Genomic DNA, 55360 nt, shown 5'->3' with positions numbered 1-55360 from the left:
AGCAGCCGCCCTGGTCGATCGCGACGTCGACGAGCACCGAACCGGGGCGCATCGTGCCGAGCATCGCGCGCGTGACGAGCTTGGGCGCCTCGGCGCCGGGGATCAGCACCGCGCCGATGACGAGGTCGGCCTCGGCGACGCATTCGGCGAGGTTCGCGCGGTTCGAGAAACGCGTCTTGGCGCGCGCCTCGAAGAAAGTGCCGACGCGTTCGAGCACTTCGGGGTCGCGGTCGAGGATGGTGACGTCGGCGCCGAGGCCCGCGGCCATCTGCGCCGCGTTGAAGCCGACGACGCCGCCGCCGATGACGCACACCTTGCCCGGCGCGACGCCGGGGACGCCGCCGAGCAGCACGCCGCGGCCGCCATGTGCCTTCTCGAGCGCGGTCGCGCCGGCCTGGATCGACATGCGGCCCGCGACCTGGCTCATGGGTTTCAGGAGCGGCAGTCCGCCGTGCGGGCTGGTGACGGTTTCATAGGCGATGCACACCGCGCCCGATTTCATCAAGTCGCGCGTCTGGTCGGGATCGGGCGCGAGGTGGAGATAGGTGTAGAGGATCTGATCGGGGCGCAGCATCGCGCGCTCGCCGGGCTGGGGTTCCTTGACCTTCACCACCATCTCGCAAGCCGCGAAAATCTCTTCGGCGCTTCCGACGATCTCGGCGCCGGCTTCCTCATAGAAACGGTCGTGCGCGCCGATGCCCTCGCCCGCGCCGGTCTGCACCAGCACGCGGTGGCCGTGCGCGTGCAGTTCGCGCGCGCTCTCGGGGGTGAGGCCGACGCGATATTCGTGATTCTTGATTTCCTTGGGGGTGCCGATGATCATGGTCGCTCTCCATCCGCGGGCGCCGCGGACCCGGTCCGCCGACGCCCTTTGTGATGACGCGCTAATAGCAAAATTGTTGCGCGAGGTGCTTGCATATCGCGGGGGCTTTGCCGAGAAGGACGCACAATTTTTGCGTCATTCTCAAGGAACGCGCACGATCATGGACCGGATCGACATAAGGCTGCTCGACTTGCTGCAACGCGAGGGGCCGCGCCCCGCCGCCGAGCTCGGCGAAAAGGTCGGGCTGTCGGCCTCGGCGTGCCACCGCCGTATCCGCGCGCTCGAGGCCGGGGGGATCATCACCGGCTATACCGCGCGCCTCGCCCCCGACCGGATCGGGCTGGGGCTCGACGTCTTCGTCGACATCAGCCTGCATTCGCAGAGCGAGGAGGCGCTCACCGCGTTCGAGGCGGCGGTGAAGAGCTTCGACGAAATATTGGAGTGCCAGCTCTTGTCGGGCGCGTCGGATTACCGGCTGCGCGTCGCGGCGCGCAACGTCGCCGATTTCGACCGGCTGCACCGCCACTGCCTGTCGCGGCTGCCCGGGGTCGCGGCGATGCACAGCGCCTTTGCGCTGCGCACGATCAAGGCGTTCGAGGGCTATCCGGTGCGCGGCGAGAGCTGAAGCCAAAATTTGCGCGGCTGGTTAACGCCGAATTTACCCCTTCCCCACATAGATCGGTCATGATTTTCGCCGGTGACAGCGGACGGCAGCGCCGCGCGCCACGAACATGGTGAGGGAAGCAGGATCATGGTGAAGGAAAATCCGATTCATAAGCAGCAGATCGACCCGATTTCGATGTCGGAGCGCTTTCCCTTCTATGACCTCGACGGTCGGCTCGCCGCCGACGGCGCCGAAATCCATCAGATCATCGCGGGGCGCGAGGAAGCGATCGCGCGCGCCTATTGGGACGTGTTCAACACGCTGCCCTCGGTCGACCGCCGCGTCGAGGGAGACCTCTACGACAGCTATGTCCGCGGCAGCGCGCACCACAGCGCGGTCAAATATCGCGACGCCGCCGGGCAGGAGGTCGCGACGATCGCGTGCCAGAACACGCATATGGCGCGCCGCGTGAACCTGCCGCTCGCGTCGGTGCTGTCGTGCATGGCCGAAAGCCAGCGGCTGACCTTCGAATATATCGCCGAAGCGTGCCGCAGCGACGAGGCGCGGCTGGTCCGCCTGGCGAGCGCGATGAACCGCCTCGGCCTGCTCGAATATGACATCATGCAGCGCTACGCCGAAAAGCTCGACCGCGCGGTCGTCTCGTCCGAGCGTCAGGCGCTGGCGGGCGATTTCGACCAATCCATTGCCTCGCTCGTGCAGGATACCGACGGGGTGCGCCGCGAACTCGCCAAGCAGGCCGCCTCGGCCGACCAGGCGGCGAAGGGCATGATCGCCAAGACGAGCGAGGTCGCCGCGGCGTCCGAGCAGTCGGCGATCGCGATGCGCGAAGCCGCCTCGACCGCCGCCGGCCTCATCCGCGCGATCGAGGATGCGCGCAGCGAAGTCGAAGCCTCGGCCAGCGTCGCGACGCGCGCCTCCGAACAGGCGGGTGAGGCGGTCGCCATGTCCGAAGCGCTATCGCACCACGCCGAATCGATCGAATCGATTCTGGGCCTGATCCGCGAGATCGCGGGGCAGACCAACCTGCTCGCGCTCAACGCCACCATCGAGGCCGCGCGCGCGGGCGAATCGGGCCGCGGCTTCGCGGTCGTCGCGCAGGAGGTGAAGAGCCTCGCCAACGAGACCGCGCGCGCGACCGACGATATCGCGGGCAAGATCACCGCGATCCAGCAGGCGACGCGCGGATCGGTCAGCGCAAACCAGTCGATCCAGGCGACGATCGTCGAGGTCCAGCATTCGGCGCAGCGCATCCGCGACGCGATGGACGCGCAGGCGCAGACGGTCACCTCGATCACCGCGGCGGTCGACGAAACCGCGCTCGCCGCCGACTCGATGTCGTCGACCATCGCCAGCATCCGCAACGATTCGGGCATGGTCGCGGGCGAGATCAGCGTGCTGAGCGAAGAATTCTCGCGCATGGGCGAGCGGCTGCAGTCGCTCGAAAAGGCCGCGAGCGAGTTCAGCCGCCGGGTCGCCTGAGCCCGTCGTCCACAGCTTTCGACCGGACCCTGGCCTCCGTCGGGGTTGGGCTCTAGCGCGGCATCGCCGAGGCCTCTAAGGCGAGGCCATGCACACCCATATCCTGATCAGCGGCGCGAGCCGCGGCATCGGCGCGGCGATCGCCGAGGCGCTGGTTTCCGACACCATCAAGGTCGTCGCGCTGTCGAGCGCCGACGGCGACCTCGCCGATCCCGCGGTCCCCGACCGCATCTGGAACCGCGCGCTCGCGCATTTGGACGGCCGTATCGACGTCCTCGTCAACAACGCCGGGGTGTTCGAAGCGAACCCGGTCGATGTCGGCGACGCCGACTGGCTCGCCAACTGGGACCGCACGCTCCAGATCAACCTCACCGCGAGCGCGCTCTTCTGCCGCCGCGCGGTGCTGCACTGGCAGGAGCGCGGCTCGCCCGGCCGCATCGTCAATATCGCGAGCCGCGCCGCGCATCGCGGCGACAGCCCCGCGCACTGGCATTATGCCGCGTCGAAGGCGGGCATGGTCGCGATGACCAAGACGATCGCCCGCGCTTATGCGAAGGAGAATATCCTCGCCTTCGCCATCTGCCCGGGCTTCACGATGACGGGCATGGCCGAGGACTATCTGGCGAGCCGGGGCGGCGAAAAATTGCTCGCCGACATCCCGCTCGGCCGCGTCGCGATGCCCGACGAAGTGGCGGAGATGGCGCGCTGGTGCGCGCTGGATGCGCCCGCGTCGATGACCGGCGCGGTGCTCGACGTGAATGGGGCGAGCTATGTCCGCTAGGCTCGCGCTTCTCGCCGCGCTGGCGCTCGCGGGCTGCGCGCCGCAGCAGGCGCCCGTCACCGCCGCACCCGCCTCCACCGGCAAGGCGCTAGCGGCCGCCTGCGAGGGCCGCGACGGCTGGAGCGACCCCGCGCCGCCCGCGAAGATCCATGGCAACACCTATTATGTCGGCACCTGCGGTATCACCGCGCTGCTGATCGCGAGCCCCGACGGGCTGGTGCTGATCGACGGCGCGACCGAAGAAGCCGCGCCCGCCATCCTCGCCAATATCCGCGCGCTCGGTTTCGACCCCGCCAATGTCCGCTACCTGCTCGCGAGCCACGAGCATCTCGACCATGTCGGCGGCCTCAAGGCGCTGCAGGACGCCACCGGCGCCGCGGTGCTCGCCCGAAAGGAAGCGGTGGCGACGCTGAGCAGCGGCGAGCCCGAGGCGATCGACCCGCAGCGCGGCGCCATCCCGCCCTTCCGCGGCGTCAAGGTCGCACGCGAACTCAGGGACGGCGAGGCGCTGCCGATCCGCGACCTCCGCCTGACGCTGCACGCGACGCCCGGACACACGCCGGGCAGCACGAGCTGGACCTGGCGGTCGTGCGACGGCGGCGATTGCCGCACCATCGCCTATGTCGACAGCCTGAGCGCGGTGTCGGGCGACGCCTACCGCTTCACCGATCATCCCGACTATGTCGCAATGATGCGTACGACCTTCGCCAAGGTGCCGACGCTCCCTTGTGACCTGCTGATCACCCCGCATCCGGGCGCAAGCGCGCTGTTCGAGCGGCTCGCGGGCGAAGCCCCGCTGATCGACGCGAGCGGCTGCAAGACCTATGCCGCGGCGGCAGCGAAGCGCCTCGACGACCGGCTGGCGAAGGAAGCCGCCGCAAAATGAGTTGGATCGTCTCGCTCCCCTGCACCCGCGCCGAGGCCGAGGCGCTGTCAGGCGAGATTCCCGCGCTCGACGCCGCGCCCGAGGCGCCCGTCGTGGTGACGCGCGAGATCGACGAGGATGCCGGGCTGTGGCAGCTCGACGCCTATGTGGACGACCAGCCCGGCGCGGCGCTGTTGAAGCTGCTCCAGTCGCTCGTGCCGAGCGCGAAGGGCGCCAAGCCCGTCGTCGCCGAACTGCCCGAGGAGGATTGGGTCACCCTGTCGCAGCAGGGGCTGGACCCCGTGCAGGCAGGGCGCTTCTTCGTCCACACCAGCAGCCACGCCGACCGCGTGCCCGCGGGCGCGACGGCCTTTCTGATCGACGCGAGCCAAGCCTTCGGCACCGGAGGGCACGACACCACCGCGGGCTGCCTCGCGATGCTCGACCGGCTGGCGCGGCAGGGTGCGAACCCGCGCAACATCGCCGATATCGGCACCGGCACCGGGCTGCTCGCCTTCGCCGCCATGGCGCTGTGGCCCCGCGCGCGGACGATCGCCTCGGATATCGACCCCGCGAGCATCTTCGTGACCAAGGACAATGCCGGGATCAACGCCGTGCCGCTGGGGCGCGGCGGCGGGCGGCTGGCGGTCGCGGTCGCGCCGGGGACCGACCATGCGTCGATTCGCCACCGCGCGCCCTACGATCTCGTCATCGCGAACATCCTCGCGGGGCCGCTGATCACCCTCGCCCCCGATATCGCCAGCGTCACCGCGCCCGGCGGCCGCGCGATCCTCGCGGGGCTGATCGCGCGCCAGATGGAGCCGGTGCTCGCGGCCTATCGCGCGCAGGGCTTCCGCCTCGCCGCGCGCGGCGGCAGCGCCGAGTGGCCGTGCCTGCTGCTGGTGAAGCGCCGCCGCTACGGCTGGCGCCGCAAGGAACGCGCCTTCCACCGCGCGGACCCGGCCGACGCGAGCTTCGGCAGCTGGTAGCGCCTAGCCGCTCTTCGCCAGCGCGTAATCCTGCGTGCCACGGGTGATCACCGCGTCGCCCGGCAAGATGTCAGCAATGGCGATCGGCGGCAGCGCGTCGTTTGCGGCATAGAGCGGCGCGAAATCGGTGTTCACCGTCGTTTCCAGCAGCTGATCGAGGCTGTCGATGACGAAATAATTCTGCTGAAAATCGTCGATCCGGTAATCGGTGCGCATCACGCGCGCGAGGTCGAAACCGATGCGGTTAGGGCTGTCCGAGTCGAGCGCGAAGACGCTCTCGGCAAAGCTCGACACGATGCCCGCCCCATAGATGCGCAGGCCGCCCGCTTCGCGGATCAGCCCGAACTCGACGGTGTACCAGTAAAGTCGCGCGAGCTGCTTCAGCGCGTCGAATTTCAGGCTTCGGAGGCCCCCCTCGCCATAGGCGACCATATAGTCGGCGAACACCGGATCGGCGAGCATCGGGACATGGCCGAAGACGTCGTGGAAGACGTCGGGCTCTTGCAGATAGTCAAGCTGTTCGGGGGTGCGGATGAAGTTGCCCGCGGGGAAGCGGCGATTCGCGAGATGGTCGAAAAACACCTCGTCGGGGACCAGCCCCGGCACCGCGACGACCTGCCACCCCGTCGCCGCCATCAGCCGCGCGTTGAGCTCGCGGTAATCGGGAATGCCCGGCTTTTCGAGCCGCAGCACGTCGATGCCGCGCAGAAACGCCTCCGACGCGCGGCCCGGCAGCATCGCCGACTGGCGCGCGAAAAGCCGGTCCCACATCGCATGTTCGTCGGCGGTGAAGGCGTCCCAATCCTGCGAAATCGTCCAATCGGCCGCGGCGCCGGGCGGCGGGGTGTCGTGGACGTGGGTAAAGCCGTCTTTCATGGGAACCGCCTAGCATGAAAAGGTTTCAAATGAAACCGTTTCTGCCGGGCGGCCGCAGCAGGCGGATATGGCCATAGCCGCGTTCGACCTCCCCGGCGTCGGCCAATATACGCAGCGCCGCGCCGAGCGTCACGCGCGAAACGCCGAGCAGGTCGGCCAGCTGCTGCTGGGTCGCGGCGACCCGGTCGCCGCCCGCGCTTTCCTTCGCCATGACGCGGAGCATCGCGAGCAGGCGGTCGCGGATCGACAGCCGTCGTTCGGCGTCGATCGTGTCGAGCGTCGCGGCCAGCTGACGCGAGAGGCTGCGCAGCAATAGCTCGGCCCAGCCGACATCGGCCGCCATCAGCTGGCGCAGCAGCGGCCGGTCGATCGCGATGAGCCGCGCCGGGCCGCTGGCCAGCGCATCGACCTGGCGCGGCACGCCGGTGAAAAAGGCGAGCTCGCCGAACAGGTCGCCCGCGCCGAGCACGCCGAAATGGGTAAAGCCCCCGTCGGCGGCAAAGCGCCCGACGGCGACATGCCCCTCGACCACCGCCCAAAACTCGTCGCCGGGATCGCCCTGATACTGGACGAACTGGCCGTCGGCGAAATCGCGCACCCGCGCGCGCGCCGTCAGCTGCCCCAGTTCGTGCGGCGACAGCGTCGCACGCGCGGTCATGGCGAATTGATAAGTCCTTTGCATTTCGAGTCGCGACACTGTGGCAAGGACGGGGTCACGGCAAGCAACGACTTGCCGCTGGCCATGGGAGCGCCGCGACATGTATCTGACCACTGCCCAATCGAGCCTGATCGTAATGGCGATCTATCTGGCCTTCGCGCTGCTCGAACTCGCCTTCACCCGCCTGTTCGCCAAGGACGAGCAGACGCGCCACGACGGCATATTGGAAATCGTCAGCACGCTGATGCTGCTCGTCGTCACCCAGCCGCTCATCCTGCTCGCAGTCGGCTCGATCGGCCATGCGCTTTTCCCGCATGATGCGGGGGCGCTCGCCGGCATCCCCTTCCTCGCCGCGCTCGCGTTGTTCCTCGTCTGCGAAGATATGATGCAATATTGGTGGCACCGCGCGAGCCACAGCTTCGCCTGGCTCTACAACCTCCACCGCGCGCACCATAATGCGCGCTATATGAGCGTTCGGCTCGTCTACCGGAACAACATCCTCTATTACGCGATGATGCCGAGCATCTGGTTCGCCGGGGTGCTCGTCTATCTGGGGCTCGGCTGGTTCTATGCCGGTTATCTGGTCGTCAAGATGGCGGTGATCATCGGCGCGCACAGCGATTTTGCGTGGGACCGGCCGCTCTACCGGATCAAGGCGCTGTCGCCGCTGATGTGGGTCGTCGAGCGCGTGATCAGCACCCCGGCGACCCACCACGCGCACCACGGCCGCCACCTCAGCGACGGCGCGGTCCATTACAAGGGCAATTTCGGAAACCTGCTCTTCTTCTGGGACGTGCTGTTCGGCACCGCGAAGATCACCCGCAGCTATCCGACGAGCTATGGCGTCGAGAATCTGCCGCCCGCGACGCTGGGCCAGCAGTTGCTGTGGCCGATCTTTCCCGAGAACAAGGATATGCATGCCGCGATTCCCGGCGCGGTGCCCGCAGCTCCCGCGCGGCCAGCGGTGGCGACGACGGCCTAGGCGGCCGTGCGCCCGATCCCGAGCCAGCGCGCCGCGCGCGGGAGGCGCGGCAGGACGAGCCTTTCCACGGCCCACAGCAGGATCAGCGAGGCGGCGAGCAAGGGCAGCAAGGCGGCGAGGACCAGCAGGATCGCCGCCACGCCCTTCAGCCGCGCCGGGTCGCGAACCTGTGGCGGCGCCCCGAGCGCATCCGCGGGCTTGCGGCGGCGCCACATCAGCAAGCCCGAAACGGCGAGCGTGATCAGTGCGAGCGCGGTCGCGACGCCGATCAGCTGGTTGACCCAGCCAAACAACTGCCCCTCGTGCCAGGCGATGCCATAACCGACCGCGCGGTCGATGCCATGCTTGTCGGCAAAGCCACTGCGCGACACTTCGGCGCCGGTCCCGGGGTCGTAGCCGACCTTGCGCACCAGCGGGCGATTCTGCGTCTGCGTCGTCAGCGTCCAGACCCGGCCGTTGGGTGGCCCGAAGAGATTGGGCGCGCCGGGCGGCTGGACGATCGCGGGGGCGGGCATGCGCTCGGCTTTGGCGAGCGCGACGATCCGCGCGAGCGGAACGAGGGGCGCCGCATGGTCGCCATGACCGGCCATCGCCATCGCATCATGGTCGTGCGCGGCGTGATGATCGCCGCCGCTCTTCCAGTCCTGCGTGCCCGACACCCAGCCCATCTCGGCGCGGAGCGCGCGGAAGCCGCTCGCCCAGACGTCGGTCCACGGCAGCGCGGTAAGCAGCAGGGCAAGCGCGAGCCCCGACACCCAGAAGCCGGTCACCGCGTGGAAGTCGCGTAGCGCCGTGCGGCCGCCGAGCGACAGCCGCGGCCAGGCCACCCCCGCCATCCCGCGCCCGCGCGGCCACCAGAGGTAAAGCCCGGTCAGGATCATCACGATCGCCCAGTTCGCCACGAGCTCAACGATCAGCTCGCCGGTGCGCCCGATCAGCAGGCTGCCATGGATTTTCGCGAGCCACGCCGAAATCCGCCCCTCGGGATCGGCCGAGCCGATCACTTCGCCCTGCGGCGACACCGCGACGTCGCGCATCGTGCCGTTGGAGAGGCCGAGATGGACGACCGCGGCGTCGCCGGGCGCCTCGGGAATCCGGTAATAATGAAAACTGGCGCCCGGAAAATCGCCGAGCGCGGCGGCAACCTGCGCATCGGCGTCGACCGCTCCCGCGGTCGGCAGGCCCCGCCAGCCGCGCTCCTCCCACCGGTCGAGTTGCGGCTTGAACAGATAGGCCGCGCCCGTCACCGAAAGGATCAGGACGAAGGGGATGACGAACAGCCCGGCGTAGAAATGCCAGCGCCAGATCGTGCGATAGAGCGGAAGGCGATTGCGGTCGGTCATCCTCCTTCCCCTCAGAAGCGCGCGCGAATGCCGGCGGAGACCGCGCGGCGTTCGACGGGGTAGTAGATCGCCGACGCCGGCGTCGCCGCAATCGCCGCGCTGATGTCGCCGATCGCCTTCTTGCCGGTGATATTGCGGACATCGACGAAGGCGTCGATGCCGTCGGTCACCTTCATCCCGCCGGTCACGCCGAGTAGCGCATAGCCTGGGGTGCGGATCTGGTTCCGATAATCGGCGAACGGCCCATCGGGCACCCATTCGACATTCGGCGCAACATGCAGCGCGTCGGTGCCGATGCGCAGTTCGCCGCGGTAGACATGCTTCGGCACGACCGGCAGGCGGTTGTCACCGAACTCCGCGTCATTCCGGAAGCGGAAGTCGCTGTAGGAATAGACCTGCCGCAAGCGCAGCCAGTTGGTCGGGGCGATCTCGACGGATGCCTCGACGCCCTGGTGCAGGGTGCGGCCGGCGTTGAAGGTCGCCGCGGGGATGCTGGTGCTGGTGGTGAACTGCAGCAGTTCGCCCGTCAGCGCCGCGCGATAGAGCGCGAGATCCCAGCGCACGATCCCCGCCTTTCCGCGCGTGCCGACTTCGGCCGTCCAGGCGCGCTGCGGACGGATGGTCGAGACGAGCTGGCTGATCGGCGGCGTGCCGATACTTTGGAACACCTCACCGAAGCCCGGGAATTCGGCCGAACGGCTGTAATTGGCGAAGAGCTGCACATTCGCCGACGGTTCGAACAACAAGCCGAATTTTGGCGAGAAGGCGTCGAAGTCGATCCGCCCGTCTTGCGAGGTCGACAGGTTGACGCGGCGCTTGCGGAAACCGTCGGCATAGACGCCACCCGCGATCAGGGTCAGCCGTTCGGCCGGCCGCACGCGCACTTCGCCATAGAGGCTGGAGGTGCGCGCACTCTGGTCGGCGTCGAAGGTCAGCGCGCCGCGCCGGCCGGCGATGTTGACATATTGCCGCGCGTCGGTGGTGCCGCGGCGGATTTCGCCGCCCAGCGTGAACTCGACCGGGCCGCTGGCATAATCGGCGCGGAAGAAGCCGCCGATATCGACCGAATCCTGATCGATGACCTGGAAGATCGGGTGGTAGAGCGATTTCGAATTGACGAAACCGCCGACGTCGAAGCGAAAGGCGCCCCAGTCGAAGCGCGTGCGGTTCTGCAGCCGCAGCGAGACGATGTCGCGCGCCTGATCGCCCGCGACCGCGGCGGCGCTCGCCATGCGCGGCGTGGTCAGCGCCTGGGCGTAGGTCAGCGCGCCGGGGATTTCCTGCGCGATGTCGTTGTAGCTGGCGTAGAAGCGCGTCGAGATCTCCTCGCTCAATTGCAGTCCGACATTGCCGTGGAAGCGGAAGCTCCGCCGTTTCACATGATCGCGGTCGCCGTCCGACGTGTCGGCGCTGATCGCGCCCCAAGCGTCGACCCGGTCCCCCGCGACGCCCGCGGATACAAGCCCGCGATAGCTGTCGAAGCTGCCGATGTCGCCGCGCAGATAAAAACCCTCGGCGGTGCGCCCGGTCGGCGTGACGCCATTGACCGCGCCCCCCAGCGTGCCCGAGCCGAAGCGCAGTGCATTCGCGCCGCGATAGACTTCAATATGGTCGAAGAAGATCGGCTCGAGCTCCTGGAAATCGCCATTGTCGTCGGCGAGGTTGATCGGCACCCCGTCCTGGAGCAGCGTCAGCCCACGCATATGGAAACCGCGCGACAGCCCCGAGCCGCGGATCGAAATGCGTACCTCCTGCCCGTAGCGCGGCTGGAGATAGACGCCGGGCGAGAAGGCGAGCGTGTCGCGCAGGGACATGATCGACTTGTCGGCATAATCTTCATGGCCGACGACGTCGGCGCCGCCGGGGGTCCGGGCGACCTGCGCCTCGGCGGCGTCGGTGAGCTGCGGCGCTGTGACGATGATCGTCGTGTCGGCCGCATCTTCGGCATGAACGGCGAACGGGGCGAAGGCGAGCGCGAGCAAGGGCGCCGCGCGGGGTGCGTGATTCTTCATGGACTATCTTCCCTGGATACAGGCATGGGGCCGCGCCGCGCATGGGGCGCGGGCGGTCGTTTCAGGCTGGATCAGGCGAAGGAGGGTGGTCCCGTACTCGGCGGCAGCGGCGAGGCGATGCCGGGGGCAAAACCGAGCGCGGGGATCGCGACCGGCAGCGGCTCGACCGCCATGGGCGCGGCGGGCAGCGCGGGTTCGGCGGGGACGATCGGCGCGACCGCGAGCGCCCCCCACGGGCAATGCTGCTGCACCTCGCCGTCGTGGCCCGCGGCTTTTTCGATCGGGATCGTCATGGTCGCGCCCGGGTTGGCCGGGTCCGAACAGACGCGCACGGTGATCGACCCGCTGCCGTCGACCTCGATCATCCAGCCCGGCGCGACGAGGATGCGCGCGGCGAGCGCGAGCAGAAGCGGCAGCAAGAGGAGGATGCCCGGACGGCGAAAGGCGGCGAGGAGGCCCACGCGGGGCCTTTATGCCCTGCCAAAGCGGGTGGCAAGCGGCCGCGTCCTCATGGTTCACGCGGAGGCGCGGAGGCGCGGAGAAGAAAAAGGTTTGGCGGCTTCGCCGCCCATTTCTCTCTTCTCTGCGTCCTCGGCGCCTCTGCGCGAATCATTCTTTCTTCATTCTCCGCGTCTCCGCGTCTCCGCGTCTCCGCGCCTCCGCATGAACAAATCTGAACGACCTCTGCGCGACTCTATTCCGCCGGCGTCTCGTCGGTCTTCTTGCCCGTCCGCGTCCAGGGGTAGAGGAGTTGCCCCCAATAGCTCTTCGGCACATCCTCGGGGATGCCGTAATTTTCGGGCCAGCGGTCCTTGGGCAAATGGAAGGTGCCGAAGATTTTGTCGATCCACGGGAAATGGATCGCAAAATTGACGTCGAACGCCTCGCGCTCGAGCCCGTGGTGCCAGTGGTGGAAGCGCGGCGTCGCGATCCAGTGGCCGAGGCGATTGAAATTGCCCCCGACATTGGCGTGGAGCAGCGACGACCAGACATAGACGAAGCCGATATAGGCCTGCATCACCGAGGGGCTGAAGCCCAGCGTGAAGAGCGGCAGCGAGGTGATCGCGCGGAGCAGGATGATCTCGATGAAATGCATCCGCGATCCCGCGAGCCAGTCCATCGATTTCGCGCTGTGGTGCACCGCGTGGAAACCCCAGAGGAAGGGGTAGCGGTGGAAGGTGCGGTGGAAGAAATATTGCACCACGTCCGACGCGACGAGCACGATCAGGAACTGGACGATCCACGGCAGCGAGGCGACCGCCGCGCGGAACGCGTCCCAGTTGCTCGTATGGTCGTTGACGAACTGCTGCGGTGCCAGCGCAAGGAAGCCCAGCACCTGCACGAACATCGTGCTGACGAGATAATAGAAGAGATCCTCGCGCCATTCGGTGCGGAACAGCCGCTGCGCGCGGCGGTGCGGGAAGGCGCGTTCGAGCGGCGCGAACATGAAGCCGGTGATCAGCAGGTTCACGACGAAGAAGTCGAGCCCGAAAAAAATGCCCCAGTCGCGCGTCTCTGCGGGCTGGACATTGGCGCCGCCGATCAGCGCGGCGGCGAGCGCGATGATCAGCGCGGTCGCGCCGAGCACCTTGCGCGGCCGCAGCAACAGGCTGAGCAGCGCGAGCGCGTAACTCGCGAGCAGCACGAGGTGGACGACGCCGCGGAAGCCGCCCCAATCCTTTACGATCTCGAGTTCTGGGGTCGCGAACCAGTCGGGAAAGCGCAGCGCGATCACCATGCCGAAACCGGCAATCGCAAAGAGCAGCGCGAAGAAACCCGACAGCCAGCCGCTGCCGAACCGCCGCACCTCGGTATGCGATTCGAGATCGCGCATCAGATGGTCGAGATAGTCACGCTTTGCCATCGAGCCGGGCTCCCCTTCCCCCGTTTGTCCTGAGCTTGTCGAAGGACCGTCCTTACTTGCAACGTTGAAAGAAGGAAGAACAGCCCTTCGACAAGCTCAGGGCGAACGGGATTTGCTTGTGACTTATCCCGCCGCCGCGACGATCGCCGCCCATTCACCCTCGTCGATCACGCGGATGCCGAGCGCCGACGCCTGCTTGAGCTTCGATCCTGCGCCGGGGCCCGCGACGACGAGGTCGGTCTTGGCGCTGACGCTGCCCGCGGCCTTGGCGCCGAGCGCCTCGGCCTGCGCCTTGGCCTCGTCGCGGCTCATCGTCTCGAGCTTGCCGGTGAAGACGACGGTCATGCCCGACACTTCGCTCTCGCGCGTTTCGACGATGTAGGGCGGCGGCGAGACCTCGGAGAGCAAATCGTCCCACAATTCGCGATTATGCGGTTCGCGGAAAAAATCGCCGAGCGCTTCGGCGACCGCGGGACCGATGCCGTCGGCGCGCACTTCGAGGATCGCCTTGATCGCGTCCATCCGGCGCGCGAGATATTTGCCGTCGGATTCGCCCTCGCCCTGCGGATTGGCGTCGAGCCAGCCCTGGATGCCCGCCGCGGCTTCGGGAAGCCGCGCGATATCGCCGAGGCCCTTCAGGAGGTCGCGTGCGGTGACCGCGCCGATATGGCGGATGCCGAGCCCGAAGAGCAATCGCGCGGCGTCGGGCGACCGCTTCGCCTCGATCGCGGCAATGAGGTTGTCGACCGACTTCTCCTTCCATCCCTCGCGAGCGAGCAGCTCCTCGCGGTGTGCCTTGAGCCGGAAGATATCGGCGGGCCCCTTGTCGAGCCAGCCGAGATCGAGGAATTCCTGGATGCTCTTTTCGCCCAGCCCCTCGATATCGAGCGCGCCGCGGCTGACGAAGTGGCGCAGGCGCTCGAACTTCTGCGCATTGCAGATCAGGCCGCCGGTGCAGCGCACATCGACCTCGCCCTCCTCGGCGACCGCCTCGCTGCCGCAAACCGGGCAATGGTCGGGGAAGGCGTAGGCGGCGCGGTCCTCGTCGCGGGTGAGGTTCTCGACCACCTGCGGGATCACGTCGCCGGCGCGCTGGATCACGACGCGGTCGCCGGGACGCACCCCCAGTCGGCCGATCTCGTCGCGGTTGTGGAGCGTGACGTTCGACACGACGACCCCGCCGACGGTGACCGGGGTCAGCCGCCCGACGGGGGTGAGCTTGCCGGTGCGCCCGACCTGGATGTCGATGGCCTCCAGCGTGGTCTGCGCGCGTTCGGCGGGGAATTTATGCGCGATCGCCCAGCGCGGCGCCTTGGCGACGAAGCCCAGCCGCGCCTGCCAGTCGAGCCGGTCGACCTTGTAGACGACGCCGTCGATATCATAGGGCAGTTCGGCGCGTGTCGCCTCGATCATGCGGTAATGCGCGAGCACGCCCTCGACATCTTCGAAGCGCTGCAGCAGCGGCGACACCGGCACGCCCCAGCTCGCGATGCGCTGCATCATGTCGAACTGCGTGTCGGCGGGCAAGCCGCTGACCTCGCCCCAGCCGTGCGCGAGGAAGCGGAGCGGGCGCGACGCGGTGACGCTCGCGTCCTTCTGGCGCAGCGAACCCGCGGCAGCGTTGCGCGGGTTGGCGAACTGGCGAACGGTGGCGGGGTCGAACTCGGCCTCGCGCTGCGCGGCGAGCGCCCGGCCCTCGTCCATCAGCCGCGCGTTGAGCGCGGCGAAATCGGTCTTGGCCATATAGACTTCGCCGCGGATTTCGAAGACGTCGGGCACCTCGCCCTTCAGCTGCTGCGGAATGTCGGCGATCGTCGCGACGTTCGGGGTGACATCCTCGCCGACGCTGCCGTCGCCGCGCGTCGCGGCTTGGACCAGCTTGCCCTTTTCGTAGCGCAGCGAGCAGGAGAGGCCGTCGATCTTGTCCTCGGCGGTCAGCGCGACCGCGTCGCCCTCGCCGAGGTTGAGGAAACGCCGCACGCGCGCGGCGAACTCGGCGACATCGTCATCGCCGAACGCATTGTCGAGGCTCATCATCCGCTGCCGGTGCGTGACCTTGGCGAGCGGCGACGCCTCGACCGCGGCGCCGACTACATTGTTCGGGCTGTCGGCGCGGATCAGGTGGGGAAAGGCGGCTTCGAGTTCGTTGTTGCGGCGGACGAGCGCGTCATAATCGGCGTCCGAAATCTCGGGCGCGTCCTCGGCATGGTAACGCTTGCTGTGATAGGCGATAGTCTTCGCCAGCCGCATCAATTCGTTGGCGGCACCGGCTTCGGACAGCGATTCAATCTCGGTCATGCACCGGTCTTTGCCACCGGCTTGAACTCGGCGCGAGTACCAAATCCTGCGATAAGCGGGCGACCCTTCTGGATCGCCGCCTGCACCGCGGGCAGCTTCAGCGAGGCGGCATGCGATTCCTTGCTGTCCCACAGCTCGACGATCCAGATCGCGTCGGGGTTCGCGCTGTCCTCGCCGATCAGATAGGCGATATTGCCGGGCATTTCGCCCGTGCCTTCGGTCAGCGCCGCGACCAGTTCGGCGCGCTTGCCGGGCTGCGCGAGCATCTGGCCGAGCAGGCCATATTGCGGATCGGCTTCTTCCATGATGTCCTCCAGGGCGCGAAGCTTGGTCGCGGGCAGCAGCGCCGCCGCCATCGCGAGCAAGGCAAGATGCTCGCGGCGGTTCACCGCGCGATCACCAGCACATGCACCTGCCGCCGCACGCGGAAACCGAGCGACTCGTAGAGCCCGATCGCGCCCGCATTGTCGGCATAGCTGTGCAGGAACGGCGTCTCGCCGCGCAGGGCCATGGCGCGCATGACATGGCCGATCAGCGAGCGCGCCAGCCCGCGGCCGCGGCAATCTTCCCATGTCGCAACGCCGCTGACCTCGGCCATGCCGGGCATCAGCATGCGCTGCCCCGCCATCGCGAGCAGGCGGCCGTCCTCGCGTACGCCGTAGAAGGGGCCGTAGAGATGCGTCTTTGGCCCCCAGGGGCCGGGCTTGGCATGATCGGCGAGCGCGGCCATTTCGGCGGCATCGGCATCGCCGAGCGCGATCATGACGGGCTCGCCGTCGCGCGCTGCGGGCGGCGAGCCCTCGGCGACCATCTGCGCGAGGATGGCGCGCTTCACCTCGCGCGCGCCGGGCGGGACCGGCCAGGGCTCGCCCTCGACGATCCAGAGCTCGCCACCCACGGGGATCAGCGCGACAAGCGCCGCCTGCGCCACGGCGCCGGTGTCCGCCGCGACGCCGAACACACCGTAACCGCGATCGATCCGGAACGCTGGCGCGGCACCCTCGGCGAGATGCGCCTGCCGGCCGGTGAGCATCGACCAGACCGGGCGGTCGAGCGGGTGCGACGTCACTAAAGCCCCTCCCCTTCAGGGGAGGGGCTGGGGTGGGGCCATCGGTCTTGCAGCCCATGCGCCATAATTTCTATCTGACGTAGCACGCCGTCCATATTCCTGATCACATCATCGTTTGTCACCCGGATGGTCGCATAGCCATATTGGGCCATCATCCGACCGTCCATCGCGACATCGCTTTCGCGATCATGGGTCATGCCGTCGATCTCTACGATCAGGCCCTTCGATGGACAGAAGAAATCAACAATGCGGACGCCGATGGTCGCCTGTCTGCGGAACTTCAAACCGCTCAGCTTCGCCCCGGAAAGATATCTCCAAAGCCGTTTTTCGGCTTCCGTCGGTTCACGGCGCATCTTGGCCGCGCGGGCGAGCATGACTTGGCGTTCAACCATAAAGCCCCTCCTCTTCAGAGGAGGGGTTGGGGTGGTGGCGCGCGATAGCGCGCGCGGCTCATTGCACCACCCCGCTGCGACTAGGCCCGGCTACGCCGGACCAAGTCTCGCTGCCCCTCCTCTGAAGAGGAGGGGTTTTCGGATTTGCCCGGTGGATCACCCAACGGTCTCCAGCAACCGCTCGGCCTGCGCCCTTGCTTCGTCGGTCACTTCCGCCCCCGAAAGCATGCGCGCGATTTCTTCGCGGCGTTCGCTTTCGTCGAGGGCCCGAACGCCGGTGCGGGTGACCGTGCCCTGGCTCGACTTGGCGATCAGGAAATGCGCCGCGCCTTTCGCCGCGACCTGCGGGCTGTGGGTGACCGCGAGCAACTGCTTGGCGCCGCTCGCGAGCTTGGCCAGTCGTTCCCCGATCGCGCTCGCCACCGCGCCGCCGACGCCGCGGTCGATCTCGTCGAAGATGATCGTGTCGGCACCGCCCTCTTCGGCGAGCGCGACCTTCAAGGCGAGGATGAAGCGCGACAATTCGCCGCCCGACGCGATCTTGATCAGCGGCGCGAAGGGCGCGCCGGGGTTGGTCGAGATGAGGAATTCGACGCGGTCCATGCCGCCCTCGCCCCAGCGTTCGGCGGGCAGGCGCTCGACGAGCGTCTGGAAGCGCGCGGCGTCGAGCCTCAGCGGCACCAGTTCGCCCGCCACCGCCTTGTCGAGCCGCGCCGCGGCCTTGCTGCGCGCATCGGACAGCGCGGTCGCAGCGTGGGTATAGGCCGCGGCCTTCGCCGCGACCTCGGCCTCGAGCTTGGCGAGGCCTTCGCTGCCGCCTTCGATCGCGTCGAGCCGCGCCGCGAGGTCGCCCGCGAGCGTCGCGAGTTCGTCGGGCTGGACATGATGTTTGCGCGCCATCGCGCGGAGGTCGAACAATCGCGTCTCGGTCTCCTCGAGCCGCGCGGGGTCATATTCGAGCGCGCGCGCCGCCTCGACCAGCCTTTGCTCGGCCTCGTCCGCCTCGATGATCGCGCGGTCGAGCCCCGCCAGCGCCTCGGCGAGCAAGGGATGGTCGCCCGCGAGCCGGTCGAGCCGCCGCGCCGCGCCGCGCAGCTGCGCAGGACCACTGTCGCTGCCCTCGAACGCCGCCATGATCGCGCCCATGTCGGCGGCGATGCGCTCGCCCTTCTGCATCGTGCTGCGCGCCTCGGCGAGTTCGGCTTCTTCGCCCGGCTGCGGCGCCAGCGCGGTCAGTTCGGCGACGCAATGCTCCAGCCACTCGCGGTCGCGCTCGGCCTCGTCGAGCGCGCCCCGCGCCGCCGCCAGCCGCGCCTCGGCGCCGCGCCATTCGCCGTGCGCCGCGGCGACCGCCGCGCTGTCGCAGCGGCCATAGGTGTCGAGAAGCGCGCGGTGCCCCGCGGGCGCGAGCAGGCCGCGGTCGTCGTGCTGGCCGTGGATCTCGACGAGATGCCCGCCGACCTCGCGCAGCAGCGCCGCCGAACAGGGCTGGTCGTTCAAGAAGGCGCGGCTGCCGCCATCGGCCTTGAGCGTGCGGCGGATCAGCAACGGTTCGCCCGCCTCAATCTCGATGTCGTTTTCAGCAAGCAGCCTGCCGAGCGGCGTCGCCGCGGCGGGCGGCGCAAAGCTCGCGGTCACCTGCGCCTTGTCGCTGCCCTGCCGCACCAGCGCGCTGTCGGCGCGCGCGCCGAGCGCGAGCCCCAGCGCGTCGAGCAGGATCGACTTGCCCGCCCCAGTCTCGCCGGTGAGCACGCCGAGCCCGGCCGCGAAATCGAGGTCGAGCCGTTCGATCAGGACGATATTGGCGATGGACAGCGCCGTCAGCATGGCCTGCCCTTACCCCAGAACAAAATGCGAATCTATGCCCGCAAAGCGCAAGTCGGCAGATCAGGCCGTCGGCGCGTGCCGCTGCATCAGCTTGTACGCGCGCTCATACCATTCGCTGCCCGGATAGTTGGCGCCGAGCACCGCGGCCGACTTCTTCGCCTCCGCGGGCACGCCCAATGCCAGATAGCATTCGGTCAGGCGATAGAGCGCCTCGGGCGTGTGGCTGGTCGTCTGGAACTTCTCGGTCACTTCGCGGAAGCGGATCGACGCGGCGAGCCAGTTCGAGCTGCGCTGGTAGAAACGCCCGATCTCCATCTCCTTGCCCGCGAGATGGTCCTGCACCAGGTCGACCTTCAGCCGCGCGTCGGCGGCGTAGCGGCTGTCGGGATAGCGGCGGATCACCTCGCCCAGCGCGGCGAGCGCCTGCTGCGTGATCTTCTGGTCGCGGGTGACGTCGCTGATCTGCTCATAATAGCTGAGCCCGATCAGATAATAGGCATAGGGCGCGTCCTTGTTGCCCGGGTGGATCGCCAGGAAGCGCTGCGCCGCCTCGATCGCCGGGGTATATTCGCGGTCCATATAGTAGCTGAAGCTGCTCATCAGCTGCGCACGGCGCGCCCAGGGCGAATAGGGGTGCTGGCGCTCGACCTCGTCGAACAGCGCCGCCGCGAGGCCATATTGCTGGCGGTCGAGCCGGTCCTGCGCCGCGCGGTACAGCGTGCTCACGTCGCGCGCGACATAGCGCGTGTCCTTTTTGACGCCGCTGCCCCCGCCGCAGGCGGCGAGCAGGGGGGTGATCACAAGGGCGGCGGCGAGCAGGCGCGTCGAGGCGCGCAGGGTGGGACGCTGAGTCATGCGCGCGGTATAGCCACAGCGCGCATGAACGCAAAATAAATGATCGGGATGCGGGCGCGGATTTACGGCGCCTTGACGACACAGCCTTTCGGGGCGTCGGCGGGGGCAGCGACGCGGCGCGCCGACTTGATCGTCACCATCGGATCGAGGATCTGCCCCACCATCACCCCCTCGCCCTTCGTCGGCGAGATCGGCGCGTTGAAGATCTTCTCGGCGATGTCGGCGCCACCGACCAGTTCGCCGAACACCGCGAAGCCCGCATTGTCGCCGCTCTGGCTCGGGTCGGCATCGAAGCCGGGAATGTCCGACAGCAGCAGGAAGAAGTCGGTCGTCGCGTCGCCCGGCGAAAGCCGCGCCATCACCAGCGCGCCCTTGCAGTTCGAAAGGCCGGTGACGTTGGTCGGCTCGTGCGCGATCTGCGGATAATTTTTGCGCGCGTCGCCGCGATTGCCCGCCTGGATCAGCTGGCTCGCCGGGCCCCAGCTCTTCGTCGTGCGATAGAAGCTGAAACCGTCCATCCGCTTCGAATCGACGTAGCGCAGGAAATTCTTCGCGCTGACCGGCGCGCGCTTGTCCTCCAGCCGCACGGTGATCGTGCCGAGGTCGGTGACCAGCGCCACATAAGGCCGCGTGTCGACCTCGACCACCGGGGTGACCGGCGCCGGGATCGGGGCGGGCGACGGCGGCAGCTGCGTCGCCTGCGGCGGGACGGTCGGGGACTGGGCGGCGGCGGCGAGCGCGAAGAGGAGGCTGATCATGCCGCCTTTATGCCGCGCCGGCGCCGGGCGCGAAAGCCGTTTATCGCCGCCGGCGCCACCACAGCATCACCCCGCTCCAGCACAGCCAGAGCGTGACCGCGCCGCCGGCGAGGATCGCCAGTCGCCCCGCCAGCCCGAACGCCTTTCCCGAATGGAGCGGATATTGCCAGGCGAAGAATTCGTCCCCCGCGGTCGTGCCATTGTCGTGGCGCGTCCCGACGATGCGCCCGTCGTCCATCGCGACATAATGCCACAGCCGCCCCTGGTCGTCGCGGTCGCGCGGGTCGTAGGTGCGCACGGCATAGACGCCGTGATCGGGGAACAGCCGCACGCTGTGCACCCGCGCACGCGCCGTCCCCACCGCGCGCGCCAGCGCCGCCTCGATCCCCAGCACCGGCGGCGTTTCGGGGACGTCGGCCATGCTTTCGTGCAGCCGCCCGGTCACCGGCGAGAGCAGGCCGACGGCGTGGCGGCTGTCCTCGTCCCACGTCAGCGTCACCCCGGTCACCGCCAGCACCAGCGTTACCGGCGCGAACCACAGGCCCCAGGCGCGGTGCGAATCGAACAGGCGCTTCAGGCTCGCGCGCCGCCCCGCGATGCGAAAGGAGCGGATCCAGTGCGCGCCGCGCGGAAAGGCCAGCGCGATCGCGATGCCATGGTCGATCGCCCACAGCAGCGAGACGAGGCCGAAGAACCACATCATCCACGGCCCGGCGAGCAGGTCGATGTGGAGGCCGTAGAGGATGTCCATGACATGTCGCCGGTCGAGCGCGACGCGGCCGCTCTCGCGCCAGCCGAGCAGGCTGCCGTCGCGCGGGTCGGAAAAGACCTGCACCGGTCCCGCGATCCCCGAACCCGGCGCGCGGCCCATCATCCACAGCGTATCGCCGGCATGGCCGGGCAGCTCGATCATGCTGGGGGCGAAGCCCGGCAGCGCGCGCGCGGCCGCCGCGACCGCGGCGTCGAGCGGCGCCGGCGCCGCGCCGGAGGCCGGCACCGACCGCCAGTCGGCGTTCAGTGCGCGGTCGATCTCCTCGTAAAAGGTGATCGCGACGCCCGTGACCGCGAGCAGCGCGAGCCACAGCGCCGCGAGCAGCCCGAACCAGCGGTGCCACAGCTTCAGGCCGCGGCGCGGCCGGCGCGGAGCCGCCGCGCCTGCCATCAGAAGCGGAAGGCGGCGGTCAGGCGGATGTTCCGGCCGGGTTCGGGCAGGCCCGACACGATCGCATAGTCGGGCAGGCCGAGCTGGCCGTAATCGGCGGTGCTGGCGTGCGCGATATAGCGCTGGTCGAACAGATTATAGACCGCCGCCTGCAGCTCGACCATGTCGGTCCCCAGCGGGCGCCAGCTCGCGAACAGGTCGACCGTCGTATAGCCGGGCTTGTCGATGAGGCGTGTGCCATCGATGAAGCCCAGCTGGCTTTCGCGGAACAGCACCTCGATATCGTTCAGATCCTCGAAGCGCGTCAGGCTGGCGCGGAGATTGATCGTGTCGGTGGGCTCGAAACCGACGGTGACCGCCCAATTGTCGCCCAGCGAATTGCCGAGCGCGATATGCTCATAGCCCTCGATCCGGTTGCCGTTCAGGCGCGAATCATAGTGATTATAATAAGCGTCGACGCTGAACGGGCCGGTACGATAGCCGGCGCGCAGTTCGACCCCCCTGGTCTTGAACTTGCCGACATTCTCGTAAAACACCGCGTCCTGGACCGGCTGTGCGGCGTTGCGGCCGAGTTGGTCGAGGATGACGTCGCGAATGCGCATTTCGTAATAGACCGCCGAGGCGGTGAAGCCGCCCGCGTCATATTTCACCCCGCCCTCGACATTGTCGACCTTTTCGGGACGCAAAGTCGGCGACAGCGACAGGCGGCCGGGACGCTTTTCGAGCGTGAAGGCGTCGCCGATCTCCTTGCCGCGAAACGCCTCGGCATAGCCGGCATTGAGCGTCAGCCCAGGGAAGACCTCGAACTGGGCGCCGGCGTTGAAGCTCAGCCCCTCGCTGTTGGTGCCGGTGCGATAGGTCGTCTGGTCGAGGTCATAGGCGTCGAAGCGCGCACCGAAGCTGATCAGCAGCGGATCGATTACGCGCCAATGATCCTGGACATAGACCCCCATCAGCGATCCCTTTTCGGTGAAGCTACCGATGGCGGGGTCCCAGGCCCAGGGCTGCCACATCGCGGGATCGGCCAGATAGGCGCTGTTGACGCGGTCGCGGCGATGCTCGGCGCCCACCGTGATATCATGGTTGGCGATCGAAAGATTGGCGCGCGCGTCGAAGCCCCAGGTCTCGATCTCGGCGCCGTAGAGCCCCCAGCGGTCGAAGCGGTCCTGACTGAAATTGGTGCGCGTCCAGTAACCCGTCGCCTCGATGCCGACGGCGTCGCTCGCTTCATAGCCATAGTTGAGCACCGCGGTCTGGCGCTTGCCCTTGACCGGGAACAGCCGCGCGCCGGCCAGCACGGGCCAGTTGGGCCGCTGGCCGAACCGCCCGCTCTCGCGGCGATGCTCGTAGCTCGCGGTGATGCGATGCCCGCCGCCCAGCTCGCCGCCGATCTTGACGAAGCCCAGATTCTGCTTAGCGCCCGTCGCCAGCTGGGTCACGCCGTCGCCGTCCTGATAGGGATCGCGGTTCACATGGACATAGGAGGCGAGGATGCCGACATCGCCCGCGATGCGGCCGTAGAGCGTGCCCGACAGCTTGTAGCCGTCGTTGCTGAACCAGCCCGCCTTGGCGATGCCGCCGATATTGCGGCCGTCCTGCAGCATGTCGACCGCATCGCGCGTGCGAAAGCGGATCGCACCGCCGACCGCGCCGAAGCCCGCGGTCGCCTCGCCCGGCCCCGCCTGCACATCGACCGTCTCGAGCAGTTCGGGCTCGATCGTGACGCGCCCGATATGGTGGAACAGCGTCCCGCGCTGCGGCGCACCGTCGATGGTGACGTTGAGCAGCGAATCCTCGAGTCCGCGGACATAGATTTTCTGCGCCAGCCCGACCCCGCCACCGACGCTGACCGACGGGACCTGGCGGAACAGGTCGGCCAGGTCGTTGGCCTGGATGATCTCGATTTCCTCGCGGTCGATTTCGACATCGGTCAGCGCGCCGACGACGACGATCTCTTCGCCGGCATCGGCCTCGCCCTCTTCAGCGCGCGCCATTTGCGACGATAGAGCCAGCAGCGCGCAGCCGCTCGCGAGAAAGCCGTTCCGAAATTTCATTGTCACCCCCGATGCTTGGACGTTGCGGGCGCCCTAATCGCTATTGCGACACATTGTCAACAAATGCGTCGATCAGCTGGAGTTCGTTCGCGCGGCCGGATATTCAACCGATGGGTTGACAATATTTTGAAGCCCGTCATATTAAACCACATGGTTGAACATGATTCGCACACCCTCGATACGATCTTCCACGCGCTCGGCGATGCGACGCGGCGCGCGATGCTCGGCGAACTCGCCGCCGGCGAGCGCAGCGTCGGCGAGCTCGCCGAGCCTTTCGCCATGTCGCTCGCCGCGGCGTCGAAGCATATCAAGATGCTCGAACGCGCCGGGCTGGTACGCCGCGAGGTGCGCGGGCGCACGCATATGTGCAGCCTCGATCCCGCGCCGCTGATGAGCGCCGACCAGTGGCTCGGCGTCTATCGCCGCTTCTGGACCGGCCGCCTCGACACCCTCGAAGCGCTGCTGCGCGCCGAGGACGCCCCACCCCCGCCGAAGAAACCCCTCCCCGGGAAAGAAGGAGAAGAGAAATGACCGCGATACTGGCCGACGACAATTACGGCATGCTCACCGAACCCGCGACGCTGACGCTCCAGCGCCTGCTCCCCGGCCCGATCGAGCGCGTCTGGGCCTATCTCACCGACGGCGAACTGCGCCGTCAGTGGCTCGCCGCGGGCGCGATGGAGGAACAGGTCGGCGCGCCGGTCGAGTTCGTCTGGCGCAACGACGAACTGACCGACCCGCCGGGCGCGCGGCCCGAGGGCATGGACACCGAACATCGCATGACGTGCGAAGTCACCGCGATCGCGCCGCCGCACAGCCTGTCGATCAGCTGGGGCAGCACCGGCGGCGTCACCTTCCGGCTCGAGGAACGCGGCGACGACGTGCTGCTGACGATCGTCCACAAGCGGATCGAGGACCTCACCGTCCGTCTCAACGTCAGCGCGGGCTGGCACGCGCATGTCGACGTGCTCGAGGCGCGGCTGCGCGGAACCACCCCCGCGCCGCACTGGGACAATTGGCTCCAGCTACGCGCCGATTACACCGAACGCTTCGCGAACTGAGCGGGAAGCGCAGGAAATGGCAAAGGGGCCGCACCGCGCGGCCCCTTTCATTTTCGGGCTGGCCATCCGCCGCGCTGTACTATAGTAATAATACAGCAATAGGGAGGGCGGCCCGTGAAATTGAGATGGAAGATCGTTTTGGGCGTGCTGGGCACGCTCGTCGTCGGCGGCGGGGGCGGCTTCGCCTATATGCTGACCGCCGACCCCAAGCCCGCCACGGTCGTCGAGGCGGGCCCGACCGGACAGCGCATCGCCGCGGACGGCATCCTCGCCAATTTCTACCCCGCCGGCGGTCCGGGCCTGCACCCCGCGATCCTGCTGCTCGGCGGCTCCGAGGGCGGACTGGGCAAGGACGTCCGCGCGCAGGCGGTGGCGCTGCAGGCCGAAGGCTTCACGACGCTCCATCTCGCCTATCACAATGCGCCGGGCAAATCGGCGAAGCTCAAGAACATCCCGCTCGAGGATTTCTACAAGGGGCTCGACTGGCTCAAGCAGCAGCCCGGGGTCGATCCCGGCCGCATCGGCATCGTCGGCTATTCGAAGGGCGGCGAGGCCGGCCTCCTCGTCGCGACCCGCTACCCCGGCCTCCGCGCCGCCGCGCTCGGCATGCCGTCGAGCGTCGTCTGGGACGGAATGACCGGTGAAAACTACATGCTCGGCTCGTTCAGTTCGTCGTGGAGCGAAAAGGGCGAGCCGGTGCCGCACCTCGCCTACAAGGGCCGGCCGGGAAGCGACGGGCTGATGCCGGTGTTCGTGAACGGGCTCGAGGAGCTGGACCAGAATCCCGCCGCGATCATCCCGGTCGAGGCTTACAAAGGCAAATTGCTGCTCGTCTGCGGCGAGGCCGAAAAATTGTGGCCGAGCTGCCCGATGACCGACCAGATCGTGGCGCGCGCGAAGGCGAAGGGCGCCGCGGCGCCGCTGGTGCTGCGCTATAAGGATGCCGGGCACGGCGTGATGGGCGCCCCCTTCGCCGACGCGGCGGACGCGAAGCGCTGGACGGGCTTCGGCGGCGGCACCCCCGAGGGCAATGCCGCGGCGCGCGCCGACAGCTGGCCGAAGATCGTCGCCTTTCTGAAAGCCGAACTGGCGCCAGCGACACCGGGCTGATCGCTCAACCACAGGTAATTGGAAAGGCGGCGGCGCGGCGCTAGCATGGCGCGATGACCGACACACCCCCGCCCGCTCCGCCATCCCCGGATTTTCCGCTCCGCCTGCTGCGCTATCTCCCCTTCATCACCGTGGCGCATTTCCTGATCGGGTTGCCCGCGCTGATCGCGTCGCTCGCGCTCGCCTATTTCGCCTTCGTCCAGGCCGATGCGACGCAGAAGATGCAGACCGGCGGGGTGATGCCCTTCGTCACCCTGGGCACCAGCAATGTCGACGACGAGGGCAAGGCGAATATCTCGCTGTCGATGACGAACAATGGCGTCGGCCCCGCGATCATGGGCCCGGTCGAAATCCGCTATCGCGGCAAGGCGATCGCGAGCCCCGGCGCATTGCTGCAAAGCTGCTGCCGCGGCGACGCCAAGCGCCTGTCCTTCGCGACCTCGCCCTCGACCGGCGTCGCGGTGCGGCCGGGCGAGCAATTGCGCTTCATCGGCCTGCCGCGCACGCCCGAGAATGAGGCGATCTGGACCGCGTTCAACCGCGAGCGCTGGAAGCTGAAGATTCGCGCCTGCTATTGCTCGATCTACGGCGATTGCTGGGTGACCGAGGGGATGCAGGGCGTGCCGAAGGCGGTGAAGACGTGCCCGACCGACTGGACGCCATACCGCGAGGATGCGGCGCGGCGGTTGGGTGGGGACGGACAAGCCGTCCCATAAATCCCGTCCTGAGCGCAAAAAAGGGGCTGCCGAAGCAGCCCCTTTCCTGTTCCGATAGTGGAAGCGCTTAGTCCTTCAGGAAGTCGGGCACATGGCCCTGGTCGTCGGGACCGTCGTTGCGCTCGCGGCGCGGACCGCGATCACGGTCGCCATCGCGGCGCGGGCCACGATCGCCGCGGCCGCCGTCGCGGCGGGGGCCCCGGTCGCGGTCGCCATCACGGCGCGGGCCACGATCGCCGCGCGGTTCGCGGGGTTCGCGCGCCGGGCGGGTGTCTTCCAGCTCTTCGCCGGTTTCCTGGTCGACGACGCGCATCGACAGGCGGACCTTGCCGCGCTGGTCGATCTCGAGGACCTTGACCTTGACTTCCTGGCCTTCGGCGAGGACGTCCGAGACCTTCTCGACACGCTCGTTCTTGATTTCGCTGACGTGGACGAGACCGTCCTTGCCGCCCATGAAATTCACGAACGCACCGAAATCGACGAGGTTGACGACCTTGCCGTCATAGATCTTGCCGACTTCGGCTTCCTCGACGATGCCCGCGATCCACTTGCGCGCGGCTTCGATCTGATCGAGGTCGCTCGACGAGATCTTGATCACGCCTTCGTCGTCGATGTCGACCTTGGCGCCGGTGGTCGCGACGATCTCGCGGATCACCTTGCCGCCGGTACCGATGACATCGCGGATCTTCGACTTGTCGATCTGCATCGTCTCGATGCGCGGCGCGTGCGCCGACAATTCGCTGCGGGTTTCGCCGAGCGCCTTGTTCATTTCACCGAGGATGTGCGCGCGGCCTTCCTTCGCCTGGTTCAGCGCGGCTTCGAAGATCTCGCGCGTGATGCCCGCGATCTTGATGTCCATCTGCATCGTGGTGATGCCCTCGGACGTGCCCGCGACCTTGAAGTCCATGTCGCCGAGGTGATCCTCGTCGCCCAGGATGTCCGACAGGATCGCATAATCCTTGCCTTCGAGGATCAGGCCCATCGCGATGCCCGAGACGGGGCGCTTGATCGGCACGCCGGCGTCCATCATCGCGAGCGAACCGCCGCAGACCGACGCCATCGACGATGAGCCGTTCGACTCGGTGATGTCGCTGGTGAGGCGGATCGTGTAGGGGAAGTCCTCCTTCGTCGGCAGCACGGGGTGCAGCGCGCGCCAGGCGAGCTTGCCATGGCCGACTTCGCGGCGGCCGGGCGCACCGAAGCGGCCGACTTCGCCGACCGAATAGGGCGGGAAGTTATAGTGCAGCATAAAGTTCTGGTACGACAGGCCGTTGAGGCCATCGACCATCTGTTCGCTTTCCTTGGTGCCGAGGGTAGCCGTAGCAATCGTCTGCGTTTCACCGCGGGTGAACAGCGCCGAACCATGCGCGCGGGGCAGGAAGTGCGTTTCGGCGACGATCGGACGGATCTGCGTCGTCGTGCGGCCGTCGATGCGCTTGCCGTCCTTGAGGATGGCGCCGCGAACGATTTCGGCTTCCAGCTTCTTGGTCAGCTTGATGCCGGCCATGACTTCCTGCGGGCTGAGGCCGTCTTCGGCGAACTGTGCCTTCGCCTTCGCGCGCGCTTCGTTGAGCGCGTTCGAGCGGGCCGACTTGTCGGTCAGCTTGTAGGCGGCGGCGATGTCCTTGCCGATCAGCTTCTTGAGCTTGTCCTTGATCGCGGCATTGTCGTCGCCGGCGGCGACTTCCCACGGATCCTTGGCGGCCTGCTCGGCGAGCTTGACGATCGCCTTGACGACTTCCTTGCACGCGTCGTGCGCGAACAGGACGGCGCCGAGCATGATCTCTTCCGACAGCTCGTTCGCTTCGGATTCGACCATCATCACGGCGTCGTAAGTGGCGGCGACGACGAGGTCGAGGTCGCCTTCGGCAACCTGTTCGTCGGTCGGGTTCAGGATATATTCGCCATCGACATAACCGACGCGCGCGGCGCCGATCGGACCCATGAAGGGCACGCCCGAGATGGTGAGCGCGGCCGAGGCGGCGACCATCGCGAGGATGTCGGGCTCGTTGTGGCCGTCATAGCTCAGAACCTGGGCAATGGCGTTGATCTCGTTGTAGAAACCTTCGGGGAACAGCGGGCGGATCGGACGGTCGATCAGGCGGCTGACGAGCGTTTCCTTTTCGGTCGCGCCGCGTTCGCGCTTGAAGAAGCCGCCCGGGATGCGGCCGGCGGCCGAATATTTTTCCTGATAATGGACGGTGAGCGGGAAGAAGTCCTGCCCGTCCTTCACCGACTTCGCGGCGGTCACGGCGCACAGGACGACCGTTTCGCCCAGCGTCGCCATCACGGCGCCGTCGGCCTGGCGGGCAACCTTGCCCGTTTCGAGGGTCAGCGTTTCACCGCCCCACTCGATCGATACTTTTTTCACGTCAAACATAGGATTTCCTTCGCCCGCCGGGCCCTATGCCGGGCGGGGCCTCTGTGTCCGGGCAATCCGGCCCGGGGCGGTCCAGGGCGTCTGTCTGCCCTATGGCGGTCCCGCCGGATGCGGGAGCGGCCCTGCGGTCGCGCGCCCAAGCGAGCGACCAATATGAAAGCGGCCCCGGTGATCCGGAGCCGCCCTCTTATTCTTATTTGCGAAGACCCAGCTTCGCGATCAGGTCGGCGTAGCGGCCCTCGTCCTTCTTGCGAAGATAGTCGAGCAGGCTGCGGCGCTTGTTGACCATCATCAACAGCCCGCGGCGGCTGTGATTGTCCTTGTGGTTCGCCTTGAAGTGGTCGGTCAGCGTGTTGATACGCTCGGTCAGGATCGCGACCTGAACCTCGGGCGAACCCGTGTCACCGGCTTCGCGGGCATGTTCCTTGATGACTTCGGCCTTGCGTTCGGCGGTAATCGACATTGTATTTTCCTTCGAACATCGTGTTTTAAAGGTTGAAGCCGCGCACGACCTTCAGCGTTCCCGCCAAAGCCTCGATCAGGGCGATCGGACGATTTTCGCCGTCCCGTCCCCAATAGAGCCCGTCGTCCGTAGCTACCCCGGTCCAGACACGACCCTGACGGATCGCCCCTGCCGCTTCCGGGGAAAGGTCAAGAGCCGGGATGTCGACCAGCCCTGCCTCCAGCGGCAGAATGAAATCTGATTGCGCGGCCCCTTGGCCGAAAGCGTTCAATTTGTCCAGCGAAATCGCCTGCTGAGCGGTGAACGGCCCCGCGCGCGTGCGGCGTAGCATGGTGACATGGCCGACGGTGCCGAGGGCGAGCGCGATGTCGCGGGCGAGGGAGCGGATATAGGTGCCCTTCGAAACGTGCGCGGTGAGGGTGATTTCGGACAAATCCTCCCCGGCACGGGGAGGGGGACCATCCGCAGGATGGTGGAGGGGGAGTGCGGTTTCAGCCGGGGCTTCGGGCCGAGACCCCCCACCGTCAGCGCTTCGCGCTGCCACCTCCCCACAAGTGGGGAGGATTTCGAGGGAGTAAACGGTCACGGCCCTCGCCTTCATCTCGACCGCCTCGCCCTTGCGCGCGCGGTCGTAGGCGCGTTCGCCGTCGATCTTGATCGCCGAATAGGCCGGCGGCACCTGCTCGATGGGCCCGGTGAAGCGCGGCAGCACTGCCTCCACCTCGGCCAGGGTCGGGCGAACGTCGCTCGTCGCGACGACTTCGCCCTCGGCATCGAGCCCGTCGGTCTGCACCCCGAAGCGGATCGTGAAGTCGTAGATCTTGCTCGCGTCGAGCATCCGCCCGCACAGCTTCGTCGCTTCGCCGAGCGCGATCGGCAGCACCCCGGTCGCGAGCGGGTCGAGCGTGCCGCCATGGCCGACCTTGACCTTGCCCAGCCCCGCCTCGCGGCAGACGCGCTTGACCGCGCCGACCGCCTGCGTCGAGCCGAGCCCCAGGGGTTTGTCGAGGATGATCCAGCCGTTCATCGCCGCGCTCTATGGCGCAGCGGCCGAGGCGTCAATTTGACTCCGCGGCTTTCGCGGCGCCCTTGGCCGCCCTCTCTGCCGCCAGCCGTTCCTTGCGCGGCAGCGGCTTTTCGGCGGTGACGAAGGAGGTGATCTGGCAGCGCTGACCCTTCACGACGATTGCGCCGAACTTGTCGAGCCGCGACGTGCCGCGCGTGTCGATGCCGATCGCCTCGGCAAAATCGAGATCGGGGCAATAGCCGGTGAGCGTGGCATAATACCAGTCGCGGCGCTGGTCCTCGATCCAGAGGCCATCGTCGCCGTCGGCCTCGAAATTGCGGACGGTGCCGTAGGCGGGAAAAGCGATGCTCGCCTCGACGCCGATCTGGCGTGCTTCCTTGGCGGGCTCGTCGGCCGCCGCTGCAGAAAGGGGAAGCAGCAAGGCGGCCAGGGAGAGTGCGAGTTTCTGTTTCATATTGCGGATCGCCATAGCAGGGCGAGTCTGAACTAGGGCTGACCCTGGCGTGCCGCCCATTCCGCCGCCAGCAGCGACCAGAGCGCGGTGTCGCGGACATGGCCGGTCCAGGTGATGCGTTCGGAGCGCAAGGTCGCTTCCTTGGTGCAGCCGAGCTTGGCGACCGCGGCCTGGCTCCGCTTGTTACGCTCGTCGATGCGGAATTCGATGCGGCGGATGCCGACCGCGAAAGCATGGTCGATCATCAACTTCTTGAGGCGCCCGTTGAAGCCCGTGCCGCGCGCGTCGGGGTGGATATAGGAGTTGCCGATCTCGACCGTCTGCGCCGACCAGTCGGGGCGCAGCCAGGCGGTCATGCCGATCAGCCGCGCGCCGTCGAACACCGCATAGGGCATGCGACCGACGCCCGAGACCAGGGTATCGAAGCTCTTGTCGAAATGGCCGGGGCCGAAGCTCGACGAATAGATCGGCCAGATGTCGGCGTCGGCGGCGCAGACCGCGCGCAGCGCCTCACGATGTTCCTCGGCGAGCTTGACGAGCCGCAGGTCGCCGTCGGCCAGTTCGACGTAGAGCGCGTCCTGCATCACTGGACCCCCGCGGTCGCGAGCAATATGCCGAGGCCGACCTTGGCGCCGCCCAGGCTCTTGGTCTTTTCGACGTCGATCCACTCGTCGAGCGCGTGCGCGCGGCCACCCTCGCCGCCCGATCCGATCGTCACCGCCGGGATGCCGAGGCTCATCGGCAGGTTGGAGTCGGTCGAGGAGAAGGACGAAACGGGATCGAGCCCGTTGGCGCGGATGATCGCCTGCGCGTTCAGCACGATCGGCTGCGTCGCGGCGGTTTCGCCCGCGGGGCGGTCGCCGATCATCTTGATATCGGCGGCGATCGGCCCTTCCTTGACCGAGCGCGCGGCATTTTCGCCCTCGACGCTCTTCCTGACCACGCCGAGAAACGCCTGTTCGAGCTTGGCGAGTTCGGCCGGGCTTTCGGAGCGCATGTCGAACTCCATAAACGCCTCATTCGGGATCGAATTGACCGAGGTGCCGCCGCCGGTGACGCTGGCCGAATAGGTCGTCTTGGGCGCTGCGGGGACCGCGATCTTGTAGAAATCGACCACCGCCTGGCTCATCGCCGCCATCGGATTGACCAGCCCGAAGGCGCTGAAGCTGTGGCCGCCCGGCCCCTTCCAGGTGATGCGATAGCGTTTCGACCCGACGCCGCCGGTGACGAGGCGCGACGGATCGAGCCCGTCCATCGAGAAAAAGGCCGTCACCCGGTCCTTGTATTTGCCCTTGGTGAGCAGGTAGCGGACGCCGCGGAGGTCGCCGGGGCCTTCCTCGCCGACATTGCCGACGAAGATGATGTCCTGGCGGACCTTGACGCCGCTCTCCTTCATCGCGCGGGCGTAGGCGAGCAGCACCGCGAGCCCGCGCGTGTCGTCGCCGATGCCGGGGGCATGGAGCCGCGTGCCTTCGCGGCGGACCTTGACCGGCGTGCCTTCGGGAAAGACGGTGTCGAGGTGCGCGGCGATCATCACCGCGGGGCCGCCGGCGGGACCAGTGCCGCGATAGACGCCCATCGCATTGCCCTCCTCGTCGATCTCGACATCCGCGAGCCCGGCGTCCTTCAGCATGTCGCGATAGGCCGCGGCGCGCGCCGCTTCCTTGAATGGCGGCGCGGGGATTTCGGTCAGCTTGACGATCTCGGCGACCATCCGGTCGTGATCGCGGTCGAGGATCTTGACCGCCGCCTGATAGCCCCTGGTCTTGAGCACCGCCTCGGGCTTCGACGCCGGCTTCGCCTGCACGGGCGCGGCGGCGAGCAGCGCGGCGGCGAGGCTCAGCGACACGAGATTACGCATGATAGTCCTTTCGGGAAAAACGGGATCAGGCCGGGACCGGCGCCGCGGCGGCTTCGCGCCGCTTTTGCATGAAGTGGCGGCGGCACATCGCGACATAGCGGTCGTTGCCGCCGATCTCGGTCTGCGCGCCCTCGACCACCGCGCGGCCCTGTTCGTCGACGCGCAGGTTCATCGTCGCCTTGCGCCCGCATTCGCAGACGGCCTTCAGTTCGACGAGCGCGTCGGCGATGCCGAGCAGCGCCGCCGATCCGGGAAAGAGCTCGGCCGAAAAATCGGTGCGCAGGCCGTAGCAGAGGATCGGGATATTGGCCTCGTCGGCGAGCGTCGCGAGCTGGAATACCTGCGCCTTCGAGAGGAACTGCGCCTCGTCGACGAGCACGCAGGCGAGCGGACGCTGGCGGTTCTCGGCGAGCACCGCGGCGGCGATGTCGCTGTCGGGGTCGAACTTGTGCGCCTCGGCGAGCAGGCCGATGCGGCTGGTGATCTGCCCCGCGCCATAACGATCGTCGAGCGCCGCGGTCCACAGCATCGTCTCCATGCCGCGCTCGCGATAGTTGAAATCCGCCTGCAGCAGCGTCGTCGATTTGCCGGCATTCATGCTGGCATAATAGAAATAGAGCTTGGCCATGCGCCGCTGCTTAGGATCAATCCCGGCGCGGTTCCACCCCGTTCAATCGGCGAGGATGAGCCGCCAGCTTTCGCTCACTTCGGGTGTGCCGAATTCGTCGCTTTTTTCGGCCGATTCGAGGACGAATCCCTCCGCCGCATAGATCTTGCGCGCGCTGGTCAGCACCGCGTGGGTCCACAGTATGATCTCGCGATAGCCCGCGGCGCGGGCGAAGGCGACGCAGCGCGCGACGAGATCGGCGCCGATCCCGAGCCCACGCGCCTCGGGCTCGACATAAAGGAGGCGCAGGCGTGCGACGCGGTCGTCCTCGGCGACGAGGAAGACCGAGCCGAGCATGCGCCCCGCGCGCTCGGCGATCCAGCATTGCTCGCGGCCCGGCTGGAAATCGCGCAGGAAAGCGGTGGTGATCTCGCCGATCAGCGCTTCCATCCGCGTGCCCCAGCCATAGACCTGCTGGTAGAGGATCGCCTGCCGCGCGGTGACCATGCCCATGTCGCCGACGGTCCAGGTCCGGACCTGGTACGCCTGACCGTCGGCGCTGCCCAGCCGGTCGGCGATCCAGTCGACCGCGGCACTCAGCGCCGCGACGTCGGGTCCCGGCAGACCATCGAGCAGCCGCGCGGTCTCGTCGAAGGTGCGGGCATCGAGCGCGGCGAAGGCGGCGCGACCTTCGCCCGTGAGCATGATCGGCCGCTCGCGCGCATCGGCGCCGCGCCCGCGCGCGATCCAGCCGCGCTGCGCGAATTTGCCGATGATGCGGCTGAGATAGCCCGGATCGACCCCGACCGCTTCCTGGATCGCCTTGGCGAGCACGGGTTCGCCGACCGCGATCTCGTAGAAGATCCGCGCTTCGACCAGCGACAGCTCGCTGCCCATATAATGCGGGTCGAGCGCGCCCATCCGCCGCGTGTAGAAGCGGTTGAAGCGCCGGAGCGACGTGACGGCGGTCGCGAGAGCGGGGTTAGGATCGAGGGTGGCGGCCTGGGTCATGCCATCGTCGTCGGACAATTAGTTGCTGATGTCAACTATTGAATAAGAGCACCCACCCGCGGTCGCTTGACACGCCGCCGCCCGCTGTCATGCTGCGCACAAATATGCAGCACAATCAGTGGGGGAGAGCTGCCGATGCGCCTGATGCCGATCAGCGATGCGATGTTCCTGGTGGGCGAAAGCCGCGAGATGCCGATGCATATCGGCGGCATCAACCTCTATACCCTGCCCGACGATGTCGACGAGACCGAATGGCTGAACGAACAACTCGCGCTGCTCCGCCAGTCCGAGGGGCTGCGGCGGCCGTTCAGCGAGGTGCTGAAACTCACCGCGCTCGGCCAGTACGGCCCGATCCGGCTCGAACCCGACCGCGACATCGACATGCACTACCATGTCCGCGCCTCGGCGCTGCCCAAGCCGGGACGCTATCGCGAGATGTTCGAACTCGCCTCGCGGCTTCATTCGGGGCTGCTCGACCGCACGCGGCCGCTGTGGGAGATCACGCTGATCTCCGGCCTGCCCAACCGGCAGATCGCGACCTTCAAGAAGATCCACCACGCGCTGATGGACGGCGCGGCGAGCATCCATTTCTACAATTCGATGCTCTCGCCCGATCCCAAGGAGCGCCGCAGCGCCTCGCCGTTGTCGGTCGAAGCCTATGAGGCCTATAAGCGCAAATTCCCGCCGCCCAAGAAAGCGCCGCGCCCCAGCCTGACCGACATCGCCGCGATCGGCGATTTCCTGAAGGAGCAATGGGGCAACAGCGTCGGGGTGACCAAGGCGCTCAACCAATATGTCGCGGCGATGGTCGGGCTCGGCGGCGACGGGCTGGTCACCCCCTTCGCCGGGGTGCCGCGCACCAGCTTCAACCGCAACATCACCGGCGCGCGCCGCTTCGTCGCGCAAAGCTGGTCGCTCGAACGCGTGCGCCGCGTCGGCAAGGCGTATGACGGCACGATCAACGACGCGGTGCTCGGCATGTGCGCGGGGGCGATGCGCAAATATCTGCAGTCGCTGAACGAACTGCCCGACAAGCCGCTGAAAGCCATGGCGCCGGTGTCGATCCGGCCCAAGGACGATATCGATTCGGGCAATTCGGTCGCGTCGGTGACCGCGAACCTCGCGACGCATATCGACGATCCCGCGACGCGGATGGCGGCGATCCAGGAATCGATGAATTCGGCAAAGGCGCAGCTGCGCGCGATGACCGCGTCGCAGATCCAGCTCTACACCGCGATCACCAGCTTCCCGATGATGCTCACCGCGCTGACGCGGACCGCCGACAAATTCCCCGCCTATTCGGTGACGATCTCGAACGTCCCCGGCCCGCGCGAGCAGATGTACTGGAACGGCGCGCGCCTCGACGGCATGTATCCCGCGAGCATCCCGGTCGACGGCATGGCGATGAACATCACCCAGGTGTCGAATTTCGAGAATATCGACTTCGGCATCACCGCCTGCCGCCGCAGCGTGCCGCATGCGCAGCGGATGATCGACTATCTGGAGGAAGCGCTGGTCGAACTGGAAGCGGCGGCGGGGATCAAGACGCCGAAGGGCAAGTAGGCGCGGCCAGCGTCAGAAATCGTCATAGGGTGCGTCGGCCGGGAAATCCCATTTGCCATCATCCGGCAGCAGGCGGATCGAGTCCGCGACGACGGCGCCGGTCTCGATGTCCGAGATCATCAGGAACGGTTTCCACTGCTTGTCGGCGGGAATCGGTCCGGACATGTCGCCATAGAAGACGCACATGTCGGGGCGTGTCGCATAGACCCAAGCGAGCCGCCGCCCGTCGCGCGACCATCTGACGCCGCTGCCCGATGCTTCCATCTTGTCGACGGGAAGGCACGGAGAAATGCGGTGCGCTTGCGCAAGACCGGCGTCGAGGTGACGCCGATGTTCCACGACGCCGGACGGCGTGACCTGAAATACACGCGGTCGCTCCAGACCCGACCCGAGCCAATGGTTGATCAGAAACCAGTCACGCCGAGGCGACCATCGCAGCACAAACGGCATGCTGTCGTTGAGCGTCGGGATCGAACCAATGATACGCCCGCGCGCGTCCTCTATCCGAACGTCGTAGATTTCCCGTTCGCCGCCGGTCGCCGGCGTCTGAACGATCTTCCATCGTCGGTCGGGCGACATGGCCGATCGCGGGCACATGACCATGAATTGCACGCTGCCGTCGGGGTTGGCGCCGCTGTTGTTGCAATCGGCATCGAGCGCGCCGCGCGCGACATGCCATTTCTGCTCGCCGCCGACAAAGGGAAGGCCGAGAGCCACCGCGATCGCGATCAAAGTCGCAGTCACCACGGCGATCCAGCGGCCCATCATTCGGCGTCCCTGTCCTCCAGATCGCGCGCCACCTTCGGATCGCGCAGCAATTTTTCGATGTGGCTCGCCTCGTCGAAGCTCTCGTCCGCGAGGAATTTCAGCTTCGCGGCATATTTCATGCGCACCTTAGACGCGACGGTCTTCTGGAGATAGGCGGTGTTGGTGCGCAGCGCCTTCAGCACCGCTTCTTCGTCCTTGCCGAGCAGCGGTTTCACGAACACCGTCGCATGACGCAAATCGGGGGACATGCGCACTTCGGTGATGCTGACGGGGTGCGTCGCGAGGACGTCGTCATGCACGTCGCCGCGCGCGATGATCTCGCTCAATATGTGGCGCACCTGCTCGCCGACGCGCAGCACGCGAACCGACGGGCCATTGTCCTTTTCGGCTTTCTTCACTTCGCCTTCTTCTCTTCGTCCAGTTTCGCGACGATGCGCGCGATCGAGCGCATGTTACGCGCGGTGCCCTTGCAGCCCAAGCGCCTTTCGATGAAGGGGCCGGTAAGCTTGCTGTCGGCAACCCCGTCGCCATAGTCGAGGAACAACATACGCTTGCCGAGCGCGAGCTTTTCGCCGCCGCGGCCGAGATGATCGCCCACCAGCCGCTCGAACTGCTCCTTGCTCGGCTGGTCGGTCAGATACATGGTGTGGACGAACCTGTCCTCGTTCGTCCCGGCAAAGGGATTGTCCGACACGCCCGCCGCGAGTTCGTCGCGGTCGCGCACCACCACCGCGCTCGTCATGTCGAAACGTTCGTCGACCATCATCGACAGCTTTTCCTCGAGCCCGCGCGTCGGCCGCGCGTCATGGTCGAACAGCACATTGCCGCTCGCCACGACGGTCTCGACATTGCTGAAGCCCTCGGCCTCGAAGGCCGAGCGCAGGTCGACCATCTTCAGCCGGTTGCCGCCGACGTTGATGCTGCCGAACAGGGCGACGTAGCGCGCCATGGTGCCGCCTCCCTGTTATGCGGAGCGGACGCCCGTCAGAGCGTCCGGTCGCGCAGTTCGACCTCGAAGACTTCGAGGTGGTCGCCCGGCTTGATGTCGTTCGTATCCGCCAGCACCACACCGCACTCGAGGCCCGCGCGCACTTCGGCGACGTCGTCCTTGAAGCGGCGCAACGACGCGATGGTCGTCGCCGAGACGATGACGTCGTCGCGGGTGAGGCGCGCGTGCAGCCCCTTGCGGATGACGCCTTCGAGCACGAGCAGACCGGCGGCCTTGTCGCGCTTGCCGGCCGGGAAGACTTCCTTGACCTCGGCGCGGCCGACGACATTCTCGATCCGCTCCGGACCCAGTTCGCCCGCCATTTCCTTCCGGACCTCGTCGGTCAGGTGATAGATGACGTCATGATACATGAAGCGCACCTTTTCGCGCTTCGCGATATCGCGCGCCTTGGCGTTCGGGCGGACGTTGAAGCCGATGATCGGGGCGCCCGTCGCCGCCGCCAGCGTGACGTCGCTTTCGGTGATCGCACCCGCGCCCGAATGGAGGACGCGGACCTTGATCTCGTCGGTCGATATCTTGTTGAGCGCGTTGACGATCGCCTCGACGCTGCCCTGGACGTCGCCCTTGATCACCACCGGATACTGGATGACATTGGCCTTGTCGGCGAGCGCCTCGAACATGCCCTCGAGGCTGACGGGCGCCTGCACCGTGCGCTTGCGCGTCGCCTGTTCCTGGCGATAGGCGGCGACTTCGCGGGCGCGCGCCTCATTCTCGACGACGGTCAGCGTATCGCCCGCCATCGGAACGCCGCCGAGACCGAGGACCTCGACCGGCATCGACGGGCCCGCCGTCTTGATCTGCTGGCCCTTGTCGTCGATCAGCGCGCGGACGCGGCCGCTTTCGGCGCCGCAGACGAAGATATCGCCGACCTTCAAGGTACCGCGGCGAACGAGGATCGTCGCCACCGGACCGCGGCCCTTGTCGAGCTTCGCCTCGACCACCGTGCCTTCGGCGGCGCGGTCGGGGTTGGCCTTCAGCTCCATGATCTCGGCCTGCACCGCGATCGCATCGAGCAATTTGTCGAGGCCGGTCTTCTTGAGCGCCGACACTTCGACATTCTGGACGTCGCCGCCCATTTCCTCGACCACCAACTCATGTTCGAGCAGGCGTTCGCGGACGCGCTGCGGGTTGGCGCCTTCCTTGTCGACCTTGTTGATCGCGACGATGATCGGCACGCCCGCGGCCTTGGCATGGGCAATGGCCTCGATCGACTGCGGCTTCAGCCCGTCGTCGGCGGCGACCACCAGGATCACGATGTCGGTGACGTTCGCACCGCGCTGGCGCATCTCGGTGAAGGCTTCGTGACCCGGCGTATCGAGGAAGGTGATGACGCTGCCGTCCTGTGCCTTCACCTGATAGGCCCCGATATGCTGCGTGATGCCGCCGGCCTCGCCCGCGACGACATTGGCGCCGCGCAGCGCGTCGAGCAGGCTGGTCTTGCCATGGTCGACATGGCCCATGATCGTGACCACCGGGGCGCGCGGCTTCAGATGCTCGGCATCGTCGATATCCTCGTCGTGGCGGATGTCGATGTCGCCCTCGCTGACGCGCGTGATCTCGTGCCCGAATTCGGTGACGAGCAGTTCGGCGGTATCCTGGTCGATCGTGTCGCCGGCCGCCGCCGGGCTGCCCATCTTGAACAACGCCTTGATCAGGTCGTTGGTCTTTTCGGCCATGCGGTTCGCGAGTTCGGCGACCGTGATGCTTTCCGGCACGACGACTTCGCGGACCTGCTTCTCGCGCGGACCCGAGAAGCTGGTGTGCGAGCGCTTTTCCTTTTCGCGCGCGCGCTTGAGCGCGGCGAGGCTGCGGGCGCGCGCGCCTTCGTCCTCGTTGAGCGCGCGGGTGACGGTCAACTTGCCCGACTGGCGGCGGTTGTCGGCGCCGCGGGTGGCCTTGGGCTCGGGGCGCTTGGGCTCGGGGCGCTTCGGCGCCTCGACCGGGGTGAAGCGGCGCGGCGCGGGGGCGGCGCTGGTCGTGCTGCGCGGCGCGGCGGCTTCGCCTTCCTCGGCCTTGGCGGCCGGTGCCTCGGCGGCCGGCGCGGTTTCGGCGACGGGTGCCGGAGCGGGCGTCGGTTCGGGCGCCGGGGCGGGCTCGGCTGCACGCGCTTCGGCGCGGGCCTTTTCCTCTTCTGCGGCGCGCGCACGGGCGGCTTCCTCGCGGCGGCGCGTGTCTTCCTGCGCCGACATGCGCGCTTCTTCGGCCTCGCGGAGCAGCTGCGCCTGGCGTTCCTGGCGCGACATCAGGCTGTCGGCCTCGGTCGCGCGCGGCGCGGGCTTCGGAGCGGGCGCGGGCGCGGGAGCCGGGGCGGGCACCGGAGCGGCCTCGACCTCTTCGACCACGGGCTCGGGCGCGGCCTCGCCGGGACGGCCGAGCACGCGGCGGCGCTTCACCTCGACCACCACCGTGTTGCGGCGGCCATGGCTGAATTGCTGCTGTACCTGTCCGGCCTCGACCGTCCGCTTCAGCCCGAGGGGCTTGCGGCTGAGGGTCGGCTTGTCCTGTTCGTCACTCATCGAAAACCATCATTCCTTCAAAACGCGTCCGAAGCGGCGGTGCTTGTCGGCCCCGCCCCATTTTCTGCCCCATCGCCAGGCGACGGTTGTTGCGGATCGGAATCGCGATTGGCCGCGTCCCTACTCCATCCCGTGAAAAACTGCCAGCGGCTCAAATGCGCCAGCACGCGGGCCGCGGCGCGGGCGTCGGTCAACGCCAGATGCACCGCATTCTCCCGCCCCAATGCCATAGATAGGGCGTTCCGGTCCACCGGCAAGACGTGACCCTCGCGGCCCGAGCCTTCGTCGTCCTCGCCGACGCGCCACGCCTGCGCCAGTTTCTTGCGCCCGTCCTCGCCCGCGTCCTGCGCGTGGATGAGCAGGCGCACCTGACCGCGCCGCGCCGCCTGTTCGATCTTGTCGCTGCCGCTGATGAGCGTGCCCGCGCGCGCCTCGAGCCCGAGGCGGTCGAGCGTCGCGCGCTGCAATTGCGCCTCGATCCGCGCGCCGAGGTCGTCCGGAATGACGAACTGCCCCTCGTGCAGCGCGCGCGCGAGCCCGCCCTTGAGCTTGCCTTTCGACTGGGCAGCCTCGAGCGCGGCGCGCGGCACGCCGATCCAGGCGCCGCGGCCGGGGGCCTTGGCATGGACGTCGGGGGCGATCTGGCCATCGGGGCCGAGCGCAAGGCGCACGAGATGCTCCGCCGGCGATGTCTCGCCGGTGATCACGCAGCGCCGCTCGGGCACATGGTGGCCGCGCCCCTTTGCGCGGTCGGTTTCGCCTAGCTGATCATTGCGCGGGGTCCGCATCGGCGGCCTCCCCGGCTTGCGGCTCGGCTGCGGGTTCTTCGTCGAACCAGTGCGCACGCGCCGCCATGATGATTTCGTTGCCCTGTTCTTCCGACAGGCCATATTCGCCGAGCACGCCGCCCTTGTCCTCGGCGCGTTCGCGCGACGGGCCGCGGCGGTTGTCCTGGCGCTTCTTGGCGATCAGTTCGTCGGTCGCGAGGTCGGCGAGGTCGTCGAGCGTCTTGATCCCCGCCTTGCCGAGCACGACGAGCATCGCCTCGGTCAGGTGCGGCATCGTCGCGAGATCGTCCTCGACGCCCAATTCGCGGCGCGTCTGGCGCGCGGCTTCTTCGCGGCGCTCGAGCGCTTCGGTCGCGCGGCTCTGCAGTTCCTCGGCCAGCTCCTCGTCGAAGCCCTCGATGCTCGCCAGTTCCTCGGCGGGCACATAGGCGACTTCCTCGAGCTCGCTGAAGCCCTCGGCGACGAGCAGCTGCGCGAGCGTTTCGTCGACGTCGAGTTCTTCCTGGAACATCGTCGAGCGTTCGACGAATTCGCGCTGGCGCTTTTCGCTGGCGTCGGCCTCGGTCATGATGTCGATCTGGCTGCCGGTGAGCTGGCTGGCGAGACGGACGTTCTGGCCGCGGCGGCCGATGGCGAGGCTCAGCTGATCGTCGGGGACGACGACTTCGATGCGGCCGTCATCCTCGTCGATCACGACGCGCTGCACCGTCGCGGGCTGGAGCGCGTTGACGACGAAGGTCGCGGTGTCCTCGGACCAGGGGATGATGTCGATCTTTTCGCCCTGCATTTCCTGGACCACCGCCTGGACGCGGCTGCCCTTCATGCCGACGCAGGCGCCGACGGGGTCGATCGAACCGTCATAGCTGATCACGCCGATCTTGGCGCGCGAACCCGGGTCGCGGGCGGCGGCCTTGATCTCGATGATGCCGTCGTAGATTTCGGGCACTTCCTGCGCGAACAGCTTCTTCATGAAGTCGGGGTGCGCGCGGCTGAGGAAAATCTGCGGGCCGCGGTTCTCGCGGCGCACCGACAGGATGATCGCGCGGACGCGGTCGCCGACGCGCATCAGTTCGCGCGGGATCTGCTGGTCACGGCGGATGACGCCCTCGGCGCGGCCGAGGTTGACGACGATGTGGCCGAACTCGACCGACTTGACGACGCCGGTGATGATCTCGCCGCCGCGGTCCTTGAATTCCTCGAACTGGCGCTCGCGGTCGGCTTCGCGGACCTTCTGGAAGATCACCTGCTTCGCCGACTGGGCGTCGATGCGGCCGAGGTCGACCGCGGGCAGCGGATCGACGATGAAGTCGCCGATCTTGGCGTCCTTCTGCAGCTTCTGGCCGGCAGCGAGGTCGACCTGCTTGAAATAATCCTCGACCTGCTCGACGACCTCGACAACCCTCCAAAGACGGAGATCGCCGGTCTGCGCGTCGAGCTTGGCGCGAATGTCGTTCTCGGCGCCGTAGCGGGCACGCGCGGCGCGCTGGATCGCTTCCTCGATCGCCTCGATGACGATGCCCTTGTCGATCATCTTCTCGCTGGCGACGCTGTTGGCGATCGCGAGGAGTTCGGCCTTGTTGGCGGAAATGGCAGTGGCCATCAGTCCTGTCCTTCTTCTTCCATTTCGTCGGCGCCCTCGATCGAGAGCGGGACGGTTGCGGCAATCAATTTGTCGGTGAGGACCAGCTTCGCCGTGTCGATCGCATCGAACGGCAGCTTGTGCTCCACACCCTCTTTATCCGAAATCGTAACAGTATCGCCATCGATGCCGACCAGCTCGCCGTTGAAGCGCTGGCGCCCGTTCAGCTTTTCCTTCAGCGCGAGCTTCGCCTCATGGCCTGCCCAGTCGGCGAAGTCGGCGCGGCGCGTCAGCGGCCGGTCGATGCCGGGCGACGACACCTCGAGCCGGTACGCGACGTCGATCGGGTCCTTGCCCGCTTCCTCGAGCGCGTCGAGCTGCGCCGAGATCCGGCGCGACAGGTCGGCGCAATCGTCGATCGTCAGCTGGCGCGTGTCGGGCCGCTCGGCCATCACCTGCAGCGTCGGATCGCTCTCGCCGCCGAAGAAGGCGACGCGCACGAGCGCCAGGCCCATCGCCTCGGCTTCGGGCGCGATGATCGCGTTGAGGGTGTCGAAATCGACCAAATCCATATCCCAATCGGATGACCGGAAAGCATGTGGGTATAGCCGCCGCGGCCCGCGGCCCCGACGTCCCAACTGGCTAACCATGTCAAGAAGTAGGGCGCATATAGGCTGGCAGCACCGAGTCGGCAAGGGGAAAGGAAAGCCGCGCGCCGCCCGCAACCTCTGCCGCCGCGGGCTGTTATTCCCTCGACATGCAGAGCGATATTCTGACCAAGCCCGACGCGCGGCCCTTTGCCGATATCGTCGAAGCGCATGATTTCGGCCCTATTCCGCCGCGGCCCGACCGGATGGCGGGGGTCTATATGGGCGACGACGTGGTGATGACGCGGCTGTGGTCCGACCACAGCTTCCTCGCCTCGACGCGCGACATGATCGTCACCCCCAATCTGATCAACATCGGCATGGTCGAACCGCACAACAGCCGGCTCGTCGCCTCGCTCGTCGCGCCGGGCGACGTCGTCGTCGATGTCGGCGCGAACACCGGCTATTATTCGGTGCTCGGCGCGTGGCGCGCCTTTCCGGGGGGGCAGATCTGGTCGTTCGAGCCGAACCCGGCGGCTTATGCACTGATGTCGGACAATCTGCACAACAATGGTTTCGGCGGCATCGCGCGCCGCCACCGGCTCGCGCTGTCGGACCGCCGCGGCGAGGCGATGCTGCGCGTGTTCCCGGGCTATGAGGCGACCTCGACGATCCGCGGCGTGTCGGACGCCTTCGTGACGCATACCGAGCGCGAGACCGGGCGCGCGTCGCACGAAGTGGCGGTGCCCACCGACACGCTCGACGCGGCGATGCACGACTGCCCGGCGATCGACTTCATCAAGATCGACGCCGAGGGCCACGAGCCCGAGATCATTGCCGGCGCCCGAGAGATATTGGCGCGCTCGCCGCGGCTGAAGATGCTGATGGAATTCGTGCCGCCGATCCTCGACTCCGGCAAGGCGCGGACGATGCTCGGCACATTGCGGTCGATGGGACTGCTCATCTATCGCTACGATCCCGACGCGCGGGCGACGCGCTACGACGATGACGATGCGCTGATGGCGTTCGATTTTTCGGACCTGCTGATCGTCAGGCCCTGAGCGCCTATTCCTCGACCTCGACCGCGATATGCGGCCATTGCGCCGCAAGCTTGCCGGCCCAGCGGTCGTAGGGCCAGGGAATCACCTCTTCGTTGAACCAGGCGAGCCGCTCGCCGTCCAAGTCGTAGAGCGACACGCTGTCGTCGCTTTCGTCCTGCCGGACGATCCGCACCTTGCCGATGCGCGAGGGGTGGATGCGGCCCTCGTCGCCGCCGCTCGCGCCGACGCGCCCCTGCCACCAGATAAGGTCGCCCGTCGCGGGATCGATGCGGCTGCCGCGGTTCGGGTTGGCGAGCATGTTGAGCGCGGCGCCGAGCCCGACCAGCGCCCCCAGCCCCCGCGCCAGCGGCACCAGCCAGGGCGCGCATTCGCGCCCGTCCTCGCTGCAATTGTCGCGGGGGTCGATCACCGATCCCGCCCAGAAGAAGAAGATGCCGAAGGCCAGCAGCAGCCACATCCGCAAATCGGTGCGCGCGCTGCGGCGATAGGCGGGGACGGCGGCCGCGGTCATGCGGCGATCCTATGCAGCCGCTCCCAATATTTGCCTAACAAGGGCGTTCCGGCGCAGCGCGCAGCGCGCTATGCTGCGCGCATGACTTACGCCGTCCTGCCCTGCCGCGACCATCTGGGCGCCTCGCTGCGGCGCTGGCGCGCGCTCAACCGCGTCAAGCAGGCCGCGCTCGCCGAGGAGATGGGCGTGTCGCAGACGACGGTATCGCGGTGGGAGGCGGGGACGCTGCCGCTCGGCCCGCGCGAGGAGGACCGGGTGACGCAGCTGCTGGCGGCAAGGCCGGCCTCGGCCGCCGATCGCGCGCTGCTAGACCTCGTCCGCCAGTCGCCGCGCCCGGTGCACCTGATCTGCGACCTTACGCACCGGCTGTTCGCTGCGTCGCCGGCGCGCATCGCCGGATGGCGCGTCGGCATCGAGGACCTCGCCGGCCGCTCGCTGTGGCGCTTCGCGTCGCCAGGCATCGCCGCGGGCGAGGCGGCGCTCGATACGCTCGGCTGGTACGCGCCGGTCGCGCCCGCGGTCACGATCGACACCGAGGGGGCCGATTTCGACGAACTCAGCATCGCCGCCGGCCGCCTGCGCTACACGCGCATGCCGCTGTCGGACGGCAGCTTCGCGCGCCTCGTCGAGGACGGCGCGCGACGGGCCGGCGCATAAAATATTCCCGATGTTGAGCGGGCGCCGCGGCCCGCTACCCTCGCCGCATGACGACCGATCAGCCCATCGACCCGTCGCGGCTCGCCGCGATCCTCGCTTTCCTGCAGGCCGCGGAGAAACTCAAGGACACGCTGCGCAGCGGCATCACCGCGAACGGCCGCGCCGAAAGCACCGCCGAGCATAGCTGGCGGCTGTGCCTGATGGCGATGCTCTTCGACCGCGAACTCGCCGGATACGACCGGCTCAAACTGCTCAGGCTCTGCATCGTCCATGATCTGGGCGAAGCGATTTCGGGCGACGTTCCCGCGACCTGCCAGCAGCCGGGCGACGACCGCGCCGGGCGCGAACGCGCCGACCTTCAGGCCCTGTGCGCCCCGCTGCCCCGCGACCTCGCGCGCGAAATCCTGGACCTCTGGGACGAATATAGCGCCGCCGCGACGCCCGAGGCGCAGATGGTCAAGGGCTTCGACAAGCTCGAGACGATGCTCCAGCACCTGATCGGCCGCAACGCGCCCGACTTCGATTACCGCTTCAACCTGAGCTATGGCGCGCAGCATACGGGGAAGCACCCGCTGCTCGCGCAGCTACGCGGACAGGTCGATGCCGCGACGCGCGAGCGTATCGCCGAGCTGGAACGATCGGCCGCCTGACCGCAGCCGCAACCATTAACCCCCGCCCGCGTCGACGTCCCTTCGCGGGACACCCCGAGCGCGGCGCAATCATTTATTCGCACCTCGCGGCATAAGACAGGCTGCCGGACCCCGCGCGAATCATCGCGCGGGCGCCGTACGAGACGCCAAACGCCGCATGAAGCCCGAACTCAACCTCAGCGCGCAATCGCCCTGGCTCGACCCGGCGGCCGAATATGCGCCCGTCGGCCCCGACCGGCGCTGGTGGATGGGGCTCGCGCTCGCCAGCCTGTTCGCGTGCCTCGCGCTCGTCGCGACCACGGGGCAGCTGCGCGCCTTCACTCCGGGGCCCTACAGCGTCAGCGTGCCCGTCGACTTCAAGCCCTATGACCCGACGCGCTGGGCGATCATGAACGCCGAGGATTATGAGGACGCGCTGAAGCTCGACCCGACGCTGCCCAACCCCGACAGCGTCGGCTTCGGCGACGCCGCCGCGCTGCCCCCGGTCGATCCATCGAAATTGCAGCAGGAGGCCTTCGTCGGCCCGCCCGCCAAATCCTATGTCTTTCGCGGCGTCACCGCGCTCGACCGCGAGCGTGCGCATTATTGCCTGACCGCCGCCATCTATTACGAGGCGGCGTCGGAGAGCGACGACGGCATGCGCGGGGTCGCGCAGACGGTGCTCAACCGCGTCCGCCACCCGAGCTTTCCCAACACCGTGTGCGGCGTGGTCTTCCAAGGATCGCAGCGCGTCGGCGTGTGCCAGTTCACCTTCAGCTGCGACGGCGCGATGGCGCGCGCGCCCAGCAAGCCGAACTGGCTGCGCGCGAGCCGCATCGCGTCGGCGGCGCTGAACGGCTATGTCTTTCCGGGGGTCGGCCTCGCGACCCATTATCACACGCAGGCGATCTGGCCGCGCTGGGGCAAGAGCCTGGTGATGACCAATATCGTTGGCGCGCATATCTTCCACCGCTGGCGCGGCCGCTGGGGCATGCCCGACGCCTTCCGCGCCCCCTATATGGGCCGCGAGCCGGTGCCGGGGCCTTACACCCCGGTCGCGCAGCAGCTGGCGGTGCTGTCGGGCAAGGGCGGCGCGGCCGCCGCCGCGACCGGGCTGCTCCCCGAAGGCAGCGGATCGGTTGCCGCGCTTCCCGCGAGCGCCCCCGCGCCGACACCGCAGGCGATGGCACAGGCCGAACGGCCGATCGGGACTCCCGCACCCGCGGCGGCCGTCCCCGCGCCGACCTACGCCGACCCGCGGCTCAATCGCTCGGGGCAGATCCGCGAGGAGTTCAACAAGAGCGGCGAGTGGCGGAAGTGACGCTCACGTTCCTGTAGCGGGGGGAGCTCGACAGCCTTCAGCCGTCCCCTATTTCCGTTCGTGTCGAGCGGGATTTATAGGATGGCTTATCCGCTATGGTCTGGTGCGGGGAACATCTCTGTCCACAGAGCGAAGGCGTTTACCGCCCCTGGCTGCGCCAGCGCTTGACCACGCGGTCGAGGATTTCCGACTCGCCGCCAGTCTCGCGCCACAGCTTCGAGAAGAGCGGATCGCTCGACGCCGGGCGTTTTTCCTCGGCCAGCGTATCGAGATAGACGCGGATCGGGATCGACACGCCCTCGCCGCAGATGATGCATTCGCGGTTGCGCAGCGCCGGGATCGAATCGATGAAGCCGCGCGCGCCTTCGGGCATCGCCGCCTTCACGAAATGCTGGTCGCGCTCGTTGTTGAGGCGCATCGAGATGATCGTGCCGCACTGCGACAGCACGCCTTCGGCAAGGTCCGACGGGCGCTGGGTGATGAGGCCCAGCGATACGCCATATTTACGGCCTTCCTTGGCGATCCGCTCGAGGATCTTGCGTACCGCCTGGCCCTGCCCCGAGTCTTTCGACGGGATATAGCGATGCGCTTCCTCGCAGACGAGGAGGACCGGGCGCTGCGGCTCGCCGCGCGACCAGATCGCATAGTCGAAGGTCAGGCGCGACAGCACCGCGACGACGACGCCGGTGATGTCCGACGGGACGCCCGACACGTCGATGATCGAGATCGGCCGGCCGTCCGACGGCAGGCGAAAGATTTTGCCGAGGAAGCCCGCCATCGTGTCGGCGACGAGCATGCCCGAAAACATGAAATTATAGCGCGGGTCGGCGCGCATTTCCTCGATCTTGCCCTTGATGCGCATGAAGGGCGCGCTCGACGTCGCCTTGTCGAGCTTGCCCATCTCGTTCTGCAGGATGTTGAGCAGGTCGGAGAGTAGATAGGGAATCGGCGAATCGACCGTGAGCTTGGTCATCCCCTCGGCCAGCCGGTTCTTCTGCCGCGCCTGGAGCAGGCATTTGGCGAGCACGTCGCAGTCGCCCTGGCGGTCGCGGCCCTCGCTGGTCACGAAGACCTCGCAATGCTCCTCGAAATTCATCAGCCAATAGGGCATCGCGAGGTTGTCGACGTCGAACAAGGCGCCGGTGCCCTTGAAGGCGGCCGAATATTCGCCGTGCGGGTCGATCATCACGATATGGCCCTGCGGCGCGAGCTCGCAGATCTTGTGCAGGATCAGCGCGGCGCTGGTCGACTTACCCGTGCCGGTCGAGCCCAGCAGCGCGAAATGCTTGCCGAGCATCGCGTCGACATAGAGCGAGCCGCGGATATCCTTCGTCGGATACACGGTGCCGATCTCGACATGCGCGCGGTCGTCGGCGGCGTAGATCTGCTTGAGGTCGGCGCTGGTCGCGGCATAGGCCGGGCTGCCGGGCACCGGATAGCGCGTGACGCCGCGGCGGAAATTATGGATGCGGCCGGTGATCTTTTCTTCGTCGCCTTCGCCCAGGAAGTCGATCGTGGCGACGATCAGGCCCTCGCCGCGTTCGTGCAACTGCTGGTCGCGGATGCTGGCGAGCAGCCAGACATTGCCGACGCGGACCTTGATCTGCGCGCCGACCTGCCCGGCCATCGCGACCGCGGGGTCCCCCGATTCGGACAGGCGCCGCAGCGCCGCGGCGTCGAGCAGGATGCGCGACGACGAGCCCGAAATGTCGATGACTTCGCCGACCAGCAGGTCGTCGCGGTGATGCACCGCCGCGGGATTGAGGGGCGCCGCGGTCCCGCCGCCACCGGCCAGCCGGACGTGCTGCACCGGCGCAGCCTCCCCGGGCTTGTACCCACCGCCTTGCATATCCATTACCGGCCCCGCCTGTTGATTGTCCCGAACGTCCCGGACACCGGTATCGCATGCGATGGTAAAGTTAGCGTTATCGGCGCTTGAACGCCGCCGACGCCGCATAGCCGAGCAGCAGCGACATCGCGACCGCCGCAAGTCCATACAGAAAGCCATGCCGCTGCGCCGCAAGCGCCACAAAACGTTCGAAACCCGCCTTGCGGATCTCGACGTTGCGCGAGGCGACCGCGAGCACGCGGCCCTTGCTGATCAGGAAGGTTTCGGCGCGGTAGGTGCCGACGGGCACGCGCGCGGGCACGGGGATGCGCGCGCGGTAGAGCACGCCCTCGGTAATCTCGACCGCCGCCGGATTTTCGTAGAACAGCCCCATGCGGCGATAGAGGTCGACGAGCCCCTTTTCGAAGCGTTCGAGCATGCTGCTTTCCGAAAAGCCCGCGGGCGACATCGAGAGATTCTGGAGCCCGAGTTCGAAGATCGCGGCGGTGCGCTCGTCGACCAGCTTGTCGATCGGCTGCGACGATCCGATCGCGTAGAAGCCGGGCGAGCTGCGCAGGCGGATGCTGTTCGCATTGACCCAGATGCCCGCGACGCGGCGCTTTTCGCGCAGGATGATCGGACGCACCGGGCCCTTCAGCACCACGACGATATCGGCGCGGTCGTCGGGCAGCCGCTGGCCGGGATAGAGGATGGCACCGAACAGCAGCAGTTCCTCGCCGGTGAAGCTGTACTGGATGTCGATCGCGCGGCTGGACACGTCGGGCACCAGCCGCGGGTCGGCGGCGCGCGCGGGTGCGGCGGCGAGCGAGCCCAGCAGCAGCGCGAGCAGCAAGGCGCGAAGCCGCATCATTGCACGGTATAGATTTCTTCGGGGCGGATGAAGAGGTCGACCGCCATGCGCAGCGCGACCAGAAGGACAATGGCGGCCAGCGCCATGCGCAGATATTCGGGCTTCACCTTCTGCGCGAAACGCGCGCCGATCTGCGCCCCGGTGACGCTGCCGAGCAGCAGCAGCCCCGCGAGCACGATATCGACCGCGCCGGTGGTCAGCGCATGGACCATCGTTGTCGCGATCGTCACGAACAGGATCTGGAACAGCGAGGTGCCGACGACGACCTGCGTCCCCATGCCGAGCAGATAGAGCATCGCGGGGACCATGATGAAGCCGCCGCCGACGCCGAGCAGCATCGTCAGCACCCCGACCGCCATGCCGAGCAGCAGCGGCGCGAGCGGCGAGATATAGAGGCCCGAGCGATAGAAACGCCAGCGCAGCGGCAGGTTGGCGACCATCGGGTGGTGGCGCCGCTTGCGCGCCGGCGCGGGCAGGCCGGCGCGCGCCGCCTGCAGCGTCCCCCACGCCTCGCGCGCCATGAAGCTGCCCACCGTGCCGAGCAGCGCGACGTAAAGAATGTTGATCGTGGTATCGATCTGCCCCCAGGCGGTGAGCAGTTCGAAAAGCCCCGCGCCGATCAGCGAGCCGATCAGCCCGCCCGCGACGAGCACCGCGCCCATGCGCAGGTCGACCCCGTCGCGCTCGAGGTGCGCGAGCGCGCCCGACACGCTGGCCCCCGTCACCTGCGTCGCCGCCGAGGCAGCCGCGACCGTCGGCGGAATGCCGTAGAAAATGAGCAAGGGCGTGGTCAGGAAGCCGCCGCCGACGCCGAACATGCCCGACAGGAAACCCACCCCGCCGCCGAGCAGGATGATCACCAGCGCATTGACCGACAGATTGGCGACGGGAAGGTAGAGATCCATGGGCCCCGGACGTGATGGACGCCCCCTTATGGAGCGCTGCGACCGACCCTAGACCAGTTCGCGCGCGCGGGGAATCGCCGAGGAGCCAAAAATCAGCAAAAATCAGAAGTCGGCGGCGAGGGTCAGCGCGAGGCCGCTGTCGGGCTTCGCATCGCCTGCCACCCGCTGGCGCCAGTCGAGCGCGACGCGGCTCCCTTCGCCGACTTCGGGCAGGCGCAGGGTGACGCGCGGACCGACGTCGACGCGCGCCGCGCCCGGCTGGACCGATCCCGCCGCGAGCGCGCCCAAGTGCAGGCTGCTCCCCGGGGTCCGCGCGACCTCGCGGTCGACGACGACCGCGGCGTCGGCGAAGCCGTCGCGCCGCCGCGCCCCGACGATGCCCGCCTGGCCATAGGCCTCGAGCCGGAAACGCGCGGGCAGCGCGACGTCGCCGACCCCGCCGACGACCATCGCCGCGAGCGCGGTGCGCCCCTCGCTGCCCGCCGCCACGCGCTGCTCGACCGCGACATCGACGGGGACGTGCGCGAGCGGCGCAAAGGCAAGGCCGAAGGCGAGTTCGCGCTGGCGCACTTGCGCGAGCGCGAGCGTCACCCGGCCATAAGCGCGCAGCCGCCCGCTCTCGCCGAAGCCATAGGCCAACCGCGCGCCCGCCTGGCTACCGCCGAGCTGGCTCGCCGCGGCGATGCCGCCCTGCGACGCGCGGCCCGACCCCGAGCGGAGATAGGCCCAGCTGCCGAGCGACCAGCCGGCGAGCTGGCGCTTCATCCAATAGGGCCGTCCGACGCCCGGAGGGCCGGCATAGGGCAAAGTCTCGGTCTTCACCCACGCCGGGCCGGCGACCGCCGCCCGGCTCGCGCCGCCCGGCAGCGGCGGCAGCAGCCGGGCGAGCATCGCCGAGCGCATGGCGTTGAGCCCGTCGCCCCAAGGCGCCGGATCAGCGCGGCTGGGCGGAGCGGACTGCGCGGCGACCACTGCGTTGACGCGCGGTCGACGCCCCGTGCGCTCGACCGGCGCGAACTGAAACGCCATCTCGTCTTCAACCCGTAGGATCGGCGTCCACGGCGGCTCCTCGGCTTTCGCCGCAAGGATCGGGACCGCCGGATGCTGCGGCAGGGGAGCCGCGGGGTTCCAGTGCGCCGCCACGCGCGCGAGCGTCCAGCAGCCGAGCAGCAGCAGCAGGAAGCGCAGCGCGCGCGCATCGCGGCGCGAAGCCGGCCCCGCCGCCACCCCGGTCATCGCGCGCGCACCGGCGGCGGCGCGGCGATCAGCAGCGCGTCGCCTTCGTCGTGGCGCGTCTTGTCCCACACCACGCGGCCCGAGCGCAGCATGCGCCAATAGTCGGCGACCGCCTTGCGCGCCGCGAACATCGCCACGAGGTTGGCGACGAAGGCGCGCGGGATCGAAAGCAACCCCTGGCGCAGGCCATAAGCGCGCGTCGCGAAATGCCCGCGCATGCCGAGCCGCCACAGCAAAAGCGCTCCCGATAGCCCCATCAGCAATTGCAGCAGCGCCGACGGCGGGCGCGCCTGCCAGCCGAGCAATGCGTGGCCAGCGAGGCTCAGCGTCCCCGCGACCAGCGCGGCATAAGCAGCGAGGATCACCGCCGCCGCCAGCGGCGCGCGGCGATCGCGCCACAGCATCCAGCGCGCGACCCATCCGCCCTTTTCGGGCATCTCCCAGCCGAGATGGTCCCATCCCGCGAGCGCGATTCCGGCAATCCAGCGCGATTTCTGGCGCACCGCGCCCCACATCGTCGCGGGGAAGGGGCCGCGCGAGACGATCCACTCGCCCTCCTCGTCGACCGCGGCGACGAAGGCGGTGCGCATCCCGTGGGTGCCGACGAGGATTCCCATCTCATAATCCTCGGTCAGGCTGTCGGGACGAAAGGGCGCCCCGCCGCGCCGCAGCGACAGGAAGGTCAGCGCGTTGCGGGTCAAGGCACAGCCGACGCCCGCCGAGGGCAGCGGCGCCCCCAACCGCGCGCGCAGCACCATGTCCTTGCCATGCGCCTCGGCGAACTCGTCGGCATAATGGCCCGCGACCCATTGCCGGCCGAGCCCGAGCAGCGGCAGCACCGGGATCTGGACCATCGCGTGATGCACGAGCCCCACGCGGTAGAGCGCGAGCTCGGCGCGGTGCACGACATCTTCGCAATCGTGGAGCACGACCCCCGCGAAACGGATGCCCTCGGCGCGTTCGTCGGCGCCCATCGCCGCCCACAGCCGGTTGAGATTGTCGCCCTTGGTCGTCGGCCCATCGGCATTGCCGATGACGAGGCGCAGCCGCGGATCGGCGGCGACGAGCGGCGACACCGCGAACAGCGTCAAGGCATCATTGGGATAGCAGCCGAGATAGACGCGAAAATCCTCGCCCTGCCACGCCGACAGCGTGCGCCCGATCATCGTCGGCAGGACATCCGACTCGTCCCAGGCGGGCACGAAGACCGCGAGCGGCCCATCGACCTGCTCGCTGCCGCGCATATCGTGCAGAAAGGTAGGTCCGGCGCGGCCCTTGCGCGTCATGATCCACAGAATATCGAAGAGAAGATCGTCGAAGCCGATCAATAATATACCGACCGATGCAAAGAGCATCAGCTCGTGACTGGCCATGTCGACCAGAAATTCGAGTCCTGAGGTCGACAATTCCATGTAGCGCCCTGCCCCCGCCGACGTCACGCTGCCCCAAGCGACCAGAATTAGTCCAAAATACTGTCAAAGCAAAGAGAAACAGCACCGAAATGGCAGTGATGCCGGGCAAAGGGTGACGCGCGCGGATTGCCGGGCTAGGAGGCATGGCCATGGCCCAACGCAAGACCGCTCCATCCGCACTGCGCGATTTTCTCGAAAGCGAGAGCGCCGGCGGCATGCTGCTGATCGCGGCTGCCGCGCTCGCGATGATCATCGCCAATTCGGCGCTCGGCGAGAGCTATGCCCACGCGATCCACGCGGTGACGGGACCGGTGCTCAGCGACAAGCTGGGGCCGATGACGGTCCATTTGTGGATCAACGACGGGCTGATGGCGATCTTCTTCCTGCTCGTCGGGCTCGAGATCAAGCGCGAGTTCGTCGACGGGCGGCTCGCGAGCTGGGACCGGCGCCGGCTACCCTTCATCGCCGCGGCGGCGGGCATGGCGGTACCGGCGGCGCTCTATATGGTCTTCGCCGGCAGCACGCCCGGCCTCGCGCAGGGCTGGGCGATCCCCGCGGCGACCGACATCGCCTTTGCGATCGGGGTGCTCGCGCTGCTCGGCAAGCGCGCGCCGACCTCGCTCAAGCTCTTCCTCGTCACCGTCGCGATCGTCGACGACATGGGTGCCGTGGCGATCATCGCGCTCTTCTACACCGCCAAGATCGACCTCGTCGCGCTCGCCGCCGCGGCGGCGGTGCTCGGGCTTATGTTCGCATTGAACCGCTTCGGGGTGAAGCGCCTCGCGGTCTATCTGCTGCTGTTCCTGATCCTCTGGTACGCGATGCTGCTCTCGGGCGTGCACGCGACGATCGCCGGGGTGCTGGCGGCTATGGCGATCCCGTTCGAGGCGACGCCGGGCGCGCCCGACAGCGCCACCTCGCCGCTCCACCGGCTCGAGCATGGCCTGCATCCCTGGGTCGCCTTTGGCATCGTGCCGCTGTTCGGTTTCGCCAATGCCGGGGTCGATATCTCGGGGCTGACCGCCGAGCAGCTCTTCGCGCCGCTGCCGCTCGGCATCGCGGCGGGGCTGTTCCTCGGCAAGCAGCTCGGCATTTTCGGCGCCGTGTGGTTAGCCGTGAAGCTGGGCATCGCGGGCCGGCTGCGCGGCGCGACCTGGCTCCAGGTCTATGGCGTGTCGCTGCTCTGCGGCATCGGCTTCACGATGAGCCTGTTCATCGGCGGCCTCGCCTTCCCCGGCGACCCGCTGCTGGTCGAAGAGGCCAAGATCGGGATTTTGATGGGATCGCTGGTTGCCGCGCTCGCGGGTTATGCGGTACTGCGCCTCGCGCCGCTGCATCCGCAGCATGGCGCGGTCGAAGCCCGGTCCGACGAAGAGATCGCCAAGGACGGCGATGTCGTCGATACCTCTGAACCCGAAGGGACGCCCGCATGATGCGCCGCCTGCGCCTTCCGCTCGCCGCCCTGCTCGCCGCGGCGACGCTGTCGGGCTGCTACGCGCTGGATCCCGAGATGAAGCGCAGCGTCGAGGCGCGCAAGGCCCAGGCCAGCGCCGCGACCGCGCCGGCGTCCCCAGCTCCGACGCCTGAAAAAACCGCCGCGACCGACCCGGCGCTGCCCGAAGTCGATGTGCGCCGCATCGAGGTGGTGAAGGGCATGACCGCGCTGCCCCCGCCCTCGGGCGCTCCCGCAACGCCGCCGGCCGCCCCCGGCGAACCG

Annotated in this window: 53 protein-coding genes and 1 pseudogene (1 of these 54 cut by a window edge); 17 read left to right on the top strand and 37 right to left on the bottom strand. The window is 67.9% G+C overall.

What is annotated here, in order from left to right; genetic code table 11:
* Nucleotides 1-823 carry the 5' portion of an alanine dehydrogenase gene (gene ald, locus ATE62_RS03225; RefSeq protein WP_058806459.1) on the bottom strand. 293 nt of this gene lie to the left of the window's left edge, so the window shows 823 of its 1116 coding nt (coding positions 1-823); it begins with the start codon at nt 821-823; its stop codon lies beyond the left edge, outside the window.
* Nucleotides 824-983: 160 nt separating this feature from the next.
* Here ald and ATE62_RS03220 point away from each other — a divergent pair, with 160 nt between their 5' ends.
* The 5 genes from ATE62_RS03220 to ATE62_RS03200 all read left to right on the top strand — a co-directional run bounded on the left by ATE62_RS03220 (nt 984) and on the right by ATE62_RS03200 (nt 5562).
* Complete coding sequence (locus ATE62_RS03220) at nt 984-1448, top strand: Lrp/AsnC family transcriptional regulator (RefSeq protein WP_058806458.1); 465 nt, start codon at nt 984-986, stop codon at nt 1446-1448.
* 126 nt (nt 1449-1574) lie between these two features.
* Nucleotides 1575-2927: a methyl-accepting chemotaxis protein gene (locus tag ATE62_RS03215; protein ID WP_058806457.1), complete on the top strand. Its 1353-nt coding sequence runs from the start codon at nt 1575-1577 to the stop codon at nt 2925-2927.
* A gap of 88 nt (nt 2928-3015) precedes the next feature.
* Entirely contained in the window at nt 3016-3708 is a 693-nt protein-coding gene (locus tag ATE62_RS03210) for an SDR family NAD(P)-dependent oxidoreductase (RefSeq protein WP_058806456.1), read from the top strand.
* Nucleotides 3698-4594 (top strand): subclass B3 metallo-beta-lactamase, encoded by an 897-nt coding sequence (bla, locus tag ATE62_RS03205; RefSeq protein WP_058806455.1) that lies wholly within the window; start codon nt 3698-3700, stop codon nt 4592-4594. The genes ATE62_RS03210 and bla overlap by 11 nt, the downstream gene beginning before the upstream one ends.
* On the top strand, nt 4591-5562 hold the full coding sequence (locus ATE62_RS03200) for a 50S ribosomal protein L11 methyltransferase (RefSeq protein WP_058806454.1): 972 nt from the start codon (nt 4591-4593) through the stop codon (nt 5560-5562). Before bla ends, ATE62_RS03200 begins: the two co-directional genes overlap by 4 nt.
* 3 nt (nt 5563-5565) lie before the next feature.
* Here the strand turns inward: ATE62_RS03200 and phhA are convergent, their stop codons facing one another.
* Nucleotides 5566-6438: a phenylalanine 4-monooxygenase gene (gene phhA / locus ATE62_RS03195; protein WP_058806453.1), complete on the bottom strand. Its 873-nt coding sequence runs from the start codon at nt 6436-6438 to the stop codon at nt 5566-5568.
* A gap of 25 nt (nt 6439-6463) precedes the next feature.
* Nucleotides 6464-7096 carry a Crp/Fnr family transcriptional regulator gene (locus ATE62_RS03190; protein WP_058806452.1) on the bottom strand — a complete coding sequence of 211 codons (633 nt, stop codon included), beginning with the start codon at nt 7094-7096 and terminating at the stop codon, nt 6464-6466.
* A 100-nt stretch (nt 7097-7196) separates the two neighbouring features.
* Here ATE62_RS03190 and ATE62_RS03185 point away from each other — a divergent pair, with 100 nt between their 5' ends.
* Nucleotides 7197-8078, top strand: coding sequence for a sterol desaturase family protein (locus ATE62_RS03185; RefSeq protein WP_058806451.1), 882 nt, complete (start codon nt 7197-7199; stop codon nt 8076-8078).
* On the opposite strand, the gene ATE62_RS03180 is transcribed toward ATE62_RS03185, so the two are convergent.
* The 13 genes from ATE62_RS03180 to ATE62_RS03120 all read right to left on the bottom strand — a co-directional run bounded on the left by ATE62_RS03180 (nt 8075) and on the right by ATE62_RS03120 (nt 23712).
* Complete coding sequence (locus tag ATE62_RS03180) at nt 8075-9421, bottom strand: PepSY-associated TM helix domain-containing protein (RefSeq protein WP_058806450.1); 1347 nt, start codon at nt 9419-9421, stop codon at nt 8075-8077. The genes ATE62_RS03185 and ATE62_RS03180 overlap by 4 nt on opposite strands.
* Before the next feature lie 11 nt (nt 9422-9432).
* Complete coding sequence (locus ATE62_RS03175) at nt 9433-11433, bottom strand: TonB-dependent receptor family protein (protein WP_058806449.1); 2001 nt, start codon at nt 11431-11433, stop codon at nt 9433-9435.
* A 71-nt stretch (nt 11434-11504) separates the two neighbouring features.
* Nucleotides 11505-11894 (bottom strand): hypothetical protein, encoded by a 390-nt coding sequence (locus ATE62_RS03170; RefSeq protein ID WP_058806448.1) that lies wholly within the window; start codon nt 11892-11894, stop codon nt 11505-11507.
* A gap of 233 nt (nt 11895-12127) precedes the next feature.
* Complete coding sequence (locus ATE62_RS03165; RefSeq protein WP_058806447.1) at nt 12128-13297, bottom strand: sterol desaturase family protein; 1170 nt, start codon at nt 13295-13297, stop codon at nt 12128-12130.
* Nucleotides 13298-13420: 123 nt separating this feature from the next.
* Nucleotides 13421-15595 (bottom strand): NAD-dependent DNA ligase LigA, encoded by a 2175-nt coding sequence (ligA, locus tag ATE62_RS03160; RefSeq protein ID WP_058806446.1) that lies wholly within the window; start codon nt 15593-15595, stop codon nt 13421-13423.
* Nucleotides 15592-15984, bottom strand: a complete 393-nt coding sequence (locus ATE62_RS03155) for a putative quinol monooxygenase (protein ID WP_231736054.1) — start codon at nt 15982-15984, stop codon at nt 15592-15594. The genes ligA and ATE62_RS03155 overlap by 4 nt, the downstream gene beginning before the upstream one ends.
* The gene (locus ATE62_RS03150; RefSeq protein ID WP_231736052.1) at nt 15981-16664 is read right to left on the bottom strand and encodes a GNAT family N-acetyltransferase; all 684 of its coding nucleotides are present in this window, start codon (nt 16662-16664) and stop codon (nt 15981-15983) included. The genes ATE62_RS03155 and ATE62_RS03150 overlap by 4 nt, the downstream gene beginning before the upstream one ends.
* Nucleotides 16664-17056: an endonuclease domain-containing protein gene (locus ATE62_RS03145; RefSeq protein WP_082662569.1), complete on the bottom strand. Its 393-nt coding sequence runs from the start codon at nt 17054-17056 to the stop codon at nt 16664-16666. The genes ATE62_RS03150 and ATE62_RS03145 overlap by 1 nt, the downstream gene beginning before the upstream one ends.
* A gap of 156 nt (nt 17057-17212) precedes the next feature.
* A complete protein-coding gene (recN, locus tag ATE62_RS03140; protein ID WP_058806445.1) occupies nt 17213-18883 on the bottom strand; it encodes a DNA repair protein RecN in 1671 nt (556 codons plus the stop codon).
* Between the two features lie 60 nt (nt 18884-18943).
* Nucleotides 18944-19738 carry an outer membrane protein assembly factor BamD gene (locus ATE62_RS03135; protein ID WP_058806444.1) on the bottom strand — a complete coding sequence of 265 codons (795 nt, stop codon included), beginning with the start codon at nt 19736-19738 and terminating at the stop codon, nt 18944-18946.
* 62 nt (nt 19739-19800) lie between these two features.
* Nucleotides 19801-20496 (bottom strand): peptidylprolyl isomerase, encoded by a 696-nt coding sequence (locus tag ATE62_RS03130; protein ID WP_058806443.1) that lies wholly within the window; start codon nt 20494-20496, stop codon nt 19801-19803.
* 40 nt (nt 20497-20536) lie between these two features.
* A complete protein-coding gene (locus ATE62_RS03125) occupies nt 20537-21658 on the bottom strand; it encodes a PepSY-associated TM helix domain-containing protein (RefSeq protein ID WP_058806442.1) in 1122 nt (373 codons plus the stop codon).
* Nucleotides 21658-23712 (bottom strand): TonB-dependent receptor domain-containing protein, encoded by a 2055-nt coding sequence (locus ATE62_RS03120; RefSeq protein ID WP_058806441.1) that lies wholly within the window; start codon nt 23710-23712, stop codon nt 21658-21660. Before ATE62_RS03120 ends, ATE62_RS03125 begins: the two co-directional genes overlap by 1 nt.
* Nucleotides 23713-23862: 150 nt before the next feature.
* Between ATE62_RS03120 and ATE62_RS03115 the strand changes: the two genes are divergently transcribed.
* The 4 genes from ATE62_RS03115 (at nt 23863) to ATE62_RS03100 (ending at nt 26599) form a co-directional block, all read left to right on the top strand.
* The gene (locus tag ATE62_RS03115) at nt 23863-24243 is read left to right on the top strand and encodes an ArsR/SmtB family transcription factor (protein ID WP_058806440.1); all 381 of its coding nucleotides are present in this window, start codon (nt 23863-23865) and stop codon (nt 24241-24243) included.
* Nucleotides 24240-24773 (top strand): SRPBCC family protein, encoded by a 534-nt coding sequence (locus ATE62_RS03110; RefSeq protein WP_058806439.1) that lies wholly within the window; start codon nt 24240-24242, stop codon nt 24771-24773. Before ATE62_RS03115 ends, ATE62_RS03110 begins: the two co-directional genes overlap by 4 nt.
* 114 nt (nt 24774-24887) lie before the next feature.
* Nucleotides 24888-25883: an alpha/beta hydrolase gene (locus ATE62_RS03105; RefSeq protein ID WP_156420395.1), complete on the top strand. Its 996-nt coding sequence runs from the start codon at nt 24888-24890 to the stop codon at nt 25881-25883.
* Nucleotides 25884-25936: 53 nt separating this feature from the next.
* A complete protein-coding gene (locus ATE62_RS03100; protein ID WP_058806437.1) occupies nt 25937-26599 on the top strand; it encodes a hypothetical protein in 663 nt (220 codons plus the stop codon).
* A gap of 67 nt (nt 26600-26666) precedes the next feature.
* On the opposite strand, the gene pnp is transcribed toward ATE62_RS03100, so the two are convergent.
* From pnp to ATE62_RS03060, 8 genes are all read right to left on the bottom strand, one after another.
* Complete coding sequence (gene pnp, locus ATE62_RS03095) at nt 26667-28979, bottom strand: polyribonucleotide nucleotidyltransferase (protein ID WP_058806436.1); 2313 nt, start codon at nt 28977-28979, stop codon at nt 26667-26669.
* A 193-nt stretch (nt 28980-29172) separates the two neighbouring features.
* Nucleotides 29173-29442 (bottom strand): 30S ribosomal protein S15, encoded by a 270-nt coding sequence (gene rpsO, locus ATE62_RS03090; protein ID WP_058806435.1) that lies wholly within the window; start codon nt 29440-29442, stop codon nt 29173-29175.
* Between the two features lie 25 nt (nt 29443-29467).
* Nucleotides 29468-30469 (bottom strand): tRNA pseudouridine(55) synthase TruB, encoded by a 1002-nt coding sequence (gene truB, locus ATE62_RS03085; protein ID WP_058806434.1) that lies wholly within the window; start codon nt 30467-30469, stop codon nt 29468-29470.
* Between the two features lie 31 nt (nt 30470-30500).
* Nucleotides 30501-30923: a DUF6491 family protein gene (locus ATE62_RS03080; protein ID WP_058806551.1), complete on the bottom strand. Its 423-nt coding sequence runs from the start codon at nt 30921-30923 to the stop codon at nt 30501-30503.
* Nucleotides 30924-30955: 32 nt separating this feature from the next.
* Complete coding sequence (locus ATE62_RS03075) at nt 30956-31507, bottom strand: GNAT family N-acetyltransferase (protein WP_058806433.1); 552 nt, start codon at nt 31505-31507, stop codon at nt 30956-30958.
* Nucleotides 31507-32784, bottom strand: a complete 1278-nt coding sequence (locus ATE62_RS03070) for a M20/M25/M40 family metallo-hydrolase (protein ID WP_082662568.1) — start codon at nt 32782-32784, stop codon at nt 31507-31509. Before ATE62_RS03070 ends, ATE62_RS03075 begins: the two co-directional genes overlap by 1 nt.
* Before the next feature lie 25 nt (nt 32785-32809).
* Nucleotides 32810-33412, bottom strand: coding sequence for a thymidine kinase (locus tag ATE62_RS03065; protein WP_058806432.1), 603 nt, complete (start codon nt 33410-33412; stop codon nt 32810-32812).
* Nucleotides 33413-33454: 42 nt separating this feature from the next.
* Nucleotides 33455-34402, bottom strand: a complete 948-nt coding sequence (locus ATE62_RS03060; protein ID WP_058806431.1) for a bifunctional helix-turn-helix transcriptional regulator/GNAT family N-acetyltransferase — start codon at nt 34400-34402, stop codon at nt 33455-33457.
* A 135-nt stretch (nt 34403-34537) separates the two neighbouring features.
* Between ATE62_RS03060 and ATE62_RS03055 the strand changes: the two genes are divergently transcribed.
* Complete coding sequence (locus ATE62_RS03055) at nt 34538-35965, top strand: WS/DGAT/MGAT family O-acyltransferase (protein ID WP_058806430.1); 1428 nt, start codon at nt 34538-34540, stop codon at nt 35963-35965.
* A 12-nt stretch (nt 35966-35977) separates the two neighbouring features.
* Here the strand turns inward: ATE62_RS03055 and ATE62_RS03050 are convergent, their stop codons facing one another.
* The 7 genes from ATE62_RS03050 to rimP are packed head-to-tail and all read right to left on the bottom strand — an operon-like array spanning nt 35978 to nt 43197.
* A complete protein-coding gene (locus ATE62_RS03050; RefSeq protein ID WP_156420394.1) occupies nt 35978-36733 on the bottom strand; it encodes a hypothetical protein in 756 nt (251 codons plus the stop codon).
* Complete coding sequence (rbfA, locus tag ATE62_RS03045; RefSeq protein WP_058806428.1) at nt 36730-37131, bottom strand: 30S ribosome-binding factor RbfA; 402 nt, start codon at nt 37129-37131, stop codon at nt 36730-36732. The genes ATE62_RS03050 and rbfA overlap by 4 nt, the downstream gene beginning before the upstream one ends.
* Nucleotides 37128-37682, bottom strand: coding sequence for a DUF1697 domain-containing protein (locus ATE62_RS03040; protein WP_058806427.1), 555 nt, complete (start codon nt 37680-37682; stop codon nt 37128-37130). The genes rbfA and ATE62_RS03040 overlap by 4 nt, the downstream gene beginning before the upstream one ends.
* 35 nt (nt 37683-37717) lie before the next feature.
* Nucleotides 37718-40258 carry a translation initiation factor IF-2 gene (gene infB / locus ATE62_RS03035; RefSeq protein ID WP_058806426.1) on the bottom strand — a complete coding sequence of 847 codons (2541 nt, stop codon included), beginning with the start codon at nt 40256-40258 and terminating at the stop codon, nt 37718-37720.
* Nucleotides 40259-40275: 17 nt separating this feature from the next.
* Nucleotides 40276-41046: a DUF448 domain-containing protein gene (locus ATE62_RS03030; protein ID WP_058806425.1), complete on the bottom strand. Its 771-nt coding sequence runs from the start codon at nt 41044-41046 to the stop codon at nt 40276-40278.
* Nucleotides 41027-42646 (bottom strand): transcription termination factor NusA, encoded by a 1620-nt coding sequence (gene nusA / locus ATE62_RS03025; RefSeq protein WP_058806424.1) that lies wholly within the window; start codon nt 42644-42646, stop codon nt 41027-41029. The genes ATE62_RS03030 and nusA overlap by 20 nt, the downstream gene beginning before the upstream one ends.
* Complete coding sequence (gene rimP / locus ATE62_RS03020; RefSeq protein ID WP_197411593.1) at nt 42646-43197, bottom strand: ribosome maturation protein RimP; 552 nt, start codon at nt 43195-43197, stop codon at nt 42646-42648. Before rimP ends, nusA begins: the two co-directional genes overlap by 1 nt.
* 185 nt (nt 43198-43382) lie before the next feature.
* Between rimP and ATE62_RS03015 the strand changes: the two genes are divergently transcribed.
* Complete coding sequence (locus ATE62_RS03015; protein WP_058806423.1) at nt 43383-44273, top strand: FkbM family methyltransferase; 891 nt, start codon at nt 43383-43385, stop codon at nt 44271-44273.
* A gap of 4 nt (nt 44274-44277) precedes the next feature.
* On the opposite strand, the gene ATE62_RS03010 is transcribed toward ATE62_RS03015, so the two are convergent.
* Nucleotides 44278-44784 carry a hypothetical protein gene (locus ATE62_RS03010; RefSeq protein ID WP_058806422.1) on the bottom strand — a complete coding sequence of 169 codons (507 nt, stop codon included), beginning with the start codon at nt 44782-44784 and terminating at the stop codon, nt 44278-44280.
* Between the two features lie 81 nt (nt 44785-44865).
* On the opposite strand from ATE62_RS03010, the gene ATE62_RS03005 reads away from it, so the two are divergent.
* The 3 genes from ATE62_RS03005 (at nt 44866) to ATE62_RS02995 (ending at nt 47391) form a co-directional block, all read left to right on the top strand.
* Nucleotides 44866-45441 (top strand): helix-turn-helix domain-containing protein, encoded by a 576-nt coding sequence (locus ATE62_RS03005; protein ID WP_058806421.1) that lies wholly within the window; start codon nt 44866-44868, stop codon nt 45439-45441.
* A 47-nt stretch (nt 45442-45488) separates the two neighbouring features.
* On the top strand, nt 45489-46091 hold the full coding sequence (locus tag ATE62_RS03000; protein WP_058806420.1) for an HD domain-containing protein: 603 nt from the start codon (nt 45489-45491) through the stop codon (nt 46089-46091).
* Between the two features lie 157 nt (nt 46092-46248).
* On the top strand, nt 46249-47391 hold the full coding sequence (locus ATE62_RS02995) for a cell wall hydrolase (protein ID WP_058806419.1): 1143 nt from the start codon (nt 46249-46251) through the stop codon (nt 47389-47391).
* Between the two features lie 139 nt (nt 47392-47530).
* Here the strand turns inward: ATE62_RS02995 and ATE62_RS02990 are convergent, their stop codons facing one another.
* The 5 genes from ATE62_RS02990 to ATE62_RS02970 all read right to left on the bottom strand — a co-directional run bounded on the left by ATE62_RS02990 (nt 47531) and on the right by ATE62_RS02970 (nt 53643).
* Nucleotides 47531-49246, bottom strand: a complete 1716-nt coding sequence (locus ATE62_RS02990; protein WP_197411592.1) for an ATP-binding protein — start codon at nt 49244-49246, stop codon at nt 47531-47533.
* 70 nt (nt 49247-49316) lie between these two features.
* Nucleotides 49317-50090: a TIGR02186 family protein gene (locus ATE62_RS02985; RefSeq protein WP_197411591.1), complete on the bottom strand. Its 774-nt coding sequence runs from the start codon at nt 50088-50090 to the stop codon at nt 49317-49319.
* Nucleotides 50087-50995, bottom strand: coding sequence for a sulfite exporter TauE/SafE family protein (locus ATE62_RS02980; protein ID WP_058806418.1), 909 nt, complete (start codon nt 50993-50995; stop codon nt 50087-50089). Before ATE62_RS02980 ends, ATE62_RS02985 begins: the two co-directional genes overlap by 4 nt.
* Nucleotides 50996-51097: 102 nt before the next feature.
* Entirely contained in the window at nt 51098-52231 is a 1134-nt protein-coding gene (locus ATE62_RS02975) for a hypothetical protein (protein ID WP_058806417.1), read from the bottom strand.
* Nucleotides 52228-53643 (bottom strand): glycosyl transferase family protein, encoded by a 1416-nt coding sequence (locus ATE62_RS02970; RefSeq protein WP_058806416.1) that lies wholly within the window; start codon nt 53641-53643, stop codon nt 52228-52230. The genes ATE62_RS02975 and ATE62_RS02970 overlap by 4 nt, the downstream gene beginning before the upstream one ends.
* Before the next feature lie 149 nt (nt 53644-53792).
* Between ATE62_RS02970 and nhaA the strand changes: the two genes are divergently transcribed.
* Complete coding sequence (nhaA, locus tag ATE62_RS02965; protein ID WP_058806546.1) at nt 53793-55076, top strand: Na+/H+ antiporter NhaA; 1284 nt, start codon at nt 53793-53795, stop codon at nt 55074-55076.
* A pseudogene (locus ATE62_RS02960) lies at nt 55073-55360 on the top strand (hypothetical protein); the annotation flags it as partial. The gene nhaA and the pseudogene ATE62_RS02960, both read left to right, overlap by 4 nt.

It is taken from the genome of Sphingopyxis sp. HIX (assembly GCF_001468285.1).
Lineage (GTDB): Bacteria > Pseudomonadota > Alphaproteobacteria > Sphingomonadales > Sphingomonadaceae > Sphingopyxis.
The sequence above is the reverse complement of the archived record's forward strand: the minus strand, read 5'-3'. Positions and strand labels throughout refer to the sequence as shown.

Excerpts from the sequence above, each read along its gene's own strand:
- truB (WP_058806434.1), bottom strand. The coding sequence starts at position 30,469 with ATGAACGGCTGGATCATCCTCGACAAACCCCTGGGGCTCGGCTCGACG.
- ATE62_RS02970 (WP_058806416.1), bottom strand. The coding sequence starts at position 53,643 with ATGGAATTGTCGACCTCAGGACTCGAATTTCTGGTCGACATGGCCAGT.
- ATE62_RS03010 (WP_058806422.1), bottom strand. The coding sequence starts at position 44,784 with ATGACCGCGGCCGCCGTCCCCGCCTATCGCCGCAGCGCGCGCACCGAT.
- rimP (WP_197411593.1), bottom strand. The coding sequence starts at position 43,197 with ATGGATTTGGTCGATTTCGACACCCTCAACGCGATCATCGCGCCCGAA.
- ATE62_RS02990 (WP_197411592.1), bottom strand. The coding sequence starts at position 49,246 with ATGGATATGCAAGGCGGTGGGTACAAGCCCGGGGAGGCTGCGCCGGTG.
- ATE62_RS03110 (WP_058806439.1), top strand. The coding sequence starts at position 24,240 with ATGACCGCGATACTGGCCGACGACAATTACGGCATGCTCACCGAACCC.
- ATE62_RS03215 (WP_058806457.1), top strand. The coding sequence starts at position 1,575 with ATGGTGAAGGAAAATCCGATTCATAAGCAGCAGATCGACCCGATTTCG.
- ATE62_RS03175 (WP_058806449.1), bottom strand. The coding sequence starts at position 11,433 with ATGAAGAATCACGCACCCCGCGCGGCGCCCTTGCTCGCGCTCGCCTTC.
- ATE62_RS03115 (WP_058806440.1), top strand. The coding sequence starts at position 23,863 with ATGGTTGAACATGATTCGCACACCCTCGATACGATCTTCCACGCGCTC.
- ATE62_RS03120 (WP_058806441.1), bottom strand. The coding sequence starts at position 23,712 with ATGAAATTTCGGAACGGCTTTCTCGCGAGCGGCTGCGCGCTGCTGGCT.
- ATE62_RS03065 (WP_058806432.1), bottom strand. The coding sequence starts at position 33,412 with ATGGCCAAGCTCTATTTCTATTATGCCAGCATGAATGCCGGCAAATCG.
- ATE62_RS03190 (WP_058806452.1), bottom strand. The coding sequence starts at position 7,096 with ATGACCGCGCGTGCGACGCTGTCGCCGCACGAACTGGGGCAGCTGACG.
- ATE62_RS03040 (WP_058806427.1), bottom strand. The coding sequence starts at position 37,682 with ATGGCGCGCTACGTCGCCCTGTTCGGCAGCATCAACGTCGGCGGCAAC.
- ATE62_RS03145 (WP_082662569.1), bottom strand. The coding sequence starts at position 17,056 with ATGGTTGAACGCCAAGTCATGCTCGCCCGCGCGGCCAAGATGCGCCGT.
- rpsO (WP_058806435.1), bottom strand. The coding sequence starts at position 29,442 with ATGTCGATTACCGCCGAACGCAAGGCCGAAGTCATCAAGGAACATGCC.
- recN (WP_058806445.1), bottom strand. The coding sequence starts at position 18,883 with ATGCTGACGGCGCTGTCCATCGCCAATATCGTCCTGATCGAACGGCTC.
- ATE62_RS03200 (WP_058806454.1), top strand. The coding sequence starts at position 4,591 with ATGAGTTGGATCGTCTCGCTCCCCTGCACCCGCGCCGAGGCCGAGGCG.
- ligA (WP_058806446.1), bottom strand. The coding sequence starts at position 15,595 with ATGACCGAGATTGAATCGCTGTCCGAAGCCGGTGCCGCCAACGAATTG.
- phhA (WP_058806453.1), bottom strand. The coding sequence starts at position 6,438 with ATGAAAGACGGCTTTACCCACGTCCACGACACCCCGCCGCCCGGCGCC.
- ATE62_RS03030 (WP_058806425.1), bottom strand. The coding sequence starts at position 41,046 with ATGCGGACCCCGCGCAATGATCAGCTAGGCGAAACCGACCGCGCAAAG.
- ATE62_RS03070 (WP_082662568.1), bottom strand. The coding sequence starts at position 32,784 with ATGCGTAATCTCGTGTCGCTGAGCCTCGCCGCCGCGCTGCTCGCCGCC.
- ATE62_RS03185 (WP_058806451.1), top strand. The coding sequence starts at position 7,197 with ATGTATCTGACCACTGCCCAATCGAGCCTGATCGTAATGGCGATCTAT.
- ATE62_RS02975 (WP_058806417.1), bottom strand. The coding sequence starts at position 52,231 with ATGACCGGGGTGGCGGCGGGGCCGGCTTCGCGCCGCGATGCGCGCGCG.
- ATE62_RS03055 (WP_058806430.1), top strand. The coding sequence starts at position 34,538 with ATGCGCCTGATGCCGATCAGCGATGCGATGTTCCTGGTGGGCGAAAGC.
- ATE62_RS03015 (WP_058806423.1), top strand. The coding sequence starts at position 43,383 with ATGCAGAGCGATATTCTGACCAAGCCCGACGCGCGGCCCTTTGCCGAT.
- ATE62_RS03180 (WP_058806450.1), bottom strand. The coding sequence starts at position 9,421 with ATGACCGACCGCAATCGCCTTCCGCTCTATCGCACGATCTGGCGCTGG.
- pnp (WP_058806436.1), bottom strand. The coding sequence starts at position 28,979 with ATGTTTGACGTGAAAAAAGTATCGATCGAGTGGGGCGGTGAAACGCTG.
- ATE62_RS03080 (WP_058806551.1), bottom strand. The coding sequence starts at position 30,923 with ATGAAACAGAAACTCGCACTCTCCCTGGCCGCCTTGCTGCTTCCCCTT.
- ATE62_RS03075 (WP_058806433.1), bottom strand. The coding sequence starts at position 31,507 with ATGCAGGACGCGCTCTACGTCGAACTGGCCGACGGCGACCTGCGGCTC.
- ATE62_RS02980 (WP_058806418.1), bottom strand. The coding sequence starts at position 50,995 with ATGGATCTCTACCTTCCCGTCGCCAATCTGTCGGTCAATGCGCTGGTG.
- ATE62_RS02995 (WP_058806419.1), top strand. The coding sequence starts at position 46,249 with ATGAAGCCCGAACTCAACCTCAGCGCGCAATCGCCCTGGCTCGACCCG.
- ATE62_RS03220 (WP_058806458.1), top strand. The coding sequence starts at position 984 with ATGGACCGGATCGACATAAGGCTGCTCGACTTGCTGCAACGCGAGGGG.
- ATE62_RS03210 (WP_058806456.1), top strand. The coding sequence starts at position 3,016 with ATGCACACCCATATCCTGATCAGCGGCGCGAGCCGCGGCATCGGCGCG.
- ATE62_RS03125 (WP_058806442.1), bottom strand. The coding sequence starts at position 21,658 with ATGGCAGGCGCGGCGGCTCCGCGCCGGCCGCGCCGCGGCCTGAAGCTG.
- ATE62_RS03100 (WP_058806437.1), top strand. The coding sequence starts at position 25,937 with ATGACCGACACACCCCCGCCCGCTCCGCCATCCCCGGATTTTCCGCTC.
- ATE62_RS03005 (WP_058806421.1), top strand. The coding sequence starts at position 44,866 with ATGACTTACGCCGTCCTGCCCTGCCGCGACCATCTGGGCGCCTCGCTG.
- ATE62_RS03135 (WP_058806444.1), bottom strand. The coding sequence starts at position 19,738 with ATGACTCAGCGTCCCACCCTGCGCGCCTCGACGCGCCTGCTCGCCGCC.
- nhaA (WP_058806546.1), top strand. The coding sequence starts at position 53,793 with ATGGCCCAACGCAAGACCGCTCCATCCGCACTGCGCGATTTTCTCGAA.
- ATE62_RS03060 (WP_058806431.1), bottom strand. The coding sequence starts at position 34,402 with ATGACCCAGGCCGCCACCCTCGATCCTAACCCCGCTCTCGCGACCGCC.
- nusA (WP_058806424.1), bottom strand. The coding sequence starts at position 42,646 with ATGGCCACTGCCATTTCCGCCAACAAGGCCGAACTCCTCGCGATCGCC.
- ATE62_RS02985 (WP_197411591.1), bottom strand. The coding sequence starts at position 50,090 with ATGATGCGGCTTCGCGCCTTGCTGCTCGCGCTGCTGCTGGGCTCGCTC.
- ATE62_RS03000 (WP_058806420.1), top strand. The coding sequence starts at position 45,489 with ATGACGACCGATCAGCCCATCGACCCGTCGCGGCTCGCCGCGATCCTC.
- infB (WP_058806426.1), bottom strand. The coding sequence starts at position 40,258 with ATGAGTGACGAACAGGACAAGCCGACCCTCAGCCGCAAGCCCCTCGGG.
- bla (WP_058806455.1), top strand. The coding sequence starts at position 3,698 with ATGTCCGCTAGGCTCGCGCTTCTCGCCGCGCTGGCGCTCGCGGGCTGC.
- ATE62_RS03165 (WP_058806447.1), bottom strand. The coding sequence starts at position 13,297 with ATGGCAAAGCGTGACTATCTCGACCATCTGATGCGCGATCTCGAATCG.
- ATE62_RS03050 (WP_156420394.1), bottom strand. The coding sequence starts at position 36,733 with ATGATGGGCCGCTGGATCGCCGTGGTGACTGCGACTTTGATCGCGATC.
- ATE62_RS03130 (WP_058806443.1), bottom strand. The coding sequence starts at position 20,496 with ATGATCAGCCTCCTCTTCGCGCTCGCCGCCGCCGCCCAGTCCCCGACC.